We start from the raw sequence: 55419 nt of genomic DNA on the forward strand, positions 1-55419 counted from the left end.
TGACCTTCGGCCTCGGCATGATGTTCGCGCTCGGCGCGGTCGCCGCCGTCTTCTGCTGGCCGTACCGCTGGCGCCGCAAACGCTGGGCGAAGGCGGCGGTCGCCGCCCCGCTGGCCGGTCTGGCGACGGCGTGCAGCCCGGTCGCGGGCCTGTTCCTCGGCGTGGCGGCGGCGGCGCTGTTCCTGAACAAACGGCGTCCGGGCGCGTACGCCCTCGGCCTCGCCCCGGTGGCCGTGGTGGCCCTCTCCTCCTGGCTCTTCCCCTTCTCCGGCACGCAGCCGATGGCCTTCGGCTCGGCGGCGCTCCCGCTCCTCTTCGGCGCCCTCACCTTCCTCCTCGTCCCGAAGACCTGGCGGACGGTCCGCACGGCGGCGGCGGTCTACACGATCGGCACCCTCCTGACCTGGCTGATCGACTCCCAGATCGGCTCGAACATCTCCCGGCTGCCGATGCTCTTCGCGGGCGTCGTGCTGCTCGCGGCCCTGCCGTACACGGCGCCGCGCTCACGCCGCTGGTACGCGCTGCTGCTCGCCGTCGCGGGGCTGAACTTCTGGATCGGCTTCAAGGGCGTCGACGACGTCATCCGCACCGCCCCGGACGCGTCCTGGGCGCGCGAGCTCGCGCCGCTCGTCAACCAGCTCCAGGTCCGGGACGCGGGCAAGGCGCGGGTCGAGGTCGTGCCGGCGTCCAGCCACCGCGAGTCCTCCGCGCTCAGCCCGTACATCAACCTGGCGCGCGGCTGGAACCGCCAGGCGGACATGGAGCGCAACCCCCTCTTCTACGACGACACGCTGAACGCCGCGAACTACCGGGACTGGCTCCACCGCTGGGCCGTCCACTACGTCGTCCTGCCCACCGGAGCCCCGGACTCGGGCGCCGAGCAGGAGGCGGAGCTGGTCGCCGAGGGCCTGCCGTACCTGAGGCAGGTCTGGTCGGACGAGAACTGGCGGCTGTACGAGGTGCAGAACCCGACCCCTCTCGCCGACCCGCCGGCCGAGGTGCGGAGCGCGGAGGAGAACGAGGTCGTGATCCGGGTCGACAGTCCCGGCCGGGTCCTGATCCGCGTCCCGTACTCGCCCTGGCTCGCCCTCATCGACGAGGACGGCGGCAAGATCGAACCGCCGAAGGAGACGGAGGCCTCGAAGCTGGCCCGCGAGGCCTCGGACACCGAACTCCCCAAGGTCTTCGCCAACGAGGAGGGCTGCCTCTTCAAGACCGAGGCGGACTCCGAGGGCGACGAATGGACGGAACTCGTCGCCCCGAAGGCGGGCGTCTACCGCCTGGGAGCCCCCTACAAACTCTCGCGCGGCACGGCCTGCCCGGAAGAACTCCGCTGACACCGGAAGGGGCCGCCCCAGGAAACCATCCCCCGAGCCGGCCCTCCTTCCCGTGCCCTCCCGGCAGGCGGAGCCGTCGCACATGAGGCCGGTAGCCGAAGGAATGACACCCCGGGTCTCTGACCTGAGAGCCAACCGCTCCTGACTCCCTCGAACTGCGGGGTCCAGTCGGCTGTCGTCGTCGTTGCGCACCCTTGGCCGCCTCTGCACGGCTCGGGGACGGCCCCACGGGTCACCCGGCGCTCGACACTGACAAGATCTACGGGAGAGGGGTGGGCGTGGACATCGTGGAGCTCATGGAATGGCTGATCGAGCAGGGGTGTTGCGCAGTCTTCAAAGCTGACGGCGGGCGGACCCCGGGCACACGATGGATGGTGATCGTCTCCGGCGGAGTCCTGGGTGAGGATGCGTTCTTTCGTACCGACCGGCCTTCGCCGGACGCATGTCTTCAAGACCTGCTCGATCACCTCGAGACTGCCGGGCTCTCTCCCTTCGCCTGAGGGCCGAGGACTTCCTCGTCACGCACCGATCAACCTGGGGCGGCCCTCGCGACGTCCGTATCGCAGGATGCGCGGCAGGACTTCACGCATCCGCGCCAAGTCCTCTGCTGGGGCACGGAGCAGCGCCTCGACGACGGGGTCGGTCAGCCCTAGGTCGTCCAGCGACTCGGGATCCAAGGTCACGCGCAGCACGTCGTTGTCCAGTTGCACTTCGCGTACGCAGCCGTAGGCAGTGCCCTGGTCGGGCGTGACCAGGCAGTGCGTGTCCATGCCCAGGGCCACCTCTTGCGCGTCTGGCTCGTCGAAGTCGCACATGAACATGAGCGAGAAGCCGTCCTCATCGTCGGACTCGGCCACACCTGCCATCAGGCAGTCGTCCATTTCCGGATCATCGAGTCCGCACGCAAGCAACGCCGTGAACCTGTATGTCATGCAGGTGTTTTAACACTGAGGACTGACGGTCGACGGGACGGCCGGTGAGACGGCGACGCTCCTTTCTCACCACTCTCCCCGGCCCCGTCCTGTCTGCCGTCGACCCACGCGCCGTGTCTGCTCGGGACTCCGCCCGGACCGGCGGCAGACGGGACGGGAGTCCCACCGCCACCCCCCATCGGTCGGCGCCCGCGGACGAGCACCCCTCCATCCCGGAGCCCGAGCGCCCCGCCGGAGGCATCGTCCTGAGCCGCACTCGCGTACCGCCTCGTCCACCTCGTGGGTTCGTCGCCCATCAACCCGAGCTGTCAGGCGTGCGGACGGCGGCCGGGCTGGAGCGGGGCGCAGACGGGAGCGCAGGTCCGGGCGAGCGGGGATACCAAAAGGCACCTACGGAGATCCGTAGGTGCCTTTTGATTTTGTGCCCCCGGTAGGATTCGAACCTGCGACATCCGCTTTAGGAATTCGATCCCTGGGCCGTGCGAGCCGCCCGGACGCCTGCTTGCCGACCGGTTCGGCATCCAGTCCAGGGCGCCGAGATGCGGGGCCGTCTGGCGACGTTGATGTCAGCCGGTGATATCAGACCGCTGGGTATTCGTGCGGCAGAGGCTCGCGTACGAATGCGGTGCACCGCTCGTCGCAGGCTCCCATGGTCTGGAAGTTCTGCCGTGCCTCCGTGAGGCTCAGTCGGCCGTTCGGACCACCTCGAACCTGGTCGGCATCGTGGTCGTCCTGTCCGTCGTCCTCCCAGAAGCACACAGGGCAGATGTCGAAGCTGCCACGCTCATCGAGCGTCAGGAAGCCGCAGCAGGGACAACGGTACGGGCCGTCCTCGGCCCTCCCATCACTCTCGGGGCTCAACCGAACAGCTCCAGTCCGTTCCAGCTGCGTTCGCCGCCCGACGCCCATGCATCCAGTAGTTGCCGGGCCTCGGTCTCAGGGGCGGCCAGCCAGACAGTCTGCGAGCCGCCGTGTGTCGGCACGCTGGCCTCATCCCAGTCGACCGGCCCCTCGCTGCAGCATGCACACAGCATGTGGAAGCTGCTCGCCGGCTCTGCACCGAAGTCCTGCGCGAAGAATGAAGCCACCAGGGCGTCGACGTCGGATGCATCCGCTGTGTTTACGGTCGCATGCAGCGTCGGCAGCGAAGAGGCCTCGAAGAGCAGCAATTCATCGAAGACAGCGACTTTCTGGCCGTTGTACGTCCGCTCGCCGGTCGGCTCCCCATCGTGCACGACGATCTCCCCGAAGCGTCGGCCTTTCGTGGCAGGAACGTTCATCACGCGCCCTCGCGTCGGGCAGAGCCGCTGGATCCAGACCACCTCGCGCTCGCCACCCGTGTCCAGCCGTACGCACGCCGGGCCGAAGGCGCCGTTGATCTCCCCCTCGCCTTCTGGCATCGGGATCCCGAAGCCCTCCCAAGCGTCACGGGCGGTCGACCAGTCACGCTGGATCGTGGCAGCGACCCCCAGGTTCCAAAACACCGGGTCCTGCTCGCCGCGCGGCGAGCGGGCAGCAGCCTCACGGCCGAGTTCGTAGGCCTTTGCCCAGTTACGCAGAAACTTGTACGCCAGTGCTGCGTCGTACCACCACATCGCGCTGGGGCCCTCGTCCGGATAGTGAGCGAGGACCTGCTCGTACAGCTCGGCGGAACGCAGCCACTCCTCCGCATCCCACATCTCGCGAGCTCGTTCCAGCAACCGCTTCGCCTCGGACTTCTCCACGCCCCTGCCCCTCCCTCTGACCAGGGAGGGAGTTTCGCACGACGACTGAAGGGGTGCTGGAAAGGGGTGTCGAAACGGTTGCGTCCAGGGGAGTGGTGTATGGGTCCGACCTGATCCGGGGCCAGCAAGGTCAGAGGCTGGTAGCAAATTTGCTACCAGCCTCTGACCTTGGACTTCAGCGTCGGGGTGGAGGGATTTGAACCCGCGACCTTTTCGTCCCGAAGCAACTCGGGACGAAGCTGCGCCTTGGGATGCTGCGCCTCTCACCTGCGCTGATGGTCCGCAGACGTTCGTGCTCGTTCGCCGCTGTTCGTCGGCGTTGTCACGCAGTTAGACACTCACCGCTGAGACGGTGGCGCCAGCGATCTCAACCTTCGGAAGTTCGATCAACGGGTCTTGTTGCTCACGCCTACAACTCTGTTGTCCGGCGACGTTGGTGTCATCTGCTGATGTCACTTCGCATAGCGCCGGCGCGTTACCAGTCGCCGCAGCCTACGGTGGCGCTGTCCCGCTGCTCGCTGCTGAGCTTTCACGATGGCGACTGTCTGCGGATCACTGATGAGGTCGTAGTCGTGCATCAGGAGCGCGTCGTCGTCCTCGGCCAGCAGGTATCGCAGCGTGCTGATATGGCGCGCAGGGCTGGTGAGTAGTCGCTTCGGTTCCAGCCAAGCGGCCAGACCACCATCGTCTTCCAGCATGGGATCACCGTAGTCAGCCAACCCGGTGTTGTCGTGCCAGTTCTCCGGGCGTAGACACAGCCCTACCTCCAGCTCCCATCCCACCGGCCGGCACCCGCGTACGGTCCCCTCCCCATCCCGGAGTCGGAGCGCCCCCGCCGGAGGCATTGCCTTGAGCGCCACTTGCGTACTGCCTCGGCCACCTCGTGGGTTCGTCACCCATCAACCCGAGCTGTCAGGCGTGCGGACGGCGGCCGGGCTGGAGCGGGGCGCAGACGGGAGCGCAGGTCCGGGCGACGGGCCGCGCGCGCCGTGCGCGGCGGGTGCCTTGATGAGGTAGGGAAATCTGTAACAACAGGCTGGACCCTCACCGTCTGATCAAAAGCTGTTGCCCTGATCTGGGTCGACCCGGTAGTCAGTCTCTCGATGACGATCTTTCACTGTGCTTCGTGTGGTGCTCGGCTGACGGCAGAGCTGCAGCAGATGGCCGAGGTGCCCGGGCGTCCCTTCTTTGACGGTTTGCCGGTCGATGGGGTTCGGCGTGCGTCCGCGACCATGCCGCGCGGCTTCTATGCGGTTGACCCCGACCCGACCGGTGCACCGTTCGTGGCAAGCGACGACCAGGACAGCTTTGCCCCGGCGTATCCGGGTGGACCGTCGATCAGCTACGAGGGCGTCGAGATGGTTTCTGGAGGGCCTCGCAACACCCTGCTGCTCCACCCTGAGGACATGCCGAGCCTGGTTCCGTTGAGCACAGAAGAAGTGGGCTGCTGCGGCAATCCTGGCGACAAGGGACCGAATCGGGGGTGCAGATGCGGTGCCACAATCGGCACTGAGATGTCCGAGTGCTACACCCCGTACGAACTCCACCTCGTTCCAGGCGCGGTAGTCGAGGGACGGGTCGTTACACGGTGATAAACGCGTCGGCAATGGCGTGCATGTCCTCAGTGACGACGTCGGCCTGCGCTTCGGCGAACAGGTCTGCCTTGTGCGGCTTGTTGGCGTAGCCGATGACCGTTGCCCCGGCTGCGTGGGCCGCCTGGATGTCCGCGAGGGAGTCGCCGATCAGGGTGCAGCCTGTGACGTCGATGTCCATCTGCTCGGCTGCCGTGATGAGCGGGAATGGGTTCGGCTTCATCAGATGCAGGTGCTCGGAGGGGCGACCCACGATCTTCGTGACGTGCTCCTCCAGGCCGTGGAGCTCCAGGAAGGCCCTTACGCATTCGGCGGAGTTGTTGCTCACCACCGCCACGCCTCGGCCGCTCGAACGCGCTGCCTGGAGTGCTTCCACGGCTCCTCGCGTCGGCTGGCCGGCCACCGCGACAGCTCGGACCTCGGCGGCAGTGAGGGCCCGCTCGACCTTCTGTCCCAGTTCGGTGCCGACCTCGTGCGCGATGCGCAGAACCTCGATCGGGTCGTCGGTCTGGGAGGCCTTCGTGCCCGCGGCTTCATCCTGAGAGGCAAGGAGGGTGGTCAGTTCCCGCGCGACCTCGGACGCCGGCAGTCCCGCGAACACGTCGCACACGGGTCCGTCAAAGTCGAAGAGGATGACGCGGGCGTTTGCCAGGGTCTCGGTGAGTGGGTCAGCGTGCGTCAAGGTCGAAGTCCCTTCCGATGGTCTCCCAGACGCTGTCGAACCACATCCGGGCTTGCTGGACCTGCTGGGCTCCGCCCGAAGACTCGCCGTCGTTGATGGAGTGATGGAAGAGGACGGTGTCCTTGCCCACCAGGTCGTAGATCTCGATTGTCCCGCCCTGGGCGACGACCTTGTTGGGGCGGATCGGGTAGTACCAGAAGAACGCGTCCTCGTTGTTGACCACGTAGAGCTTGAAGAACTGTGTTCCGCTGTGGACGCGGACGCTGATCTTGGTATCGGCGACCAGGCCGAGGTGCCCCAGCTCGGTGATGGCGTCCCGGATGCTGCGTGTGTAGCCGACCCATGATGTCATGCATGCGGTCGCGGAGCCGCTGGTCGTCTGCACCGTCCTCCTTCACCCGCGTCGCCGCCTCCGCCGGGCTCCGTGTCATCCGGCTCCACGACGCCCGTCACGGCTGCGCGACCCTGCTCACCGCGGCCGGCGTCGCGCCCCGCGTCGTGATGGAGATCCTCGGACACAGTCAGATCAGCATCACGATGGACGTGTACACGCACGTCGTCCAGGACACGCAGCGCGAGGCCATCAGTCACATGGACCGGCTGCTCAAGAGGCGGCCCGGTCGTCCCTGACCGTCGCCGTTGATGTCAGCCGTGGATGTCAAAGGGCACCTAGCAACGTTGCTAGGTGCCCTTTGACCTTGTGCCCCCGGCAGGATTCGAACCTGCGACACCCGCTTTAGGAGAGCGGTGCTCTATCCCCTGAGCTACGAAGGCGTTGACCGCTGACAGCGTAGCGGATGGGGGTGTCGCGGGTCGCCCCGGTTGTCGTTGTGTGGTGTCGGGGTGTGGGGGACATGACGGACTACGCGAAATGATCTAGTAAATGTGTCAGGTACCTGACCTAGGATGCGGCCCTTCCGGTCTGAAGGAGGAGACCGCGTGCGCCCCGCAGAGACGTGTTCTCGGACGGTTCGTCGTGGCGGGCGTCGCGGTTCTCCTCGTCTCCCGTTGCGACGTCTTCACGCCGACCCGGTCGGACCGGGGCGACGGCCGGTGTGTCGGATCGAACTGATTCCCGTTGTTGGAGGAGAGAACATGCGCAAGACCGCGACAGCCACCCTCATCGGCTCCGCCGCCCTCGCCGCCACCCTGCTCGGCACCACGTCCGCCTCGGCCGTGGCGGCCGCTCCCACGTGTGCCCACATCTGCGTCCTCGGGATGCGGACGGCCACGCACGACACCTACGACCGGGTCGTCGTCGACCTCGGCGAGGGCACCGTTCCCGGGTGGACCACCAGCGAGCAGACCACCCCGCTCTACTGGGGCGAGGAGGGCTCGCAGACCCAGGTGCCGATCCAGGGCGACTCGTACCTGAAGGTCACCCTCATGCCGGCCGAGACGTTCGACGGGAACCACCAGGCCACGTACACGAGCCCGCGCTCGCAGTCCTTCGCCTACCCCAGCCTCAAGGGGCAGGCGCTCGTCTACAGCTTCGAGGACAGCAACACCTTCGGGCTCGCCCTCGGGGCGCACTCCTCGTACAAGGTCTTCAAGCTGACCGCTCCCAACCGGATCGTCATAGACATCAACCACTGATCCGGGAAGGATGACGACCGGCCGCCGGCTCAGCCGGCGGCCGGTCGTGTTCCCCGGTTCCGGACAGGAGGTCCTCGTGGTGACGGACGGTGGGATCGAGCGGCTCTGCGGGCCCGGGGCGCCCTTCGCCGTCGAGGACGGGGCGTACGTCGGGGGGCCGCGGACGCTGCGGGAGTTCGTCGAGGTGACCTGGGGCTACGGGGACCGGACGTTCCTCGTGGCCGAGGGCGTGCGGATGAGCTACCGGGAGTTCTTCGACGCCGCCTGCGGGCTCGCGCGCCGGCTCGTCGGGGAGTACGGGCTGCGGCCGGGGGACCGGGCCGTCGTGGCCATGCGGAACCTGCCCGAGTGGCAGATCGCCTTCTGGGCCGCGCAGCTCGCCGGGCTCGTCGCCGTACCGCTCAACGCCTGGTGGACCGAGGACGAGTTCGCGTACGCGCTCGACGACTGCTCGCCCGGCGTGCTGCTCGTCGACGGGGAGCGGGTCGGACGGGTGCGGGAGTGGGCCGTCCGGCGCGGCGTGCCCGGGATCGTCTTCCGGGGGGAGCCCGAGGAGGGGGAGGGGTTCACCGCGTACGTCGCCGACGACGATCCCCTGCTCGGTCCGCCGTCCGTCGACGTCCTGCCCGAGCACGACGCCACCATCGTCTACACCTCCGGCACCACCGGGCGGCCCAAGGGGGCCGTCGCCACGCACCGCGCGCAGACCGGGGCCGCCATGAACCCGCGGTACTTCGCCGCCGCCGCGGCCCTCGCGCGCGGCGAGGTGCCGGGGACGGGGCCGGCGATGGTGTCCCTGACCACGTTCCCGTTCTTCCACGTCGCCGCGTTCACGTCGTTCTACGCCGTCATGGCGGCCGGCGGGACCCTGGTGATGATGCGGAAGTGGGACGCGGGCCGAGCCCTCGGGCTGATCCGGGACGAGGGCGTCACCCATTTCGCCGGGGTGCCCACCACCGCGCTCCAGCTGCTCGAACTCGCCCGGAGCACCGGGGACCCGCTGACGAGCCTCGTGCTCCTCAGCACCGGGGGCGCCGCCGCCCCGCCCGGGATCGTCGCGGGGCTCACCGAGGGGTACGGGGAGCGGATCGAGCCCCGGAACGGGTACGGGCTGACCGAGACCTGCGGCGGGGTCCTGGCGAACGTGGGCGCCGAGTACCGGGCCCACCCCGGGAGCGTCGGCCGGCCCTCGCCCGTCACCGAGGTGCGCGTCGAGCGGCCCGACGCCGAGGGCGTGGGGGAGCTGTGGCTGCGCGGGCAGTGCCTGGTCCGCGGCTACTGGGGGGACGGGGCCGCCACCCGCGCCGCCTTCACCGAGGACGGCTGGTTCCGGACCGGCGACCTCGCCCGCGTCGACGCGGACGGACGGGTCGACGTCGTCGACCGGCTCACCGACATGGTGGTCCGCGGCGGCGAGAACGTGTACTGCGTCGAGGTCGAGGGCGTGCTGCACGAGCACCCGGACGTCGTCGACGCCGCCGTGCTCGGGGTGCCGCACCCGCTGCTCGGGGAGGAGGTCGTGGCCGTCGTGCGGCTGCGGGCCGGCGCGGACGCGGGCGCCGGGGCGACCGAGGCGCTGCGGGCGCACGTGGGGAGGCGCCTCGCCGCCTTCAAGGTGCCCGCCCGGGTTTTCGTACGGGCGGGGGAGCTGCCGCGGAACCCGACCGGGAAGATCCTCAAGCGGGAGCTCAGGGACCTGGTCACCGCCGGGTGATGCGGACCCGGTACGTGCCCGTCCCGTCCTCGTCGAGGACGGTGATCCGGATGCCGTTGGCGTGGTCCGTGAAGCTCTCGCCGGGGGTGTACGGGGCGTCCGACAGCTCCGCGTGGACGTTGGCCCGGCGGGTGCAGCCGCCGCTGGCCCGGTCGCTGTCGGCCACGGTCACCGGGCCGCGGCCGGTGTCCACGTCGGACTCCACCCGGTAGACGAGGACCCCCTGCTCGCAGACGGCCTCGTCGTTGCCGTCCTTGTCGCGGACCTCGACGGCGTACCCGGAGGTGCCGGAGAGCGGGACGAAGGCGAGCTTGGGGCCCCCGGGGACCGCGAGCGGGGTGAGGCTGTAGTCCGCGGTTCCGGGCTTCGAGGCGCAGCTGACCTGGTCGTTGTCGAGCCAGCCCAGCTTCCACTTGTGCCAGCCGAGGAGGTCGTTGTTGGCGCCCCAGTCCTCGGACATGATGTCCCAGTGCCCGACGCTGCCGCCGCCGTCCGCGGTGTAGAGGTCGGGCAGGCCGAAGACGTGGCCGTTCTCGTGGGGCAGGACGCGGTAGCCGGTGTCGGCGAAGCTGCCGGAGCCGTCGTCCTGGCGGCTGTAGACGAAGGACGTGTTGGCGAGCGGCACGCCGTCGGCGTAGGGGGCGTCGTCGTTGCCGGAGAAGGTCACGGACAGGACGGTGTCGAGGGCGGAGGGCCCGGCGTTCGGCGTGACGAGGACGTTGACCAGGTCGTAGGCGCTGAAGTCCACCCGCATGTCGGCGGCCTTCACGATGTCCTCGACGAGGGAGCGGTAGCCCGGTTCGTACGGCGAGCCGCGCTCGATGCCGTACGAGGAGAACGCCCGGGGCATGCGCAGCCAGTCGGGTATCGGCGCCTCGGCCTGGTAGTGCAGGCGCCCGTACGAGCTGGTGCGGAACCAGTCGGCGGTCTGCGGGAAGAACTCCCGGAAGCGGCCCATCGCCGTTCCGTCCCCGGGGGCGTCCGGGAAGTCGACCATCAGGTTGAGGGCCCTGACGCGGCCCGTGGAGCGCACGTATCCGGGGGCGGTGGGCAGCCCCTCCGACATCTGCACGCCCATCGTGGTGACGATGCGGCACGGTCCCAGCTGGGCGCCGGTCGGCGCGGCCGCCACGGGGCCCGCCGAGGCGGGGGCGGGCCCGGGGAGGGTGGTGCTCGCCGAGGCGAGCAGGGCGAGGGAGAGCACCGTGGTCGCCGCCAGGGCGACGGGTCTGCGTATCCGTCGGCGGGGGTGCTGCATGCGTCGCCTCTCCGGTGGGGGCAGGTCGGCGCCGCGACCCCTTCCGCGGGTGCGCGCCGTGCGATTCAGCCTGGGGCGCGGGGTCCGGGCGCGCGCGCCGGGTGGCCCGATCGTGGGTATTCCACGGAGCGGGACGCTTGTGAGGCAGGTCACACGGGGGTCGGGAAATAACCGGGGACCTGGTCCCCGTTTACACCCGTGTCGAGGCAAGTGGGGACTCCTTCCCCGGATCGGTTCCGGAGGTGCTCCGGGCGAGCCCCGATGAATCCCCGAATCCCTGAATTCTTCGATCCCTGAACCCCTGGACGACTGTGAGGAGGTCGTGGCGTGACCAGCACCCCCGGCACCGCGCCCGCCCGCCGCGTACCCCGCCCGCGGGCCGACGCCCTGCGCAACCGCGAGCGGATCGTGACGGCGGCCCGCGAGATGTTCGTCGAGTTCGGCCGCCAGGTGCCGTACGACGAGGTCGCGCGCCGGGCCGGCGTCGGGAACGCCACGCTCTACCGGAACTTCCCCGAGCGCGCCGACCTCGTCCACGAGGTCGTCCTCTCGCTCATGGGCCGCGTCATCGAGGTCGCCGAGCGGGCCGCCGAGGAGGAGGACGACACCTTCGCCGCCCTCCGCCGCTTCGTCCACGGCGCCGCCGACGAGCGCGTCGGGGCCCTGTGCCCGATGCTCGAGGACGACTTCGACAAGGACCACCCCGACCTGATCGCCGGGCGCGACCGCCTGGGAGGGGTCGTCCAGGGCCTCATCGAGCGGGCGCAGCGGGCCGGCCGGATGCGCGCCGACGTGGGTCTCGGAGACCTGATGGTGGCGCTCTCCCAGCTGACCCGCCCGCTGCCCGGTACGGGCTGCGGCTCCTTCGACCAGTTCGTCCACCGCCACCTGCAGATCTTCCTCGACGGCCTGGAGCTGCCCGCCCGCTCCGAGCTGCCCGGAAAGGCCGCGACCCTGGAGGACCTGAGACGCGACTCCTGTTCGTCGTGACCTGACCCGACCCCCCGGTCTCGAGCAACCCGCACTTCCTTACGTCCTTTTCTCACCAGTACGCGCCAAGAGGTGGCTACCCCCATGCCGAAAATCCCCGAGACGACCGCGGTCCAGGCCGACCCCGGCCGCTGGAAAGCCCTGATCTTCATCGCCCTCGCCCAGCTGATGGTCGTGCTCGACGCGACGATCGTGAACATCGCCCTGCCCTCCGCCCAGCAGGACCTGGGGATCTCGGACGGCAACCGGCAGTGGGTCATCACCGCCTACGCCCTCGCCTTCGGCGGTCTGCTCCTCTTCGGCGGCCGCATCGCCGACCTGTGGGGCCGCAAGCGGACCTTCGTCACCGGCCTGATCGGCTTCGCCGCCGCCTCCGCCCTCGGCGGTGCCGCGACCGGCGAGGCGATGATGCTCGGTGCCCGCGCGCTCCAGGGCGCCTTCGGCGCGCTCCTCGCGCCCGCCGCGCTCTCGCTGCTCGCCGTGACCTTCACCGACGCCAAGGAGCGCGCGAAGGCCTTCGGCATCTACGGCGCGATCGCCGGTGGCGGCGGCGCCGTGGGCCTGATCCTCGGCGGCTTCCTCACCGAGTACCTGAACTGGCGCTGGACCTTCTTCGTCAACATCCCGTTCGCCGTGGTCGCCGCCGTCGGCGCGTACCTCGTCGTCCGTGAGCCCGCGGGCGGCCGCAACCGCTCGCCGCTCGACGTCCCCGGCGTGATCCTCTCCACCCTCGGCCTGGTCTCGCTCGTCTACGGCTTCACCCGCGCCGAGTCCGCCGGCTGGAGCGACGCCGGCACGATCGGCCTCTTCGTCGGCTCCGCCGTGCTGCTCCTCGCCTTCGCGCTCACCGAGTCGCGGGTGAAGTCCCCGCTGCTGCCGCTGCGCGTCGTGACCAACCGCAACCGCGGCGGCGTCTACCTGTCGCTGGGCCTCGCCGTCATCGCGATGTTCGGCCTGTTCCTCTTCCTGACGTACTACCTCCAGGTCGTGAAGGGGTACTCGCCGGTCAAGACGGGCTTCGCGTTCCTGCCGATGATCGCGGGCATGATCACGGGCTCGACCCAGATAGGCACGCGCCTGATGACCCGCGTCCCGCCGCGGTTCCTGATGGCACCGGGCTTCCTGACCGCCGGCGTCGGCATGCTGCTCCTCACCCAGCTGGAGATCGGCACCTCGTACGCCGGGCTGATCCTGCCCGCGCAGCTGCTCCTCGGCCTGGGCATGGGCACGGCGTTCATGCCGGCCATGTCGCTCGCGACGATCGGCGTGGACCCGCGGGACGCCGGTGTGGCCTCCGCGATGGTCAACACCTCGCAGCAGGTCGGCGGCGCCATCGGTACGGCCCTGCTGAACACGATCGCCGCCTCGGCGACCACCGCCTACCTGACCGACCACGCCGCCGGCGCGACCTCCCCGGCCGCGCGGAAGCTGCTCCAGCTCCAGAGCATGGTCGAGGGGTACGCCGCGGCCATCTGGTGGGCGGTCGGCATCCTGGTCCTCTCGGCCACGATCGCCTTCGTGCTCATCAACACCGGGAAGCCGGGGACCGGCCCGGTCGCCGGGTCCGGCGAGGGCGCGGGCGCGGACGTGGACGACGAGGTGAAGGTGCCGGTCATCGCGCACTGATGGTCTGCGCGCACTGACGGTCATCGCGCACTGACGGTCTGCGCGCACTGACGGTCGGACGGCATCCGGCCTTCGCGTACGGGTCCGCCCCGGCTCCGCTGCTCAGCGGAGCCGGGGCGGACCCGTCTTCCTGCCCGTTCCGCCCGGCCCGTTCCGCCCGGTCAGCGGAGCCAGGGCAGGTCCGCGTCCGCGTCCGTCGGTTCGAGGCCCTCGGCCATGACGCGCATGATCACGCCGAGCTGCTCCACCTGCTCGGGGGAGAGCCGGTCGAACATGGCCTGTCGGACGGCCGTCACATGGCCGGGCGCGTTCCGCCGGAGGACCTCCGTGCCCTCGTCCGTCAACTGGGCGAACTGCCCGCGCTTGTCGGAGGGGCAGTCCTCGCGCCGCACCCAGCCGTTCTTCTCCAGGCGGGCGATCGCGTGGGAGAGGCGGGAGCGGGTGATCTTGACGCTCCGGGCCAGTTCGGTCATCCGGAGTCGGTGGCGCGGGGCCTGGGAGAGCTGGACGAGGAGTCCGTAGTAGAGGTGCGGCATTCCGGCGTCGCGCTGCAACTGGCGGTCGAGGTGGTCCTCAAGGAGCGTGGTGGCGTGCAGGTACGCGCGCCAGACGCGCTGCTCCTCGTCGGTCAGCCAGCGGGGTTCGGTCATGTCTCCCATGGTTCCCATCGTACGACTCATTCTTGAAAGTTGAACTATGTAGGTTTACGCTGCATCCGAAGAGCTTGAAGTTTCAAGAACGGAGGCCGTCATGGACACCACGTCGGAACGGATGCCCGCCCTCTACCTGTCCCACGGCGCCCCGCCGCTCGCCGACGACCCCGTCTGGCCCGGCGAGCTCGCCGCCTGGTCCGCCGAACTGCCGCGCCCCAAGGCGATCCTCATGGTCTCCGCCCACTGGGAGGAGGCCCCGCTCGCGCTCGGCGCCACCGAGACCGTCCCCCTCGTCCACGACTTCTGGGGCTTCCCCGAGCACTACTACCGGGTCCGGTACGACGCCCCCGGCGCCCCGCGGCTCGCCGAGGCCGTCCGCAAGCTGCTCCGCGCGCCCGGCACGCCCGTGCAGGACATCCCCGACCGGGGCCTCGACCACGGCGCGTACGTGCCGCTCGTCGAGATGTTCCCCGGCGCCGACGTCCCCGTCCTCCAGATCTCCATGCCCACCCTCGACCCGCGCCGGCTCATGGACATCGGGCGCAGGCTCGCCCCGCTGCGCGACGAGGGCGTCCTGATCGTCGGCAGCGGCTTCTTCACCCACAACCTCGCCGCCCTCCGGCACACCGGCCTCGGCATCCCCGGCTGGTCCGCCGAGTTCGACGCCTGGGGCAGCGAGGCGCTCGCCGCGCACGACGTCGACTCCCTCCTGGACTTCGCGCACAAGTCGCCCGCCGGCCGCCTGGCCCACCCCCGCACCGAACATTTCGCGCCGCTCTTCGTCACCATGGGCGCGGCGGACGCGGCCGGCGACCTCGACGCGGAGCGCTCGGTGATCGACGGCTTCTGGATGGGGCTCGCCAAGCGGTCCGTCCAGTTCGGCTGATCCGCTACAGGACGGGCGGGTTCAGGTCGATCGAGCGGACGGCGGCGGCCAGCGCGAGCGGGTCGCCGACGTCGAGCGCCGTGTCCGTGAACTTGATCGTGTGGTCGTCCCCGTGGGCCGCCGCCCGCTCGAAGACCTCCTCGGCGGTGAGGCCCGTCCTCGCACACGGGGCGGCCTCGCGCGGCGTGTAGGCCGCCGTCACCGCGGCCGATGCCGCCCAGGCCGCCGCCACGCTCGGCGCCCACAGCTCGCGGGGCAGCGCGGGCAGGGCCCGCAGGACCGCGTTCGGCGCGGTCGCCGCGTGCACCAGCATGATCGGCTCGCCGTGGCCGTGGGACGCGTACCGGTGCGTGGCCGCCGTCACCAGCTCGACGAGCAGCTCCTCCGCCGTGTCGGGATCCTGCGCCCCGCCCCACACCGGGAACGCCGTCAGCTGCGCGAGCCGGGCCCGGATGCCGCCGTCCTGCTCCGGAACCGGCGGTACGGCGTCGAGCGCGGCCGCCGCGGAAGGCGCCCGGTCCAGCGGGGCGAGCGGCGGGAGCGGCTGGTGGCGGGCCGCCCAGTAGCCGAGGGCGTGCGCCAGCTCGGCGCGGCGCGGCGCCGTCTCCTCCGCGTCCAGGAGGGTCCGTACGGCGTGACCGGTGCGGATCACCGGATGCGTCGCCCCGCCCGTGATGCCGGGCAGCAGCCGGGGCCACCACTCGGCGAGGACCGACCGCCACGGCCGGTCCGCCAGCTCGCGGGCGAAGAACCGGGTCCAGTCGGTGATCCGGGCCGGGTCGCCGAGGGCCTCCCGCCAGTTGCCCGCCGTGACCGGGAGGTGCGCCGGCGGCAGCTCCTCCAGCTTGGGCGCGTAGTGGTCGAGCCAGCGGTGGACGACCGGGGCCTGGCCGTGGCGGACCAGGGCTTCGACGGCCATGGGGGCGTGGTTGGTGAGCCAGCCGTCGCGCTCGGGTCCCGTGGTGTGGAGCCGTCCGAGGGCCTCGTCGAGGATGCCGGTGGTGTCGGTCATGGGGCGACGCTAGGCCGGGGGAGCGGATCGGGGGAACGGGCTGGGGACCTAGGACCCGTCCTAGGTCCGGACGTCACGTTTTCGTCGTCGGACGACAGGCCCCAGGTCCGGACGTCACGTTTTCGCCGTCGCGGGGCAGACGGGGACGTGACGACAGGTTCCGGGTCCGGAGGGAGGCAACCGTGGATCACGCCACCGCGTCTGAAGGGACGGCGCCGCATGTGATCGCGGTCTCACCGACGGCGTGGTCGTGGACCCGCGAGGGGCGCCGTCTCACCCTCCGTGCCCGGTCTGACCTGCACCTCCGCGGGTGTCTGCGGCATGCCCGAGCGGGGGGCGACGGCGCAGGATACTGCATGATCGCGAAAATCCATGCGCCGGGTGGGAATTCTGTCCTGATTCCAGTCGTTGTTTCCGTCGGATGCAGGGCACCCGGAAGGGTGTCGCGACCTACTCAGCAAGGGAGCACGCATGGCAACCCGTGCCGTCGCCCGTCGTCAGACCTCCGCCCAGAGCGGGGCCGCACGGGCAAGCAGCGTTCGCGCCGTGGGCGGGGAGATCGCCGACCGCGACCTGGTCGGCATGTACCTCGACGAGATCGCGCGCACGCCCCTGCTCGACGCCGCCAAGGAGGTCGAGCTCTCCCAGACGATCGAGGCGGGCGTCTACGCCCAGGAGATCCTCGACGGAGAGGTGGAGAGCGAGGCCGGCGGGGCGACCCGCGAGGAGCTCGAAGCGCTGGTCGCCGAGGGCGAGCGGGCCAAGGACCTCTTCATCAAGTCCAACCTGCGGCTCGTGGTGGCCGTCGCCCGGCGCTACCCGCGCAGCGGGCTGCCGCTGCTCGACCTGATCCAGGAGGGGAACGCGGGCCTGGTGCGCGCGGTCGAGAAGTTCGACTACGCGAAGGGCTTCAAGTTCTCCACGTACGCCACGTGGTGGATCCGCCAGGCCATCACCCGGTCCATCGCCGACCAGTCCCGGACCATCCGGCTCCCCGTCCACCTGGTGGAGGAGCTCGGCCGGATCCGGCGGGTGCAGCGCGAGTTCAACCGGGAGAACGGCCGGGAGCCCGAGCCCGCCGAGATCGCCACCGAGCTCGGCTCGACTCCCGAGCGCGTCACCGACGTCCTGGACTGGGCGCGGGACCCGGTCTCGCTGAACATGTCGGTGGACGACGAGGGCGAGACCCAGTTCGGCGACCTGCTCGAGGACACCTCGGCGGTCTCCCCGGAGCAGTCGGTGCTCACGCTGCTGCGCAGCGAGGAGCTCGACGACCTCATCGACAAGCTCGACCACCGGACGGCGTCGATCATCCGCATGCGGTACGGCATCGAGGACGGCCGTGAGCGGACGCTGACGGAGGTCGGCAAGGAGCACGGGCTGACCCGCGAGCGGATCCGCCAGATCGAGAAGCACGCGCTGCTGGAGCTGAAGAAGATGGCGCGGGACACGGGCTTCGACGCGGTGGCCTAGAGCGGCCGGCCCCCGGGCCCACGGTGCGGCCCGCGCCTGCCGGTGCGGGTTCGGGCGCGGGAGCCTCGGGTGCCGGCAAGGGCGCCGTTCCGTTGTGCCCACCCTCCCCCAAGCTCTCGGCTTCGCTCGAGCAGGGGGGACCCCCTTCGCCCCGGCGGAACAGTTGCCCACAACGGGGGGTGGGTGGGCGCAGCCCGCAGCGGGGCGGGCGCCGCCCCGGCGGAACGATTGCCCACGACGGGGCCCCGGTGCGGCGCGGCTGCGACGGCAGGGCTACGCGCCCGACGCCGTAGCGAGTCTGTTCGACAGGTCCCGCATGTACGTGAGCAGGGGCTCCGGTCCGTGGACCGTGAAGTCGACGTCCATCAGCGCGAGCCGCAGCGCCAGCCATTCCACCGAGTCGGCGACGCGGGCCCGCAGCCGACAGCGGTCCGGCCCCATCGCCACCGGCACGAGGTGGGACGGGAGGCGCGCCACGACGAACTCGGCCGGCGCCGCGAACGAGACGTCGAGGTCGACCTCGCCCTGGGCCCGCGCCATCGAGCGGGCCATGTACGTGGCGGCGTCGCCCGAGGGCAGCTCGCGCGGGGTGAAGCGCGCGCCCGTCGCGAGCGGTTCGCTCACCCGGTCGACCCGGAAGGTCCGCCAGTCCTCGCGCCCCAGGTCGTACGCGACGAGGTACCAGCGCCACCCCGTCGACACCAGCCGGTACGGCTCCACGAGCCGTTTCGTCTCCGCGCCGTCCCCCGCCCGGTAGCCGAACCGCAGCCGCTCGTGCCCCGTGACCGCGCCCGCGAGCGTGGTCAGGGTGGCGGTGGTGACGGTGGCGCCGTCCCCGCGGGTCAGCGGGATCGTCGCGTTTTGGAGGACGGAGACCCGGTGCCGGAGCCGCGAGGGCAGCACCTGCTCCAGCTTCGCCAGGGCCCGTACGGACGCCTCGTCGACGCCCTCGATGGCGTGCCCGGCCCCGGCGCGCAGGCCGACGGCGATGGCGACGGCCTCCTCGTCGTCGAGGAGCAGCGGCGGCATGGCCGTACCGGCGACCAGGCGGTAGCCGCCGACGGCGCCCATCGTCGCCTCGACCGGATAGCCGAGGTCGCGGAGCCGGTCGATGTCCCGGCGGATGGTGCGCGGGGAGACCGAGAGCCGGTCGGCGAGCTCGCTTCCGGGCCACTCGCGCGGGGTCTGGAGGAGCGAGAGCAGATTCAGGAGTCGTGCCGGGGTGTCCGTCATGTCCTCCAGGATGCGGCCCATCTAGGACGCCATCTGACCTACATGACTTCTATCTTCTTCACATGAGTTCACACGACGCCGCCACCGAGGCGGCCGCGGCAGGCGACAAGCGGCGCTGGATCGCCCTCGCCATCGTCATGACCGCCGCCTTCATGGACCTGGTCGACGCCACGATCGTCAACATCGCGATCCCCAGCATCGAGAAGGACCTCGGGGCCTCGTTCGGGGCCATCCAGTGGATCACCGCCGGGTACGCGCTCGCGTTCGCCGCCGGTCTGATCACCGGCGGGCGGCTCGGGGACATCTACGGCCGCAGGCGCCTCTTCCTCCTCGGCACCGCCGGCTTCACCCTCGCCTCGGCGCTCTGCGGCTTCGCGGCCAACCAGGAGATGCTGGTCGGCTCGCGCCTGCTCCAGGGTGCGGCGGCGGCGATGATGGTGCCGCAGGTCCTGTCGATCATCCACGTCACCTTCCCGGCGCACGAGCGCGGCAAGGTCTTCGGGATGTTCGGCGCGATCATCGGCCTCGGCGCGGTCTCGGGCCCGCTGCTGGGCGCGCTGCTCACCCAGTGGAACATCGCGGGCCTGGAGTGGCGCCCGATCTTCCTGATCAACCTGCCGGTCGGCGTCGCGGCCCTGTTCCTGGGCCGGAAGTTCATCACCGAGTCGAAGGCGCCGAAGGCGCTCAGGCTCGACATGGTCGGCGTGCTGCTGGTGACGGCCGCGCTGCTGATGCTGGTCTACCCGCTGACGCGCGGCCGTGAGCTGGACTGGCCGCTGTGGGGCCACCTCATGATGGCCGGCAGCCTGCTCGTCTTCGGCGCGCTCGTGGCGTACGAGAAGTACAAGACGAAGAAGGACGGTTCGCCGCTCGTCGAGCTGTCGCTGTTCAAGGTGAAGAGCTTCGCGGCCGGCATCGCGGTGCAGCTGACCTTCGGCGTCGTGCTCGGCATCTTCTTCCTGGTCTGGACGCTCTACATGCAGATCGGACTCGGCTGGAGCCCGCTGAAGGCGGGCCTGACCGGGGTGCCGTTCTCGATCTCGGTCTCGGTGGCCGCCGGCATGTCCGTGCAGAAGCTGGTGCCGCGCTTCGGCCGGAAGGTGCTCCAGGCGGGCGCGCTCACGATGATCGCCGGTGTCCTGCTCTACTTCTTCGTGGCCGGGCGGTACGGGACCGGGATCGACCCCTGGCAGATGGTTCCGCCGCTGGTGGTCATGGGGCTCGGCATGGGCCTGATCGTGGCGCCGCTGACGGACGCGGTGCTGTCCGAGGTGCCGAAGGAGCACGCCGGTTCGGCCTCGGGCCTGATCAACACGACCGGACAGATGGGCAACGCGCTGGGCCTCGGCCTGGTCTCGGTGGTCTTCTTCGGGGTGATCGACGACGAGCGGCTCGCCGAGGCCCCGGCCGAGGTGGGAGCGGTCTTCACGAACGCCTTCCAGAACTCGCTGGGCTGGGCGGCCGGCGTGCTCGCCGTGATCTTCCTGGTGATGTTCGCGCTGCCCGCGAAGCCGAAGCAGCACCTGGAGGGCGGCGGCGACGAGGCCGAGGAGGTCGTCCCGGAGATCGGGAAGGAGCCGGTGCTCACGCACTGAGGCGCGGGTCGAGGACTTCGAGGGGCGGTGCGCGGCGAGCGCACCGCCCCTCGGGCGTCGTCAGCGGTTCTTCGGCTCCGCCGGGACGCGGGGCGCGGCGTCCTTCTACGACGCCTCGAAGCCTGTTGCGAGCCGGTGGCGCGGCTGCGGAGGATGCGGCGCCACCACGCCGCCCACGCCGACGTGTCCGCCGTCCTGGACCGCGAGCCGCCCGACGACGTGCTGTTCACCCAGCCGTGGGTGTACCGGTGGGGGCTCCTCTTCGAGTGCTCGATCACCGCGTACGGGGTCGGCGACCACGCCGCCTCGCCGGCCGCCTGCGACCGGCTCCTCGCGCTCCCGGACCTGCCGGAGGCCTACCGCGAACAGACCCGCGCCAACCGGACGTTCACCGTCCGGCAGCTGGCCGGGGCGGCCCCCGCCGTCCCCGCCCCCGTCCCCTGAACGGGGGGGCGCGGGGCCCCGGCCCCGCGCCCGTGCGGCCCCGTCAGCGCACGCGGGACCGGGACTCCATCGCCCCGCGGGCCGCGTGCTCGTCCTCGTACACCTCGCACATGTGCCGGCCGTCCGGCGTCGCCGTGTGCTCGACCTCCCAGAGGCTGACCTCGCTGCCGTCGAGCAGCAGGAACTGGTGCTCGTAGAGGGTGAAGCCGGCGTCCCGGCCGCCCTCCACCGCGCAGTGGCGGCCGAAGGCCTGCGTGATGTGGTGCGCGAAGGCCAGCCGGAGACGGCGGGCCGTCCGCTCGCCCGGCCGGTCCGCGTTCTCCGCGCGGCGCAGGACGCGGCGCGCGTGGTCGGCGGAGTTGTCCGGCACGTACGTCCGGGGCTGGGCGGGTATCGGGCGGGTCAGCAGGGCGCTCAGCAGCTCCAGGTCGTCGTCCTCGCCGAGGACGCGGCCGTCGGAGCGCTCCGCCGTCCAGCCCTGCAGCGGTCCGGACGGGAGACGGGAGGCGGCGAGCCGCGCCTCCGACTCCTCCGTGTACAGCTCGTGCTGCTCGGTGCCGTCCCGGCCGGCGTTGTGCACGAGCTCCCAGAGGCTGAGCGCGCTGCCGTCGGCGAGCAGATAGGTGTGGCGGTGGGTCGTGCGGTGCAGCGACGCGCTGTGGTGCGAGGAGTGCAGCGCGCTGGAGTGGGCGAGCGCCGTGCCGAGGCGCTCGACGGTCGAGTCGGGCAGGTCGAAGGAGTTGAGCGCCCGGCCGAGGAGCCGCTCAAGGTGCGTCTCGGTCGTCTCGTACGGATCGTGAGGATCCTGCGGATCGTTCAAGAGGGTCTCCAGGCCGTCGCCGCATGTCACTTGGTGCTTGCTTAACGTAGTCCCTGGGTCTGACATCTGGTCCGGGGTTCGGGAAAACGAAGGGTCCGCTCGGGAAGTTCCCGCCCCTTTTTTCAACTCCCTTGAACTTACCGGGAGTACGCTCCCGCCTCCGGTCCGTACAGCTCGCCGTACGAGGGGAAGTCGCCGCCCGGACCGCGCAGACCGCCCGGAGCCGCGAGGACCGCGCGGACGATCGCCCGGGTCACCAGGTCCGCCCCCGCCGCCAGGATCTCGTTCAGGGCGAGCGGGCCCGGCTCCTCCGGCAGCTCCCGCGCCCCGGTGGCGAGCGCGAAGACCGTGTCCCCGTCGTTCATCAGGTGCACCGGCCGCACCGCGCGCGCGATGCCGTCGTGCGCCGTTCCCGCGACCTTCCGCGCCTGGGCCCGGGTCAGCGCCGCGTCCGTCGCGACCACGGCGAGCGTGGTGTTCAGCGGGGGAGGGGCGGACGCCTTCCGCGCCTCCGCCAGCCGCCGCAGGGCCGCCTCGTGGACCGCCGGGTCCGGGAAGGCGGGACGGCCGGCCTCGAAGTAGCCGCCGTACGGGACGCCCGTGGAGGGGTCGACGGCCGAACCCACCGCGTTCACCACGACCAGGGCGCCGACCGTGATCCCCGACTCCAGGACGGTGCTCGCCGTCCCCACCCCGCCCCGCAGACCGCCGACCACGGCCCCGGTGCCCGCGCCGACCGCGCCCGTCTCCACGCGCGCGTGGTCCCCGCTCGCGCCGGCCGCCTCCGCCGCCGCCCGGCCCGTCGCCGCGCCCGGACGGGCCGTGAAGTCGCCGCCCCGGCCCAGGTCGAAGACGCACGCGGCGGGCACCACCGGCACCACGTGGGACGGGTCGGGGCCCACCCGCACGCCCCGGTTCCGCTCCGCCAGCCAGGCCATCACCCCGGCGGCCGCGTCCAGGCCGTACGCGCTGCCGCCCGTCAGGACGACCGCGTCGATCCGCTGGACCACGTTCCGCGGGTCCAGGGCGTCCGTCTCCCGCGTGCCGGGCCCGCCGCCCCGGACGTCCACGGCGGCCACGGCCCCGCCCTCCGGGGCCAGGACCACCGTGGTGCCGCTCAGCGCCCCCGGGCCGGCCACGCGCGCGTGCCCCACGCGCAGCCCGCCCACAGCGGTGATCCCGTCCTGCCCGTCCGTCTCCTCGGGGAGTGTCATGTCCCCTGCCTACCACGGGGCTTGCCTCAGCGCTTCGGGCCGAGGTAGGTGCCGCCCGAGGCGTCGATCACGGTGCCGGTGACCCAGCGGCCGTCCTCCGAGGCCAGGAAGGCCACCGGGTCGGCGATGTCCTCCGGCTGCCCGACCCACGGCAGCGCCTGACCGCCGATCAGCATGCCCTCCAGCTGGGGCATGGCCGCCATGGCGGCGGTGAGCCCCGCGGTCTGCGTCGGGCCGGGGGCGACCGTGTTGACGGTGATCCGGCGCTCCCCGACCACGTTGGCGAGCGTGCGGGTGAAGGTCTCCATCGCCCCCTTCGTCATCGCGTACGCCAGCTCGTCGGCGAGGGCGATCCGGGTGACGGCCGAACCGATGTTGATGATCCGTCCGCCGTCGCGCAGCATCGGCAGCAGGCCCTGCACGAGGAAGTACGGCGCCCGGACGTTGACCGCGAAGACGCGGTCGAACTGCTCGGGCGTCTCGTCCGCGAGGTGGCCGCCCGAGGCGGTCGCGGCGGCGTTGTTGACCAGGACGTCGAGCGCGGCCTCCCCGGTGTGGGCGGTGAGCCCGGCCCGGACGCCCTCGACCAGGGCCGGCACCCCGTCGTGCGTGGCCAGGTCGGCGCCGACGGAGAAGGCCCGCCCGCCGTCCCGGACGATCAGGTCCACGGTCTCCTGCGCGGCGACGGCGTCCCGCCCGTAGTGCACGGCGACGAGCATCCCGTCCGCGGCGAGCCGCCGGGCGATCGCCCGCCCGATCCCCCGGGAGGAACCGGTGACGAGGGCGGTGCGGGTGGTGGCGGTCGTGGTGACGTGCTGCTTCACGGCGTTCTCCTCGGGTCTCCCCTGCGCCCCGGGGCGTCTCCCCGGGGCACGGGAAGAAGACTCGCGGGGAGCGCTGACGAACCGCTGACGACCACCTGACACCCGCTGACGACCGCCTGGCACCCGCCTGGCACCCGCTGACACCCGCCTGGCATCCGCTGACGGCCCCGTCGCCGCGGGCGGTCACGAAGGTGTCGGCGCTCGCTGCGGCAGGCCCGCCCGCCCGGCCGTGTCCGCCGCGCGGGCACGGTCGGCCGCCGCCGACGCGGTGTCCCCGGCGGCCTCGTGGACGGCGGCGCGGCGGTGGAGCAGGTCCACGACGTCCTCGGCCACCCCCAGCGACTCGAAGAGTTCCAGGGCCTCCGCGAGCAGGGGCAGCGGCTCGGCGGAGTGCGCGGCCAGTCCCTCCAGGGCGGTCGCCGTCCCCCACCGCTCCCCGAGCGCCCGGAAGCCGGCGAGGGCCTGTGCGAAGAGGGCCTCCGAGGACGCCAGGTGGCCGTGGCCGACCTGGCCGAGGGCGCGGGACCAGGGGTCGTCACCGAGGCGGAGGCCCTCCAGGGGGCCTATGGACGTCGACCAGAGGAAGGCCGTGTACGGCTGCCGGAGCTGAGCCGTGCGCGCGAGGAGGAAATCCCGGGCCCGGTCCACGTGTTCGCCCTCCCGGAGACCCGCCGCGAGGACGCACAGCGCGTACTCCTCGCCGAGCTCCGCCGTCGGCTCCACCCGGCCGAGGAGCTCCGCGACCGGCGCCGCCACCCGGCCCCGGAGCCCGCGCAGCCACCAGTACGGACTGAGCGCGGCCACCAGCCGCAGTCCGTCCTCGGGCGTGCCGCGCCGCAGCGCCGCCCGCAGGTTCGCGTCCTCCGCGTCCAGCCGGGCCAGCCACTCCAGCTGGGCGGGTCCGCGCAGTTCGGGGTCGGCCGCCTCGGCGAGTTCCCGGTAGTACGCGTGGTGGGCGGCGACCGCAGGGTCCCCCTCCGGGAGCCGCTCGGCGGCGTACGCGCGGATCGTCTCCAACATCCGGTACCGGCCGTCGTCCCGTACCTCCACCAGCGACTTGTCCACGAGCGAGGCCAGCGGGTCCGCGCCCGCCCCGCACACCCGGGCCACCGCCTCCGCCGTCGCGCCGCCCCGGAACACGGAGAGGCGCGCGGCCAGTGCCCGCTCGTCCGGTTCGAGCAGCGACCAGCTCCAGTCCACCACCGCCCGCAGCGTCCGGTGCCGCTCCGGCGCGGTGCGGTCGCCGCGCGACAGCAGTTCGAACCGCTCGTCGAGCCCGTCGGCCAGCTCCTCCACGGACAGGGTCCGCAGACGGGCGGCCGCGAGCTCGACGGCGAGCGGCAGCCCGTCGAGCCCCGCGCAGAGCTCCGTCACGCGCGCGTGGCCCGTGAATCCGGGCCGGACCGCCGCCGCCCGCCGCACGAACAGCTCCTCCGCCGCGTCCGGCGCGAGCGCACCGAGCGGCAGCAGGGCCTCCCCGGTGATGCCGAGCGCCTCCCGGCTCGTCGTCAGCACCCGCAGCCCCGGGCAGGCGGCGAGCAGCCGCCGTACGAGGAGCGCCGTCTCCGCGACGACGTGCTCGCAGTTGTCCACGATCAGCAGCACCGGCCGCCCGGCCAGGGCCGTTTCGAGCCGCGCCGCGCCCCGTACGCCGAGCGCCGCCGCGAACGCCTCCGCGACCTCGGCGGAAGCAGGGCCCGTGCGTCCCCCGCCCTCCGCGGAGCCCGGACGCCGGGCAGCCGTCCCGGCCCCGCCCTCCGCGGAGCCCGCGCGCCCGGCCCCGTCGGCCGTCGGCCCCGCGCCCCCGACCGCCCCCAGGTCCACGAACCCCACCTCCCCCGGCAGCCCCGCGCCCACCTCCAGTGCCAGCCGGGTCTTGCCCGCGCCGCCCGGGCCCACCAGGGTCACCAGGCGCGCGGCCGTCACCAGGGAGGTCAGTCGCCCCCGCTCCCGCTCTCGGCCCACGAAGTCCGTCAGCGGCGCGGGCAGGGGCGGGAAGGAACGCTCCTGCACCGCCGTCCCGCCCCGCAGCACCTCCAGGTGCACGGCGGACAGTTCCGGCGACGGATCGGCCCCCAGCTCCTCGGCGAGGGCCGCCCGCACCTCCTCGTACACGGCGAGCGCCTCCGCCTGCCGTCCCGCCGCACCGAGCGCCCGCATCTGCAACCCGCGCAGCCGCTCCCGCAGCGGCTGCTCCCGCACCGAGCGCTCCAACTCCCGTACGAGTACGGCCGGGTCCCCGCCGAGGGCCAGCTCGGCGGCCGCCCACTCCTCCACCGCGTCGAGCCGCAGTGCGTCGAGCCGGGCCACCTGGCCCGCCGCGAACGGCGCGTCCCGCACGTCGGCGAGCGCCGGTCCCCGCCAGAGCCCGAGCGCCTCCCGCAGCAGGCCGGCCGCACGGCCGGGGTCGCCCGCCGCGCCGGCCCGCGCCCCGTCCCGGGCGAGCGCCTCGAAGCGCAGGACGTCCACGTCCGTGGCGGGGGCGCCGACGGTCAGCCGATATCCGGCGGGCGAGAACTCGACCGTGACGCCCGGCGGGAGGATCCGGCGCAGCCGCGAGACCTGGGCCTGGAGCGCGCCCTGGGCGCCGGCCGGCGGCTCGTCCCCGTACAGCCCGTCCACGAGCCGCTCCACCGGTACGGTCCTGCCCGCGTCGAGGAGGAGCCGGGCGAGCAGGGCGCGGACCTTGGGACCGCCGGGGGCGGGCACCGGGGTGCCGGTGGCGTCGGCCGTCGCGAGCGGTCCGAGGAGGCGGAAGATCACGTGCGGATTGTGTCCCGGTGGGCGGCCGCTCTTCCAGCCTCCGGGGCCCGGCGGCAGCGGCTCCTCCGGCCCGCCGGCCCTCGGTCCTCGGTCCTCCGGTTTCGGGGTCCGTCAGGCCGTCCTCGCGCGCGTGCGGGGGTCGCGGGCGGTCAGGGTGACCCCGACGGCGACCGTGGCCGCCGCGACGATCCCGGCCGCGAGGACCGCCCAGCGGCCCGCGAACGAGCACATCAGGATCGCGAACGACGACACCGGCAGGACCAGTTGCTGCGCGATGCCGACCTTGAAGTAGCGGGCGTGCAGCAGCCACACCGAGAGCAGGAACACGGCCGACGGGATCGTCACGGCGGCGGAGGCGGCGAGGGTGGAGACGTGGGCCTTGCCCACGGCCTCCTCGACGGCGATCTCCAGCCCCGCCCCGACGGCGGCGGCCGACGCGAAGATCACGTAGTGGCCGTAGCCCCACAGGAAGCCCCGGCGGTTGGAGGCCAGCCGGTCGTGGGCGGGGACGACGAAGTAGATCCACCAGGCGGCGAAGACCAGCAGCAGGCCGCCGGCGGCGATGGGAAGCACCTCGCCGAGGGCGTCGTTCTCGATGATGCCGGTCTTCACGGCGATGGTCGCGGCGGCGACGGTCTCGCCGAGCACGATGATGGTGAACAGGCCGTACCGCTCGGCGATGTGGTGCGGATGCCAGGCGCTGGAGGCGTCCTTCTCCGCGTACACGGGCACGGCCATCTCGGCCACCACCATGACGAGGAAGACCCACGGGCGGGCCGGCTCGGGCGCGAGGACCAGCGCGAGCCAGCCGACCTGGACGGCGACGACCCCGCCCGCGTACCGGCGGCACATCGTCCGCTCGGCCGGGTCGGTGGCGTGGTGGGCGGCGCGCAGCCACTGCGAGGCGAGGGCGAGCCGCATCACGACGTAACCGATGTAGACGACGAGGAAGTCGTGCTCCGCGAAGGCGCGCGAGATGCCGGCGGCGAGGACGAGCACACCGGCGATCTGGACGAGGGTGACGATCCGGTAGAGGACGTCGTCGTTGTCGTAGGCCGAGGCGAACCAGGAGAAGTTCATCCAGGCCCACCAGATCGCGAAGAAGATCATCGCGTAGTCGAGGATGCCCTCGCCGGCGTGGCCCTCGGCGACCGCGTGCACGAGCTCGGCGCCGGCCTGGGCGACGGCCACGACGAAGCACAGGTCGAAGAAGAGCTCCAGGGGCGTGGCGGCCCGGTGCGACTCCTCGCGGGAACGGGCGGTGAGGGGCAGGAACGGTTGTGTCATGCGCCCCAGCACAGCACAGCAGGATCCGGCGGAGCGGACGGCGGGCCCCCGCGCGCGAAGGGTCCCGCCCCGCGAGCGAAGGGTCCCGCCCCATGAGCCGAGGGTCTCGCCCGCGCGCCGAGGGCCCCGCCTCGCGAGCCAAGCGTCTCCCGCCTCGCGAACCAGGGGTCCCGTCCCGGGTGAAGGCCAGGGGCCTTCCGCAGGTCGTGCGAGTCGGCTCGTCACTCCCGAGGCGCTCAAAACAGGACCAACCGGGTCATGCGCATTTACCGTGGCCGCGTGACCGAGCCACCGCAGACAGCCGGGTCGACCTCCGCGTCCGGCCCCGCCCCCGCCACCATCCCGGGCCCCGCACCCGGTGCCACGGCGGCCGGCGGCCCCGCGCTCCGGACCCCCGCCGCCGTGCACCGCCGTGCCGCGCTCTCCGGTGCCGCCGTCTCCGCCCTGCTGATCCTCGCGATCGTCCTCGGCAGCCGTCTGCTCCGCGACTTCGACTCGGCCCTCCTGCCCTACGCCGTGGCCACCGTCTTCCTCGCCTTCGGCGTCGCCTACCGCTACACGGTCTGGATCTCCGCACCCGGCGCCCGCCGCCTCTTCCGGCAGGGCCGGCGCTCCTTCTTCTCCGTAGCGAACTTCCGCAGGGCACCCACCGCCCTGCCGAAGATGATCGCCACCTACCTCGGCCTCCAGAAGTTCCTCGGCGCCCGCTCACACGCCCGCTGGGCCGCCCACCAGCTGGTCTTCTGGGGCTGCCTGCTGGCGGCGGCGATCACCTTCCCGCTCACCTGGGGCTGGTTCACCTTCACCTCCGCCACCGGCTCGGGCCCCGGCTACGAGATGCGGATCTGGGGCTTCGAGATCATCGGATTCGACGCCCTCGGCGTGCTCGGCCGGCTCATGTTCCACGGCCTCGACATCGCCGCCGTCCTCGTCATCGCCGGCGCCTCCTTTTTCCTCTGGCGCCGCATGAAGGACCGGGGCGCCACCACCGGCCAGCGCTTCGCCCACGACCTGGTGCCGCTGATCGCCCTCGTCGTCGTCTCGGTGACCGGACTGCTGCTGACCTTCTCGTCGATCTTCCTGCACGGCGGAGGCTACGAGTTCCTCGCCGTCCTCCACATGGTGTCCGTCGTCTTCACCCTGATCTACATCCCCTTCGGGAAGTTCTTCCACATCGTCCAGCGGCCCGCCGCCGTCGGCATGCAGCTCTTCAAGTACACCTCCCGCCGCGAGGGCGGGGCCGACGGCGAGGTCCTCGCCTGCCGCCGCTGCCACGAGCCCATCGACACCGCCCCGTACGTGGCGAACCTGCGGGGCACCATGCGCGACCTCGACCTCGGCTTCGACGAGTGGGCCGAGTACTGCCCCCGCTGCAAGCGGGTCCTGCGCGGCACCGCCTACCTCGACCACATGAAGAAGGGCTTCAAGTGACCGCGACCGACCCCGCGGCGACCCCCGGCCGGCCGGTGCCGCTCGACCCCTCCCTCGCCCCGCCCGGCGCCCGGCAGTTCCGCGACGCCGGAGGCATCCCCGCCGACCGCTGGCACGCCGACCAGAACGGCGAGACCCTCGTCCCCACCCACTGCTGCTTCTGCGGCGTCCAGTGCGGCATGTACCTCCGCGTCGACCACCACGGCAAGGTCTTCGGCGTCGAACCCCGCAACCACGACATCAACCGGATGCGACTCTGTCCCAAGGGCATCAACGCCTACCAGCAGGTCAACCACCCCGACCGGCTCACCGCGCCCCTCATGCGCCGGAGCCGCGACGAGGAGTTCCGCGAGGTCGGCTGGGAGGAGGCCCTCGACCACACCGTCGCCGAGATCCGCCGCATCCAGGGCGAGCACGGCAACGACTCCTTCGGGCTCCTCGGCGGCGCCAGCCTCTTCTCCGAGAAGACCTACCTCGTCGGGAAGTTCGCCCGCGTCGCCCTCAAGACCCGGCACGTCGACTACAACGGCCGCCTCTGCATGGTCTCCGCCGCCGGAGCCAACAAGCTCGCCTTCGGCATCGACCGCGCCGGCAACCCCTTCTCCGACATCCTCCTCACCGACTGCCTCCTCATCGCCGGCTCCAACGTCGGCGAATGCTTCCCCGTCATGACCCAGTACCTGTGGGGAGCCCGCGACCGGGGCGCCACCCTCATCGTCGTCGACCCCCGCGAGACGGCGATCGCGCGCACCGCCGACGTCCACGTCGCCCTCAGGCCCGGCACCGACTCGGCCTTCTTCAACGCCGTCCTGCACGTCGTCGTCGCCGAGGGCCTCACCGACGAGGCCCACCTCGCGGCCCGCACCACCGGCTGGGACGCGGTCAAGCAGACCGCCGCCGACCACCCGCCCGCCCGCGCGGCCGAGATCTGCGGCGTCCCCGAGGAACAGATCGTGCAGGTCGCCCGCATGTTCGCCGGCGCCGACAAGGCCATGGCCTGGCACGCCCGCGGCGTCGAGCACCACTCCCAGGGCGTCGAGAACTGCCTCAGCATCATCAACCTGTGCGTCGCCACCGGGAACATCGGCAGGCCCGGCGCCGGCTACGGCACCATCACCGGCCAGGGCAACGGCCAGGGCGGCCGCGAACACGGCCAGAAGTCCGACCTCCTCCCCGGCGGCCGCTCCATCACCGACCCCGAGCACCGCCGCCAGATCTGCGAGATCTGGGGCATCGACGAGGCCGAACTCCCGGCCGCCGGCACCTCCATGATGGAGATGGTCTGGCAGATGCAGCGGAAGGAGATCCGCGGCCTCGTCGGCATCTGCAACAACCCCTTCGTCTCCCTCCCGAACCACGCCACCGTCAAGGACGGCTACGACGCCCTCGAGTTCCACGCCCAGTTCGACTTCTTCCTCTCCGAGACCGCCGCCAACGCCCACGTGGTCTTCCCCGTCACCGTGTGGGCCGAGGACGAGGGCGTCATGGCCAACGCCGAGGCGAGGGTCGTCAAGCACAACAAGGCCCAGGAACCACCGGTCGGCGTCCGCACCGACACCTGGGTCATCTGCGAGCTGGCCAGACGGCTCGGCGCCGGCGACAAGTTCGCCTTCCCCGACTCCCGCTCCGTCTTCGAGGAGCTCCGCACCGCCTCCGCCGGAACCGTCAACGACTACTACGGCATCACGTACGAGCGCCTGGAGGAGACCGGGGGCATCGCCTGGCCCTGCCCGACCACCGAGCACCCCGCGCCTCTTCGAGGACGGTCGCACCTACCACCCCGACGGCAAGGTCCACCTGCAGGCCGTGGCATGGCACCCGCCCATGGACCCGTACAGCGAGGAGTACCCCCTCTCGCTCACCACCGGCCGCACCGTCGCCCACTTCCTCTCCGGCAACCAGACCCGCCGACTCGGCGCCCTCGTCGAACAGACCCCCCGCCCCTGGGTCGAGGTCCACCCCTCGCACGGCTTCCGCAACGGCGACCCCGTCCGCGTCGTCACCCGCCGCGGCAGCGAGGTCTTCCCCGCGCTCGTCACCGAGGCCATCCGCCCCGACACCGTCTTCGTGCCGTACCACTGGCCCGTCCCCACGGCGGCGAACGCCCTCACCATCGACGCCCTCGACCCGCGCTCCAAGATCCCGGAGTACAAGGTGTGCGCCGCCCGCATCGAGGCCGCCGACCGCGTCGACGAGGTCCCCGCCCCGCCCACCGCCCCCGGCCGGCAGGCCTACCCGGAGACCCAGGTCTCCCGCACCGACCCGCTGCCCCCCACCTCCCCCCAGGGCCGCGGCACCGCGGAGAGGAGCTGACCCGCACATGATGGGCCGCACGATCTTCATCGACCCGGGCCGCTGCATCGGCTGCCAGGCCTGCGTCTCCGCCTGCCGCGAATGCGACTCGCACCGCGGCAAGTCGATGATCCACCTCGACTACCCCGACGAGGGCCGCTCCGTCGCCTCCCTCCCCACCGTCTGCATGCACTGCGAGGACCCGGTCGCCCCCTGCGCCGAGGTGTGCCCCGCCGACGCGATCCTCGTCACCGCCGACGGAGTCGTGCAGCAGGCCGACACCACCCGCTGCATCGGCTGCGCCAACTGCGTCAACGCCTGCCCGTTCGGCGTCCCCAAGATCGACCTCCAGGCGAAGCTCCAGATGAAGTGCAACCTCTGCTACGACCGCACCGCCTACGGCCTCGCCCCCATGTGCGCCACCGTCTGCCCCACCGGCGCCCTCTTCTACGGAACGCTCGACGAACTCCGCGCCGAACGCCCCGGCGTCCAGGTCGCCGACTCCTTCGCCTTCGGCACCACCACCGTCTCCACCGGGGTGGCGATGGTCGTCCCCGCCGACAAGGTCCAGTGGCCGGTGCCCGGCGGCCTCCCCGTCGTCGAGATCAACGGGAGGGACGTCCGTTGAGCGTCACCGACCCCGAGCCGTCCGCGCCGGGCGTCCGCGCCGACGCGGCCCGGGACGCGCTCCACGACCGGATCGCCGCCGACTCCCTCACCACCCGCCGCGACTACCTGCGCATCGTCGCCACCGTCTCCGGCGGCCTCGCCGTCGGCGGCATCGGCGTCGCCTCCGGCATCCTGCACCGGCACGGCGACAGCGAGGGCCTCCCCCCGCTCAAGAAGGTCGCCGACCGGATCGAACCGGGTGAGTCCCTCGCCTTCCGCTACCCCGGCGACGAGGACCGGGCGATCGCCGTCCGCATGGAGGACGGCACCCTCACCGGCTACTCCGCCGTCTGCACCCACCTCGCCTGCGCCGTGCTCTGGCGCAAGGAACGGGGGAGCGAGGGCGAGCTGTACTGCCCCTGCCACGAAGGGGCCTTCGACGCCCGTACGGGAGAGGTCACCGCGGGACCGCCCCCTCGGGGCCTGCCGAAGGTGATCCTCGTCGAGCAGCCCGACGGCTCCGTCTGGGCCGTCGGCACCGCCCGCTCCGGCGAGTCCCTCCAGGAGGGCTACTGCCGCGAGCGCGGCGCGGGCGGTCCCCTCTGCGCCCGGCTGGAGGACGGGGCCCTGCAGGCGCCCGGCCGGCCCGAGGGGAGTGAGCGGACGTGAGCGAGAGCGCGTTCCCCCGGGACCCCGAGGCCCCGGACTCCGAAGCCCCGACTCCCGAGGCCCCGGACCCCGAAGCCCCGACTCCCGAACACCGAAGCCCCGAAGCCCCGGACCCCAAGTCCCCGGCTCCGGCGGCGTCCCCGCGCCCGCCCGCGTACGCCCCCGGCAGCGCGCGGCCGGGCCTGAACCGGCCCGTGCACGAGCGCTATCCCCAGATCCGGCCCACCAGCGGTTACGGCGATCCCCGGATCCGGCACACCGGCCCGGGCCCCGGGGCGGGGGCGGAACAGGAGCCGGAACGCTCCTCGAAGCTCTCGGCCCGCCTCGCGCTGGCGCTCACGGTCGTCATCGGCCAGTTGTGGGGCCTGACGATCGTGGTGGACGAGTGGATGGCGGGCGACACCGGCACCGCCTGGTGGGGAGCGGGCTTCCTCGTCCTGTCGTTCCTGGTGGTGCTCGGCCTGTGGCTGGTCGACCCGAAGGACCGCTGATCGGAGGGGAACGGAGCGGACGAGCGGGCGTACCCTGAAGAGATGAGCACCGCCCCCGCCCACGGACCGCGAGACGCGAAGCGGACCGGCACCGATCCCGAGAACACTCCGAAGCCGGTACTCGTCTTCGACGATCCGCTGGACCGGCAATCCGCGGACGACACGGACCGTGGGTGGGGCGAGCGGCCTCCGGCCGGCGGCGGCGCCGCCGACCTCGCGCGCTTCCTCGACGAGAAGCCGCCGCACCACCTCTGAACCCGGCGCGCCGCGCCGGTCAGGAGGTGGAGTGCGTCCCCGTGCCGCCACCGCCGGCGACCGCGGAGCCCGGGGTCGTGTTGTTCACGTGCGGGCCGCGCTGGGCGACCAGGTGGTCGCGGATCTCCTTGAGCACCTCCAGCTCGCTGACCTCCAGGGTCTCCTTGACGCCTTCCTTCGCCTTCTCGTGCGCGGCCCGCTTGGCGAGGATCTTTGCCATCGGCAGGACCATGAGGAAGTAGACGACGGCCGCGGTGATCAGGAAGCTCAGCACGGCGCTGAGGACCAGGCCCCACTGGATCTGGATGCCCTGCATCTCGCCGTCGACCACCCTGCAGGGGTTCTTGAGGCAGGACGAGTAGCCTTCCAGGTCCTTCGTGCCGAAGGCGCCCACGAGCGGGTTGATGATGCCCTTGACCACCGAGTTCACGATGTTCGTGAAGGCGGCACCGATGACGACCGCCACCGCCAGGTCGATCACGTTGCCACGCATCAGGAAGGCCTTGAAGCCTCCCAGCAGACTTTCCTTCTTCTCGGCCACCGGGGTGCCTTTCGTCACGAGTGATGTCGTATGCGATGTCGCATGTGGTGCCGCGTGTACCGCTGCGTGCGGAGCCATTAGGCCGTGAGCGGCGCGAGGGCGTCCAATCCGTACACACGGGACGGTGACTTGACAGGGAGTCCGTGCGAATCAGCACATCGTCACCGCCAGTTGGGACGTGACACCGGCACCCGCAAGATCCGCCGCCGTCGACCGCGGCACGGACAGGACGACGAGCGCCCCTCCGTCCGGTCGAGTCTCGTCCGGTCGTGGGACTTCGGCCACCCGGGCGCCCGTGGCGACCACCCGGGCCTCCCCGTCCGCGCCCGGCGTCGGGTGGGGCGCGGCGATCACGTCGACCCGGTCGCCGGGGCGCAGCAGCCGTACGGTCGCGGCGTCGGCGATCCGTACCGGCGCGGACACCAGGGGCACGGCGGCGGGCGGCCGCGCGCGGGCGGTGGACGCCGCCCGCGGAGGCTCCTCGCGCGAAGGCCCCGGCCCCGTGCTCGCGACGGCCAGCGCGCCCGCCGTCAGGGCCAGCAGCAACGCCGGTGCGCGCCGTCCGCGCCGGAGCGACCGCCGCAGCCGGTGCCGGGCGCCCCGGACCCGCAGCGGCTCGAAGGCCGGGACGGCGCAGGGCGCGGGGACGGAGGAGGAGAGGGTCGTCGTCATGCGGGACACCGCCTGTCCGGTGGGGAGATGGGGACGAGGAACGCCCTCACTCTCCCGACTCCGGCCTCGCCCCGCTCCGGCCTGGGGATCACCCCGGGCCTGTGGACAACCTTCCCACCCCCAGGGGTGGTTCGGGCGGCCCGCCGGTGGTCTACGGCAGCTCGATCCCCAAGTCCCAGCCCTCGTGCGCCCGCAGGCACAGGCAGTCCCGGTCCACCGTCGCCGGCAGTGCCCCGATCGCGTCGAAGAGCACCTCCCGCAGCCGCCCCACGTTCTCGCCGAAGACCCGCAGCACCTCGGTGTGGGAGACGCCGTCGCCGGTCTCGGCACCCGCGTCCAGGTCGGTGACGAGCGCGAGCGAGGTGTAGCAGAGGCCCAGCTCCCGGGCGAGGACGGCCTCGGGGTGCCCGGTCATGCCGACGACGGACCAGCCGGCGGCGGCGTGCCACCGCGATTCGGCGCGGGTGGAGAAGCGGGGCCCCTCGACGACGACCATCGTGCCGCCGTCGACGGGTTCCCAGCCCCGCCCCCGGGCGGCCTTGACCGCGACCCGCCGCCCGTCCGGGCAGTAGGGGTCGGCGAAGGTCACATGGACGACGTTCGGCACGGCCCCGTCGGCCCGCCGCTCCCCGTCGAAGTAGGTCTGCGCCCGGCTCTTCGTACGGTCGACGAGCTGGTCGGGCACGACGAGCGTGCCGGGCCCGTACTCCTCGCGCAGTCCGCCGACGGCGCAGGGCCCGAGGACCTGGCGCACGCCCACGGAGCGCAGCGCCCAGAGGTTGGCGCGGTAGTCGATCCGGTGCGGCGGGACGGTGTGGCCGCGGCCGTGCCGGGGGAGGAAGGCGACCTGCCGGCCGGCGAGCTCGCCGATGAACAGGGAGTCGCTGGGGCGTCCGTACGGGGTGTCGACGGGCACCTCCGTGACCTCCTCCAGGAAGGAGTAGAAGCCGGAACCGCCGATCACGCCGATGTCCGCGTACACGTCATGGTTGGCCATGGCGGTCACCCTACGCAGGGCGTGCGGAAACGCCGAGGGCCCCGTCGCACACGGCGACGGGGCCCTCGGGAAAGAGCGGGTCAGGCGGCCGAGCTCCCGGTGCTCGACGAGGACGCCGAGGAGGAGGAAGCGGTCGACGCGGCCGGCTTTGAAGGCGAGGACGACGAAGACGACGCCGGCGCGGACGAGGGGGTCGAGGACTTCGACGAGGCCGGCGAGCTGCTGGACGACGAGCCGCGGCTGTCGTTCCGGTAGAAGCCGGAGCCCTTGAAGACGATGCCGACGGCCGAGAACACCTTCTTCAGGCGTCCCTGGCAGCTCGGGCACACGGTCAGGGCGTCATCGGTGAACTTCTGCACCGCCTCGAGGCCTTCGCCGCACTCGGTGCACTGGTACTGGTAGGTCGGCACGTGACTTCCTCCTGGCACTCACACTCATCGAGTGCTAACGACGATCCATACTGACGCATTCCGTGGGATCAGTCCACCGTCACCGGCACGCGGTGACCGATACCACGTGCCGCGACCCGGCTCGCCTCGCGGGGCCGCAGCCGCGAGCGCAGGGCGAGCAGCGTGACCAGGGCGAGGGCCGTGCCCGCCATCGGCACCAGGAACCCGGTGCTCGCGCCGTGTGCGTCGGCGAGGCGGCCGGCGACCGTGACGGCCGCGGCCTGGCCGAGCGCGACGGCGCCGGTGAGCCAGGTGAAGGCCTCGGTGCGGGCCGAGGCCGGGATCAGGGTCTCGACGATGGTGTAGCCGGTGATCAGGGCGGGGGCGATGCACAGGCCGACGACCAGGCCCAGCGCGCCGAGGAGCAGCACCGAGTGCGCGGTCCACAGCAGCGAGGCGGCGACGGTGAGGCCCGCGTAGCCCAGGATCAGGCGGCGGCGGGGGCCGGTCTTCCAGGCGACGGCGCCCATGGCGATGCCCGCGAGCATGTTGCCGGCGGCGAAGACGCCGTACAGCAGGCCGTTGGCGCCGGGGTTGCCGATCTCCTCGGTGAAGGCGGTGAGGGAGACCTGCATGCCGCCGAAGACGGAGCCGATGCCGAGGAAGGCGACGACGAGGACGCGGACGCCGGGGACGGACAGGGCGGAGCGGTGGGGCTCGCCGCCGGGCCGGCCGGCCGCGGCGGACAGGCCGTGGGCGGGCTGGGTGGCGCGCTGCGCGGCGAAGAACAGTCCGCCGACGAGGGTGAGGGCGGCCTCGGCGATCAGACCGGCGGCCGGGTGGACGCCGGTGCACAGGGCGGTGGCGAGGACGGGGCCGACGACGAAGGTGAACTCGTCCGTGACGGACTCGAAGGCGGCGGCCGTCGGCATCAGCGGGGTGCCGTCCAGCTTGGCGGCCCAGCGGGCCCGGACCATCGGCCCGACCTGGGGCACGGAGGCGCCGGCGGGGACGGCGGCCAGGAACAGCGCCCACAGCGGGGCGCCGGCCAGGGCGAGGGCGACGAGCAGGGAGACGGCGGCGGCGTGGACGAGGACGCCGGGGACCAGGACGGCGCGCTGGCCGAAGCGGTCGGCGAGCTTGCCGCTCTGGGGGGCGAAGAGCGCCATGGAGACGCCGGTGGCGGCGGCGACCGCGCCGGCGCTGCCGAAGGAGCCGGTGGTGTGCTGGACGAGCAGGACGATGCCGATGGTCAGCATCGCGAAGGGCTGCCGCGCGGCGAAGCCGGGGAGCAGGAAGGACAGTGCGCCGGGGGTGCGCAGGAGCTGCCCGTAGCCGGGCCGCTTGTCCGAGATGACCGTGGACGCCACGGTCCTTGCCTTTCCGCCGCCTGGTAGCGCGCCCCGGCACGGTGGTGCGGGTGTCGCCGAGAGCTGTCCTCATGCGCGTTACTGCGGTAGATACCGGGCCGGCCCCACGGTGGAGGGGCGCCACGGCCGCCATACGGTCGCGCCAGCTCTGCGTCAGGCAGAGTTGGTTCGATCAGGTGTGCCTTCATGGTACAGGGAAGAGCGTCTTCCCGCCTGGGAAAACGCCCCCGCACCCGAAATAATGCCTGGGATTAACCCTAGGTTTCCTTGCGGCGGTCGCTGCCCGGCAGGTGGAAGCGCGCCGTGGCCGCGGGCGCCGAGGCGGCCGTCGCGCCGCCGGTGCCGAGCCAGCCGGCGAGCTTGCCGCCCTGGCCGACGGCCCGCAGCCGCCGCTCGGTGGCGTCCCGCACCGGGTCGGTGGCGACGACGAGCAGTTCGTCGCCGTGCCGCAGGACGGTCGCGGGCCCCGGTACGAAGCTGGCGTCCTCCCGTACGACGAGGGTGACCGCGGCTCCGGGCGGGAGGCGCAGCTCGGCGACCTCGACGCCGTGCATCCGGGAACCCTCCGGGATGGCGACGGAGAGCAGGTGCCCGCGCAGCCGTTCCAGCGGGGCGGACTCGACGCCGAGGTCGGCGGCCTCGGAGGGGTCGCCCAGCTTGAGGGCCTTCGCCAGCCAGGGCAGCGTCGGGCCCTGGACGAGGGTGTAGACGACGACGAGGACGAAGACGATGTTGAAGATCCGCTCGCTGCCCTCGATCTTCGACACCATCGGGATGGTGGCGAGGATGATGGGGACGGCGCCGCGCAGGCCGGCCCAGGACATCAGGGCCTGCTCCTGCCAGGGGATCCGGAAGGGCAGCAGGCTGACCAGGACCTCCATGGGCCGCGCGACCACCGTCAGGACGAGGCCGATGACGACGGCGGGCCAGAAGTCGCGGACGAGTTCGTGCGGGGTGACGAGCAGGCCGAGCAGGACGAACATGCCGATCTGCGCGATCCAGCCGAGCCCCTCGGCGAAGCCGCGGTTCGCGGGCGCGTGGGGCAGCTTGGCGTTGCCGAGGATCATCGAGGCCAGGTAGACGGCGAGGAAGCCGGAGCCGTGGGCCATGGCGCCGGCGGCGTAGGCGACGACGGCGATGGCCATGACGGCGATCGGGTACAGGCCGGAGGCGGGCAGGGCCACGTGCCGCAGCCCGTAGGAGCCGACGAAGCCGACGGCGAGGCCGACGGCGACGCCGATGGCGAGTTCGAGGGCTATCTCGCCGACGAGGAGGTACCAGTGCTCGACGGGTCCGGCGGTGGAGAAGGCGACGACGAGGATGACGACGGGGGCGTCGTTGAAGCCGGACTCGGCCTCCAGGACACCGGTGACCCGTGAGGGGAGGGGCACCTTGCGCAGGACGGAGAAGACCGCGGCGGCGTCGGTGGAGGAGACGACGGCGCCGATGATCAGGGCCTGCCGCCAGTCGAGGCCGACGAGGTAGTGGGCGCCGGCGGCGGTGACGCCGACGCTGACGGCGACGCCGACGGTGGAGAGGACGACCGCGGCGGGCAGCGCCGGCTTGATCTCCTTCCACTTCGTGCCGAGACCGCCCTCGGCGAGGATCACGACGAGGGCGGCGTAGCCGATGACCTGCGTCAGTTCCGCGTTGTCGAAGGCGACGTTGCCGATGCCGTCCTGGCCGATGGCGACGCCGATGCCCAGGTAGAGCAGCAGGCTGGGGAGCCCGCTCCGGGAGGAGATCCGCACGGCCGCGACGGCCACGAGCAGGACGAGGGAGCAGACGAGCAGGAGTTCGTTGAGCTGGTGGACAGTCAGTGGCCGTTCCTTCCCCTCACGTGCGGCTGGATCGTTCCTCCAGCGGCCGGTACTTCGTTACCTTACCTAATCTTTAACGCTTTCTTGACGCCTCCTTTGCCTCTCCTCGCTCACCAGTACGGTCCTCTTCCTGACACCGCGTCCGGGCCGCTCGGACGCTGCGCCTAAGGTTGCTCCCGTACTCCAGGACCACCCTGCCCCTCGAAGGACAGCGATGCCCTCCAACACGACCGCGCCCCCCGACAAGAAGACCGCCAAGAAGAAAGGGCGGCGCGCCCGCCTGCTCCTCCTCGCCCTGGTCCTCGCACTGGTCGTGGGCATCGGCTTCGGCGGGTACTGGGGGGTCAGCACCGTCCGGGCCTCGTTCCCGCAGACGACCGGCGAGATCCGCCTCGACAACCTCTCCGCCGACGTCGAGGTGAAGCGGGACGCGAACGGCGTCCCGCAGGTCTACGCCGACAACGAGACGGACCTCTTCCGCGCCCAGGGCTACGTCCAGGCGCAGGACCGGTTCTACGAGATGGACGTCCGCCGGCACGTGACCGCGGGCCGGCTCTCCGAGATGTTCGGCGAGAGCCAGGTCGACACCGACGCCTTCCTGCGCACCCTCGGCTGGCGCCGCGTCGCGCAGGAGGAGTACGACAAGGTCCTGTCCCCGGAGACGAAGAAGTACCTCCAGGCGTACGCGGACGGCGTCAACGCCTACCTGAAGGACCGCGCCCCGAAGGACGTCTCCGTCGAGTACGCGGCGCTCGCCCTCACCGGCGACTACGCGATCGAGCCGTGGACCCCGGTCGACTCGGTGGCCTGGCTCAAGGCCATGGCCTGGGACCTGCGCGGCAACATGCAGGACGAGATCGACCGCTCGCTGATGACGAGCCGGCTGAGCGCGAAGCAGATCAAGCAGCTGTACCCGGAGTACCCGTACGCGCTCCACCAGCCGATCGTCGACAAGGGCGCGGTCGGCGACGACGGAAAGTTCGACCCGAAGGCCGACGCGACCGAGGGCGACGGGACCGAGGGCGACGGGACGACCACCGGCGACACCCCGGGCGCGGGCACCGGCGGTACCGGTTCCTCCGGTTCCTCCGGTTCCTCCGGTGGTGTCTCCTCCCAGCTCGGCGCGCTCTCCGAGGTGCTCGACACCGTCCCCGCCCTGCTCGGCCCCAACGGCAACGGCATCGGCTCGAACTCCTGGGTCGTCTCCGGGCGGCTCACCACCTCCGGCAAGCCGCTGCTCGCCAACGACCCGCACCTCGCGCCCCAGCTGCCGTCCCTCTGGTACCAGATGGGCCTGCACTGCCGCTCTGTCTCGGCGACCTGCCGCTACGACGTCGCCGGCTACACCTTCTCCGGCATGCCCGGCGTGATCATCGGCCACAACGACAAGATCGCCTGGGGCCTCACCAACCTCGGCGCCGACGTGACCGACCTCTACCTGGAGAAGATCGGCCCCGACGGCTACCTCGTCGACGGCAAGGTCAAGCCGTTCACCAGCCGCGAGGAGACCATCAAGGTCGCCGGCGGCGCCGACCGCACGATCACCGTCCGGTCCACCGGCCACGGCCCGCTCGTCTCCGACCGCTCCTCCGAGCTGGAGACGGTCGGCCAGAAGGCCCCCGTCGGCAACGCCGCCCCCGACCGCGGCACCGGCTACGGCGTCTCCCTCCAGTGGACCGCCCTCCAGCCGGGCCGGTCGATGGACGCGATCTTCGCGATCGACCGCGCCAAGGACTTCACCGCCTTCCGGGCCGCCGCGAAGAACTTCGAGGTCCCGTCCCAGAACCTGATCTACGCCGACACCGACGGCCACATCGGCTACCAGTCGCCCGGCAGGATCCCGCAGCGCTCCAAGGGCGACGGCACCCTGCCCGCGCCCGGCTGGGACTCCTCGTACAAGTGGAAGGGCTACATCCCCTTCGAGAAGCTGCCCTACGAGTACGACCCGGCGCGCGGCTACATCGTCACCGCCAACCAGGCCGTGATCGACGAGAAGGCCTACCCCGACCTGCTCACCGAGGACTGGGGCTACGGCTCGCGCAGCCAGCGGATCAACGACCTCATCGAGTCGAAGACCAAGGACGGCGGCAAGATCTCGTCGGACGACATGCGGACCATGCAGACGGACAATCGCAGCGAGATCGCCACCCTGCTCAACCCGCTGCTGCTGAAGATCGACATCTCCGACCCGTACGTCCGCGAGGCGCAGAAGCTCCTGGAGGGCTGGGACTACACGCAGGAGCCCGACTCGGCCGCCGCCGCCTACTTCAACGCGGTCTGGCGCAACGTCCTCAAGCTCGCCTTCGGCAACAAGCTGCCCAAGGAGCTGCGCGCCGAGGGCGACTGCATCAGCGTCCGCCCGGCCGAGGCCACCGGCCCGGTCGACGAGCAGAACAAGCTGGTCCGCGAGTGCGGCGAGCGCGACCCCGACTCCGCGCAGCCGGACGGCGGCGACCGCTGGTACGAGGTGGTCCGCCCGCTCCTCAAGCAGGAGAAGAACGAGTGGTGGACCACCCCCGGCAACCGGCTCGACCCCGCCACCGAGACGCGTGACCAGCTGCTCGCCCGCGCCATGAAGGACGCCCGCTGGGAGCTGACCGCCAAGCTCGGCAAGGACGTCTCCACCTGGAGCTGGGGCCGGCTGCACCAGCTGACCCTGAAGAACCAGACCCTCGGCACCGCCGGACCCGGCGCCGTGCAGCAGCTCCTCAACCGCGGCCCGTGGAACCTGGGCGGCGGCGAGGCGGCCGTCGACGCCACCGGCTGGAACGCGGCCGGCGGCTACGAGGTCATCTGGGTGCCGTCGATGCGGATGGTCGTGAACGTCGGCGACTGGGACAAGTCCCGGTGGGTCAACCTGACCGGCGCCTCCGGCCACGCCTTCCACTCGAACTACACGGACCAGACGGACGCCTGGGCGAGGGGCGAGCTGTACGACTGGGCCTACGGCAAGGCGGCGGTCGACGCGACGGCGAAGGACACGCTCACGCTGAAGCCCTGATCAGGGGCCGAAGCGGGTGACCCCCTCCGGGGTCACCACCGCGTGCACGGGGTGGTCGTGCGGTTCCTCCGGGACCCGGGCGACCACCTCGTCCGCGTAGAGGAGCACCACCAGGGCCGGATCCACGCCCGCGCGTGCGAGCCGGGCGAGGACCCGGTCGTACGAGCCGCCGCCCCGCCCGAGCCGCATCCCGCGCCCGTCGGCGGCGAGACCGGGCAGCAGTACGGCGTCGGCGGCGCACACCGCCTCGGGGCCGAGCCGGGGCCCGGTCGGTTCGAGCAGGCCGCGGCCGGCCTTCGCCAGCGCCTCCCGTCCCTCGTACGCCGCCCAGTCCAGGTCGTTGTCGGGCAGCAGGACGGGGAGCAGGACCCGCACCCCGCGCGCGTGGAGGGCGTCGAGCAGCGCGCGCGTGCCCGGTTCGCGGCCGACCGACACGTAGGCGGCGACGGTGTCCGCCCCGGCGAGTTCGGCCAGTTCCATTCCGTTCCGGGCGAGGGCCTCGGCCGTCTCCACGAGGAATTCGGGGGCCAGTGCGGCACGGGCGGCCAGAAGTCGGCTGCGCATCACGGTCTTTTCCGACATCTCCGGTGTCATGGCGACTCTCTGTGCGTACGTGAAATTCTCGTAACTGCCTTTATGCCAAGAAAGTTAACCGAAGTCACATCTTCTTCTCATTACGAACGACTAAGGTTCTCCGCATGAATCAGTCGCTCCCCAGGCTCGGCCGGATCAGCAAGGCTGTCATCCCCGCCGCCGGTCTCGGCACCCGCTTCCTCCCGGCGACCAAGGCGACGCCGAAGGAGATGCTGCCGGTCGTCGACAAGCCGGCCATCCAGTACGTCGTCGAGGAGGCCGTCGCGGCCGGACTCTCGGACGTCCTGATGATCACCGGCCGGAACAAGCGTCCCCTGGAGGACCACTTCGACCGGAACTACGAGCTGGAGGAGGCCCTGATCCGGAAGGGCGACGACGAACGCCTCTCCAAGGTCCAGGAGTCCAGCGACCTGGCCACCATGCACTACGTCCGCCAGGGCGCCCCGCGCGGCCTCGGCCACGCCGTGCTCTGCGCCGCCCCGCACGTCGGCGACCAGCCCTTCGCGGTGCTCCTCGGCGACGACCTGATCGACCCGCGCGACCCGCTGCTCGCGCGGATGGTGGAGGTCCAGGAGCGGGAGGGCGGCAGCGTCATCGCCCTGATGGAGGTCGAGCCCTCGCAGATCCACCTCTACGGCTGCGCGGCGGTCGAGGCGACCGCCGACCCGGACGTCGTGAAGGTGACGGACCTGGTCGAGAAGCCGGGCCCGGGCGAGGCGCCCAGCAATTACGCGATCATCGGCCGTTACGTACTGGATCCGGCCGTCTTCGACACGCTGCGGGAGACCGAGCCGGGCCGCGGCGGCGAGATCCAGCTGACCGACGCGCTGCAGAAGCTCTCCTCCGACGAGAAGATCGGCGGCCCGGTGCACGGCGTCGTGTTCAAGGGGCGCCGCTATGACACCGGCGACCGCGGGGACTACCTGCGTGCCATTGTCAGACTCGCGTGCGAACGTGAAGATCTGGGACCGGACTTCCGGGCCTGGCTCCGGAGATACGTCAGCGAGGAGATGTAGCACCTTGAGCAGCAGCGCGGCACCGTCGCCGTCCCACGACGGGCACGACGGGCATGGGCACGGGCACGACCACGGGCACGACCACGGGCACGACCACGGGCACGACGCCGCGGACCCCTGCGCGGGCCCGGCCCGCGGCCTGTGGTCGGTGGACGAGCACCTCGCCGACATCCTCGCGACGGTCGCCCCGCTCGAACCGATCGAGCTGCAACTCCTCGACGCCCAGGGCTGCGTCCTCGTCGAGGACGTCACGGTGCCGGTCGCGCTGCCCCCCTTCGACAACAGCTCCATGGACGGGTACGCGGTCCGGGTCGCCGATGTCACCGGCGCCACCGAGGAGTTCCCCGCCGTCCTCACCGTCATCGGCGACGTCGCCGCGGGGGCCGGCGGCCTGCCGGAGGTCGGCCCCGGCGAAGCCGCCCGGATCATGACCGGCGCCCCGCTGCCGCCCGGCGCCGAGGCCGTCGTCCCCGTCGAGTGGACCGACGGCGGCACGGGCGGGGGCGCGGCCACCGGCATGACCGCCGCGAGCGCCTCCCCCGAGGGAGCCGGCGGGGAGGTCAGGGTCCACCGGGCCGCCGGGGCCGGCGCCCACGTCCGCAGGGCGGGCAGCGACGTGCGGGCCGGGGAGCTCGCCCTGGAGGCGGGCACGGTCCTCGGGCCGCCGCAGATCGGCCTGCTGGCCGCGATCGGCCGGGGCACCGTGAAGGTCCGCCCCCGCCCCCGGGTCGTCGTCCTCTCCACCGGCAGCGAGCTCGTCCAGCCCGGCGAGCCGCTGGGCGAGGGCCAGATCCACGACTCCAACAGCTTCGCGCTCGCCGCCGCCGCCCGGGACGCCGGCGCCCTGGCCTACCGGGTGGGGGCCGTCGCCGACGACGCGGAGTCGCTGCGCGCCGCCATCGAGGACCAGCTCATCCGGGCCGACCTGATCGTGACCACCGGCGGGGTGAGCGTCGGCGCGTACGACGTGGTGAAGGAGGCGCTGACCGCCGACGGACAGGTCGACTTCCGCAAGCTGGCCATGCAGCCGGGCAAGCCGCAGGGCTTCGGCGCGATCGGCGCCGAGCAGATCCCGCTGCTCGCCCTGCCGGGGAACCCGGTCTCTTCGTACGTCTCCTTCGAGCTGTTCGTGCGGCCCGCGATCCGCGCGCTGATGGGCGTCGAGGACCTGCACCGGCCCCGGGTGCGGGCGGTGCTCGACGCGGAGGAGGCCCTGTCGTCCCCGGCCGGCCGCCGTCAGTTCCTGCGCGGCACGTACGACCGGGAGACGGGCGCCGTCGCACCCGTGGGCGGTGCCGGTTCCCACCTGATCGCGGCCCTCGCGCACGCGGACTGCCTGATCGTGGTCCCGGAGGAGACGGAGAGCGTGGAGCCGGGCGCCGAGCTGGAAGTGGTCCTCCTCGGCTGAGGGGGCGACGCTGGGGGTACGGTGTCGTCCTTCACACAGCGACCGGGAGTGTCACGGCCATGAGCACGCAGCAAGGTCTCACCCACATCGACGAGGCGGGCGCGGCCCGCATGGTCGACGTATCGGCGAAGGACGTCACGTCCCGCACCGCCCGCGCCAGCGGACGGGTCCTCGTCTCGCCGCGCGTGATCGAGCTGCTGCGCGGCGAGGGCGTCCCGAAGGGCGACGCGCTCGCCACCGCCCGCATCGCCGGGATCATGGGCGCCAAGAAGACCCCGGACCTCATCCCGCTCTGCCACCCGCTGGCCGTCTCGGGCGTCACGCTGGACCTGGCGGTCACGGACGAGGCGGTCGAGATCCTGGCGACGGTGAGGACCACGGACCGCACGGGCGTCGAGATGGAGGCCCTCACGGCGGTCTCGGTGGCGGCCCTGACCGTCGTCGACATGATCAAGGCGGTCGACAAGGGCGCGGTCATCTCCGACGTACGGGTGGAGGAGAAGACGGGCGGCAAGTCGGGCCACTGGACGAGGGCCGAGGCGTGACGGGCGCGGGCCGGGTGGCCGGAGCGCACGGGCACGGGCACGGGACGGCGCCGGTCCCGGCCGAGGCCTACCGCGCGCTGGTCGTCACCGCCTCCAACCGGGCGTCGGCCGGGGTGTACGAGGACAAGGGCGGTCCGCTGATCGCCGAGGGCCTGACGCGGATGCGCTTCGCCGTGGACGGCCCGCAGGTCGTCCCGGACGGGGCGCCCGTGGAGGCGGCCCTGCGCGCCGGGGTCGCCGCCGGGTACGACGTGATCGTCACCACCGGCGGCACGGGCATCTCGCCCACCGACGAGACCCCGGAGGCGACCCGCCGGGTCCTGGAGCGGGAGGTCCCGGGCATCCCGGAGGCGATCCGCGCGTACGGCCGCGAGAAGGTGCCGACGGCGGCGCTCTCGCGCGGTCTGGCCGGGGTCGCGGGCGGCACGCTGATCGTGAACCTGCCGGGGTCCCCGGGCGGGGTGCGCGACGGGCTCGCCGTCCTGGAGCCGCTCCTGCGCCATGCCGTCGACCAGATCCGCGGCGGCGACCACCCGAGAGCGTCGTGATCCCGTCCTGGCCGGTGGTCCTCGTCGACGGCGAGGTGCTGCTCCGACCGATAAGGATGCGCGACCAAGCGGCCTGGCGGGAGGTGAACCGGCGCAACCGCGAGTGGCTGCGGCCCTGGGAGGCGACGGTCCCGCCGGCGCCGCCGGGCGCTCCCGTCGCGCAGCGGCCCACGTTCCGTCAGATGGTGCGCCACCTGCGGTCGGAGGCGAACGCCGGCCGGATGCTGCCGTTCGTGATCGAGTACCGGGGGCGGCTCGTGGGCCAGTTGACGGTGGCCGGGATCACCTGGGGCTCGATGTGCTCGGGACACGTGGGGTACTGGGTGGACAACGAGGTGGCCGGGCGCGGGGTGATGCCGACGGCGGTCGCGCTCGCCGTCGACCACTGCTTCCGCGTGGTCGGGCTGCACCGCATGGAGGTGTGCATCCGTCCGGAGAACGGGCCGTCGCGCCGGGTGGTGGAGAAGCTCGGTTTCCGCGAGGAGGGGCTGCGGCCCCGCTATCTCCACATCGACGGCGCGTGGCGGGACCACCTGGTGTTCGCGCTGACGGCGGAGGAGGTGCCGGAGGGGCTCCTGAGGCGCTGGCACCACGAAAGAATGCAATAAGTGTTCGAATTTATTCGCCAGTTGGCGCCAATCGATCTGAACAATCACAAAAAAGTTCAGTGATATCAGCCAGATCGTGCGACACACCGGGCCAATTGGCCGATGCGTGTTACAGAACCCCTCTACCGTGTGAGGCGTGAGCAGCAGCGGCCTCATCTACGCAGTCATCGTCGGGGCCTGGGCCGCCTACTTGGTGCCGATGTGGCTCCGCAGGCAGGACGAGCTGAACGAAGCCCGTCCGACGGAACGCTTCAGCACCGCCATCCGGCTGCTTTCCGGACGGGCGGGCATGGAGCGCCGGTACGCCAAGGAGCTCAAGGAGCGGGACCGTACGGCCCAGGGACCGACGCCCGACGTGGACCCGGACGCGGAGACCGAGCATCTGAGCTCGGTCGACGTCCGGGCCTTCTCCGCGCCCGCGGCCAGGACGGAAGCGCGCCTGGAACTCCCGGAACCCGAGCCGGAACCGGCACCCGACCCCGCGCCGGCCCGCCCCGCCCCGGGCGCCGCCGAGCGCGCCCGCCGGGGCAAGGTCCTCGCCCGGCGCCGCCGGACCACGACGCTCCTCTTCGCCGCCTTCACCCTCGGCGCGGTCGTCGCGGCCGTCGGCGGCGTCGCCTTCCTGTGGGCCCCGGCGGTCCCGGCCCTGCTCCTCAGCGCGTACATCGTGCACCTGCGGATCCAGGAGCGACGGCGCTTCGTGTACGTGATGGACCGGCGCCGCGCCGAAGCGGCCGCCGCCCGTCTGCGCGAGAGTCGCCGTCCGGCTCCGACCCCGGAGCCGGAGGCCGACCCGGCCCCGGCGGTCCCGGCGGTCTCCCCGCAGGAGGCGGACCGGCGCGCCCTGGTCGAACAGACCGACCACGCGGAGTGGGTGGACCAGCAGCGCGAGCGCGGCCCGGCCCGCGGCGACAGCTGGGAGCCGGTCCCGGTGCCGCTCCCCACGTACGTCACCGCCCCGGTCGCCCCGCGCGCCACGAGCGGCATCGACATCACGGACCCGGAGACCTGGAGCGCGGCCCGCTCCTCCACGGCGGCCGACCCGACCCCCGCCACGCCCCCGGCCCCCCGCCAGCGCACCGCCCAGCCCCGCCGCGGCCGCGACCACGGCCGCACCCCGCTCTTCGACCAGTACGCGGACGACGACCGCCCCCGAGCGGCCAACGAATGACCCCGCCCGGGGGCCCGCGACGGCCCCCGGCTGACCTGGGGCGGAAGCGATTTTTGTTCTTCCCGATCGGGATGCTAATGTTTCACACGTCGCAAGGGCCTGTGGCGCAGTCTGGTAGCGCACCTCGTTCGCATCGAGGGGGTCTGGGGTTCAAATCCCCACAGGTCCACAGACACGGAGATCCCGTCCGATCGCAAGATCGGGCGGGATCTCTGCTTTCCCGGGGTACGGCGTGCCGGCCCGCGCCTGTTGAGCGCGGGTCAGCGGCGGCCTCAGGCCAGGGGCTTCGCGAAGCAGCGGCTGTTGGGGTAGTCGCGGTAGTGGCCGAACTTGGTGCAGGGTTCGTAGCCGCTGGAGGCGTAGAGGGCGATGGCCTCCGGCTGGGCGGTGCCCGTTTCGAGGACCATGCGGGTGCGGCCGGCCGTGCGGGCGTCGGATTCCAGGGCCGCGAGGATGCGGCGGGCCAGGCCCAGGCCGCGGGCCTCGGGTATCACGTACATGCGCTTGAGCTCGGCGTCGCCGTCCGCGTAGCCCTCGTCGTTCGCGTCCTGCGTGCGCCAGCCGCCCGTGGCGACCGGGCGGCCCTCGGGGTCGTACGCGAGGAGGTAGAGGCCCCGGGGCGGGACGAACATGCCGGCGTCCAGCGGTGTGACGTCGCCCTCGTCGTCGTAGCGGGCGGCGTACTCGGCCTGCACCGCGCCGTCGAGTTCGACGGCGTCGGGGTGGTCATAGGGCGTGGGCTGGATGTTCATGCAGTGGATCGTACATGTATGCGGAAGTCGGGTGTCGGTATTCTCCCGGGATGCTCACCGTGACCTCCGTGAATGTCAATGGCCTCCGTGCCGCCGCCAAGAAGGGCTTCGTCGAGTGGCTGGCCGGCACCTCCGCCGACGCCGTCTGCCTCCAGGAGGTGCGCGCCGAGGAGGCGCAGCTGCCCGCCGAGGTGCGGACTCCCGAGGGCTGGTTCACCGTCCACGCCCCCGCCGCCGCCAAGGGCCGCGCCGGCGTCTCCCTCTACACCCGCCGCGAGCCCGACGCCGTGCGCGTCGGCTTCGGGTCCGCCGAGTTCGACGCGAGCGGCCGGTACGTCGAGGCCGACCTGCCCGGCGTGACCGTCGCCAGCCTCTACCTGCCCTCCGGCGAGGTCGGCACCGAGCGCCAGGACGAGAAGTACCGGTTCATGGGCGAGTTCCTGCCGTACCTGAAGGACCTCAGGAACCGTGCCGCCGCCGACGGGCGCGAGGTCGTCGTCTGCGGCGACTGGAACATCGCCCACCGCGAGGCCGACCTCAAGAACTGGAAGGCCAACCGGAAGAACGCCGGCTTCCTGCCCGAGGAGCGCGAGTGGCTCTCCCGGGTGCTCGACCCGGGCGACGGCGGCTACGTCGACGTCGTGCGGGAGCTCCACCCCGAGCAGGAGGGGCCCTACTCCTGGTGGTCCTACCGCGGGCGCGCCTTCGACAACGACAGCGGCTGGCGGATCGACTACCAGATGACCACTCCCGGGCTCGCCGCCAAGGCCGTCAAGGCGCACGTCGAGCGGGCCGCGACCCACGGCGAGCGGTGGAGCGACCACGCCCCCGTGACCGCCGTCTACCAGTTGTAGTCCCGTTCCGCCCCGGTCCCGTCTCGTCGTGCTCGACGCGTGCCGCATCCTGCGCTCGGAGGGACACGACGTCCCGATCCCGCTGCTCACCGCCCGCAGCGCCGAGGAGGACGTGCTCCTCGGTCTCGGCCTCGGTGCCGACGACTGCCTCACCGAGCCCCACGGTCGCCCGGCAGGTCGTGGCGGGCCGTCACGGGGCCTGCGGAGTGCGGGGTCAGCAGGGGAGGCGGGACCCGTAACCGTTCAGCAGGCTGTCCTTGATCCAACCCGAGACGCCGGTGGTGTCGTCCCGGACGTGCGACCACGTGCCGTCCTGGCCGGCCACCCAGCAGTGCAGGGTGAGGGCGTGGCTCGCCTGCGCCTGGCCGAGCGAGCCGCACTCGGTCGTCGGGCCGGTGCGGATGTTCACGCCGTCCGTGTTCGTGCCGCCGGCGCGGTCGTCCTGGTTCGACCAGCCGGGGTTGTGGCAGGCGGTCGCGCCCTCCGGCGCGGCCACCGCCGTCGTGGCCGGCAGGACGAGGCCGCCGGTGGCCACTACGGCGCCGACGGCCACCGCGGCGAGCTTCGTCCGAAGACGCATCGACAGACGCATCGATCTCTCCTGAACTCCTGGGCGTTCCCGTCCGGCGCTGCGCCGGACGGGCCGGTCCGTTCGAGTGCGGAGAAAGAATTGCCCGACGGAGAGAATCCGTTCAATGGAAGGGCGCGGTGACGGCTGTTTTCCGGCGACGCTTTTCCGACGGGGCCGGGGAGGCGTTTCAGGACGGTGGCACGGGATTCCGGAAACCTTCCGCCTCCTCCGGTCGCCGGCGTTCCGGAGCCGTGACGGGGAGAGGAGAACGGGGCGATGGAACTCCGGTCTGCCGGATCTCCCGATTCCGGCCCGGGGGAAACGGCGGGAAGCGGCCATCGGGGCGTGGGGCGGGCCCCCGGCCAGGTTGGCCGTTTCCCGAGGCTGCGTCGGTCAGGTGCCGGACGGGGTCACCGTCGGCTCCAGCCGGCTCTCCCGTACCGCCGGCCAGAGCCCCGCGAGCATCCCGATCACCGGCGTCGCCCACACCGGGACGACCGTCGGCCGGCCCCGCCCAGCGCGTACGCGGCGGTGATCGGCGCCCCGAGGACGGTCCCGCCGAGCCCGCCGATCCCGGTCCCGTCGCCCCCGCCGCAGCCGGTCGGCGCGAGGCGATGACCGCCGCCGCGGCCGGCAGTGCCCGGTTCGTCCTCGTCGGTCTCATCGGTCCTCCCGTTCCCCGGTGGGTGCGGCGACCGTGGGACGGAGGTGATGAAGGGCTCTTGAAGAACCCGTCAGGCGATCATGAGCCCGGTTCGCCGGGGTTCAGCCGCCGGTCGAGCGCCATCGACAGCTCGGCCTCCACCACGCTCTTGGCGAGCGGGCGCAGCCTGTCCAGGTCGTCCTCGGCCGTGTGGGCGCGCAGGAGTTCGGCGAAGAGCGCGGCGAGGGCGTCGGCGTGCTCGCGGACGCGGGCGCCCGCCTTGAGGACCTCGGCGAGCGGGACGCCCTCCCGGACCAGGGCGGCGGAGACGTCGAGCAGCCGGCGGCTGATGTGGATGATCTCCTCGCCGTCGGTGACGAGGTAGCCGAGGTCGAGCGCGGCGGCGAGGTTCTCGGCGGTGACCTCGCCGGCGAAGTGGTCGGCGAGCTCCTCGGGGGTGAGGCGGACCGGCTCCTCCTCGGAGGGGGCGGGGAGGGCGAGGACCTCGCGGACGCCCCGGCCGCTCTCGAAGGCGGTGGTGAGGTCGGCGATGCCGTTGAGGGTGTGGCCGCGCTCCAGGAGGGCGGCGATGGTGCGCAGCCGGGCCAGGTGGTTGTCGTCGTACCAGGCGATCCGGCCCTCGCGGCGGGGCGGCGGGATCAGTCCGCGCTCGCGGTAGAAGCGCAGGGTCCGCACGGTGATGCCGGCGGCGGCGGCCAGCTCCTCCATGCGGTACTCGCGGTGCGCGGGTGCGCCGTCGCCCGCGCCGCCGTTCGGCGCCTCGCGCGGGCCGTGCTGTGCGCCCGTATCGGGACGTGATCCTTCTGCCACAGCGGCCAGCCTATGGTGTACCGCCGGTAACTTTCCCTCGCCGTACCCCTACCGCTCGGTAAGGAGCTGCTCTACAGTCCAACCGTGCCAGTGATTGCTGGCGGAATCTTGGCCGGGCGCGCGGGAGGCGGCATGGCGAAGCACGAGCACGTACGGGTGGCGGTGATCGGGGCGGGATTCGGCGGCATCGGGGCCGCCGTCCGGTTGCGCCGCGAGGGGATCACCGACTTCGTCGTCCTGGAGCGGGCCGACTCCGTGGGCGGCGCCTGGCGCGACAACAGCTACCCCGGCTGCGCCTGCGACGTCCCCTCCCACCTCTACTCCTTCTCCTTCGCGCCCAACCCGGACTGGCCCCGGACCTTCTCCGGGCAGCGCCACATCCGCGCCTACCTGGAGCACGTCGCGGACACCTTCGGGATCCGTCCGCACCTCCGGCTCGGCCATGAGATGCTCGAGGCGCGGTGGGACGCGGAGGCGCTGCGCTGGGAGATCGAGACCAGCGGCGGCACCTTCAGCGCCGAGGTCCTCGTCTCCGCCGGCGGACCGCTCTCCGACCCGAAGATCCCCGACGTCCCGGGCCTCGCCGACTTCCCCGGCAAGGTCTTCCACTCGGCCCGCTGGGACCACGACTACGACCTCCGCGGCAAGCGCGTCGCCATGGTCGGCACCGGCGCCTCCGCCATCCAGATCGTGCCCGAGATCCAGCGCGAGGTCGGCAGGCTCACCCTCTTCCAGCGCACGCCCCCGTGGGTCATGCCCCGCATGGACCGCGCGATCAGCGGCGTCGAGCGCCGGCTGCACCGGGCGCTGCCGGTCACGGCGACCCTGCGCCGGGGCGTCCTCTGGGGCATCCGCGAGCTCCAGGTCGGCGCCTTCACCAAGCACCCGGGCGAGCTGGGCCTGGTGGAGAGGCTCGCCAAGGCCAACATCGCGCGCTCGATCAAGGACCCGGAGCTGCGGGCCAGGCTGACGCCCTCGTACCGCATCGGCTGCAAGCGGATCCTGCTGTCCAACACGTACTACCCGGCGCTCGCGCAGCCCAACGTCGACGTCGTCGCCGCCGGGCTGCGCGAGGTCCGCGGGTCGACCGTGATCGCCGCGGACGGCACCGAGACCGAGGTCGACGCGATCGTCTTCGGCACGGGCTTCCACGTCACCGACATCCCGATCGCCGAGCGCGTCGTCGGCGCCGAGGGACACACCCTCGCCGAGTCCTGGAAGGACGGGGTCCAGGTGCTGCGCGGGGCCACCGCCGGCGGCTTCCCCAACCTCATGATGATCATCGGGCCGAACACCGGCCTCGGGAACTCCTCCATGATCCTCATGATCGAGTCCCAGCTGAACTACATGGCCGACTACCTCCGCCAGCTGAACGTGCTGGGAGGTCGCACCGCCCTCGCCGTCCGGCCCTCCGCCGTCAACGCCTGGAACCGCAAGGTCCAGGCCCGGATGGAGCGGACCGTGTGGAAGGCCGGCGGCTGCGACAGCTGGTACCTCGACGCCAACGGCCGCAACACCACCCTGTGGCCGGGCACCACGGCCGAGTTCCGGCGCGAGACCCGGCGGGTCGACCTCTCCGAGTACGAGGTGATCCGCGCCCCCCGGACCGAGCCCGCCACCCGTCGTACCGCCAGGACGAAGGAGGCCGCCCAGTGAGCCGGCACCTGACCCCGCTGCCCGGGTCCCGCGCGCTCACCGCCGTCTCCGCCGACGGCTCCCCGGTCCACGTCGAGGTGTACGGCCCCGAGGGCGCGCCCGCCGTGGTCCTGTCCCACGGCTGGACCTGCTCGATCGCCTTCTGGGCCGAGCAGATACGGTCCCTCGCCGCCGACCACCGGGTCATCGCCTACGACCAGCGCGGCCACGGCCGGTCCCCGGCGCCCGCCGCGACCGGCGGCTCGGGCTACTCGACGACGGCGCTCGCCGACGACCTGGAGGCGGTGCTCGCGGCCACCCTCGGCCCCGGCGAACGGGCCGTCCTGGCCGGCCACTCCATGGGCGGCATGACGATCATGGCGGCTGCCGGGCGCCCCGGCTTCCGGCAGCACGCCGCCGCCGTCCTGCTCTGCTCCACGGGGTCCGCGCGGCTGACCGCGGAGGCCACCGTCGTACCGCTCCGGCCCGGCGGGCTGCGGAGCCGGCTGACGGCGGCCGTCCTCGGCGCGAAGGCACCGCTCGGCCCGGTCAACGCCGTGTCGAAGAGGGTCCTGAAGTACGCGACGATGGGACCGGGTTCGGCACCGGAGCGGGTCGAGGCCTGCGCGCGGATCGTGCACGCCTGCCCGCGCGGCGCCCGGTACGGCTGGTCGCAGGTCCTGGCCGGACTCGACCTCGAAGCGGGGCTGCGGGAGCTCCGGGTCCCGGCGGCCGTGCTCGTCGGCACCGCCGACCGGCTCACGCCGCCCGCCCACTCCCGTGCGATGGCGGAGGAGCTGCCGCACTGCACGGGCCTCGTCGAACTGACCGGCATCGGCCACATGACACCGGTGGAGGCCCCGGAGGCCGTCACCGCGCAGATCCGCGAACTGACCCTCACGTACCTGGGCGTGAAGGAGAACGAGGAGGCAGGGGCATGAGCAGGGTGAGCCTGGAGGGGCAGGTCGCGGTCGTCACCGGTGGGGCCCGGGGGGTCGGGGAGCTCCTCGCCCGCAAGCTCGCGGCGCGCGGCGCGCGGATCGCGCTCGTCGGCCTGGAACCGGAGCAGCTCGAGGAGGTCGCCGGGCGGCTGCCCACGGAGGCCGACTGGTGGCACGCCGACGTCACCGACCACGAGGCGATGGCCCGGGTCGCGGCGGAGGTGAAGGAGCGGTTCGGGAAGGTCGACGTCGTCGTCGCCAACGCCGGTGTGGCGGCGGGCGGTCCGTTCGTCGACTCCGACCCGGACGCCTGGCGGCGGGTCATCGAGGTCAACCTCATCGGCGGCGCCGTCACCGCCCGGGCCTTCCTGCCCGTCCTCATGGAGTCGCGCGGGTACTTCCTCCAGATCGCCTCGCTCGCCGCGATCACGCCCGCCCCGATGATGACGGCGTACTGCGCCTCGAAGTCGGGCGTCGAGGCCTTCGCGCACAGTCTGCGCGCCGAGGTCGCGTACAAGGGCGTGAAGGTCGGCGTCGGTTATCTGTCCTGGACCGACACGGACATGGTGCGGGGCGCGGACCAGGACGACGTGATGAAGGAGCTGCGGCAGCGGCTGCCGTGGCCCTCGAACCGCACGTACCCCCTGGGTCCGGCCGTCGACCGGATCGTGGCGGGCGTCGAGCGGCGCTCGGCCCATGTGTACGCCCAGGGGTGGCTGCGCGGGATGCAGTCGGTCCGCGGCTACCTGCCGGGCGTGATCGCCACGGTCGGGCAGCGCGAGATGCGGCGCTTCGAGCCGCGCCTGGGATCGGTCTCCAAGAGGCTGGTGGGCGCGGGCGGCGCGGCCGACGAGCAGGCGCGGAAGGGGAAGGTCTGAGGGTGGCCCTCACGTTCCGTGACTGATCGAAATGCGTGGGATGTCCGCTCGTGCGAGGCTGATCGAGGCCGGAGGGGCACCCCGCCCCCGGCCCTCCCTCACCCTTCTTAGGAGTGAAGTTCCATGGGTATGCAGGACCAGTTCAAGGACAAGGCGCAGCAGCTCAAGGACCAGGCCCGACAGGCCGCCGACAAGGCGAAGGGCCAGGCGTCCGAGCGTGCGACCAAGGGGC

53 protein-coding genes, 2 tRNA genes and 2 pseudogenes (2 of these 57 only partly in view) are annotated in these 55419 nt (G+C 72.3%); 31 read left to right on the forward strand and 26 right to left on the reverse strand.

Annotation, left to right across the window (positions count from 1 at the left end; genetic code table 11):
• Positions 1-1337: the 3' portion of an MFS transporter gene (locus tag ACZ66Z_RS16435; protein WP_469934654.1), read on the forward strand. The gene continues 577 nt to the left of window position 1, outside the view; 1337 of the gene's 1914 nt are visible here — the last part of the coding sequence; its start codon lies off the left edge, out of view; the stop codon is at positions 1335-1337.
• A gap of 278 nt (positions 1338-1615) precedes the next feature.
• Positions 1616-1837, forward strand: coding sequence for a hypothetical protein (locus ACZ66Z_RS16440; RefSeq protein ID WP_469934655.1), 222 nt, complete (start codon positions 1616-1618; stop codon positions 1835-1837).
• A gap of 18 nt (positions 1838-1855) precedes the next feature.
• Here ACZ66Z_RS16440 and ACZ66Z_RS16445 read toward each other — a convergent pair whose 3' ends face one another.
• The 4 genes from ACZ66Z_RS16445 to ACZ66Z_RS16460 form a co-directional block, all read right to left on the reverse strand.
• The gene (locus tag ACZ66Z_RS16445; RefSeq protein ID WP_469934656.1) at positions 1856-2269 is read right to left on the reverse strand and encodes an Imm10 family immunity protein; all 414 of its coding nucleotides are present in this window, start codon (positions 2267-2269) and stop codon (positions 1856-1858) included.
• 579 nt (positions 2270-2848) lie between these two features.
• On the reverse strand, positions 2849-3178 hold the full coding sequence (locus ACZ66Z_RS16450) for a CPCC family cysteine-rich protein (protein ID WP_469934657.1): 330 nt from the start codon (positions 3176-3178) through the stop codon (positions 2849-2851).
• Complete coding sequence (locus tag ACZ66Z_RS16455) at positions 3127-3993, reverse strand: tetratricopeptide repeat protein (protein ID WP_469934658.1); 867 nt, start codon at positions 3991-3993, stop codon at positions 3127-3129. The genes ACZ66Z_RS16450 and ACZ66Z_RS16455 overlap by 52 nt, the downstream gene beginning before the upstream one ends.
• 452 nt (positions 3994-4445) lie before the next feature.
• Positions 4446-4691, reverse strand: coding sequence for a hypothetical protein (locus ACZ66Z_RS16460; protein ID WP_469934659.1), 246 nt, complete (start codon positions 4689-4691; stop codon positions 4446-4448).
• Between the two features lie 405 nt (positions 4692-5096).
• Between ACZ66Z_RS16460 and ACZ66Z_RS16465 the strand changes: the two genes are divergently transcribed.
• Positions 5097-5585 (forward strand): hypothetical protein, encoded by a 489-nt coding sequence (locus tag ACZ66Z_RS16465; RefSeq protein ID WP_469934660.1) that lies wholly within the window; start codon positions 5097-5099, stop codon positions 5583-5585.
• Here the strand turns inward: ACZ66Z_RS16465 and ACZ66Z_RS16470 are convergent.
• A complete protein-coding gene (locus tag ACZ66Z_RS16470; protein ID WP_469934661.1) occupies positions 5575-6267 on the reverse strand; it encodes an HAD family hydrolase in 693 nt (230 codons plus the stop codon). The genes ACZ66Z_RS16465 and ACZ66Z_RS16470 overlap by 11 nt on opposite strands.
• A complete protein-coding gene (locus ACZ66Z_RS16475; protein ID WP_469934662.1) occupies positions 6254-6619 on the reverse strand; it encodes a hypothetical protein in 366 nt (121 codons plus the stop codon). The genes ACZ66Z_RS16470 and ACZ66Z_RS16475 overlap by 14 nt, the downstream gene beginning before the upstream one ends.
• Positions 6620-6657: 38 nt before the next feature.
• Here ACZ66Z_RS16475 and ACZ66Z_RS16480 point away from each other — a divergent pair.
• Positions 6658-6897, forward strand: a pseudogene (locus ACZ66Z_RS16480) (tyrosine-type recombinase/integrase); the annotation flags it as partial.
• A gap of 71 nt (positions 6898-6968) precedes the next feature.
• Here ACZ66Z_RS16480 and ACZ66Z_RS16485 read toward each other — a convergent pair.
• Positions 6969-7041 (reverse strand) — tRNA-Arg (locus ACZ66Z_RS16485).
• Between the two features lie 321 nt (positions 7042-7362).
• Between ACZ66Z_RS16485 and ACZ66Z_RS16490 the strand changes: the two genes are divergently transcribed.
• Both ACZ66Z_RS16490 and ACZ66Z_RS16495 read left to right on the forward strand, forming a co-directional pair.
• On the forward strand, positions 7363-7863 hold the full coding sequence (locus tag ACZ66Z_RS16490) for an AMIN-like domain-containing (lipo)protein (protein WP_469934663.1): 501 nt from the start codon (positions 7363-7365) through the stop codon (positions 7861-7863).
• Between the two features lie 10 nt (positions 7864-7873).
• Positions 7874-9577: a class I adenylate-forming enzyme family protein gene (locus tag ACZ66Z_RS16495; RefSeq protein WP_469934664.1), complete on the forward strand. Its 1704-nt coding sequence runs from the start codon at positions 7874-7876 to the stop codon at positions 9575-9577.
• On the opposite strand, the gene ACZ66Z_RS16500 is transcribed toward ACZ66Z_RS16495, so the two are convergent.
• Complete coding sequence (locus ACZ66Z_RS16500; RefSeq protein WP_469934665.1) at positions 9564-10835, reverse strand: M6 family metalloprotease domain-containing protein; 1272 nt, start codon at positions 10833-10835, stop codon at positions 9564-9566. The two genes, ACZ66Z_RS16495 and ACZ66Z_RS16500, sit on opposite strands and share 14 nt — an antisense overlap.
• A gap of 327 nt (positions 10836-11162) precedes the next feature.
• Here ACZ66Z_RS16500 and ACZ66Z_RS16505 point away from each other — a divergent pair, with 327 nt between their 5' ends.
• Positions 11163-11825 (forward strand): TetR/AcrR family transcriptional regulator, encoded by a 663-nt coding sequence (locus ACZ66Z_RS16505; RefSeq protein WP_469934666.1) that lies wholly within the window; start codon positions 11163-11165, stop codon positions 11823-11825.
• A gap of 84 nt (positions 11826-11909) precedes the next feature.
• Positions 11910-13451: an MFS transporter gene (locus ACZ66Z_RS16510; RefSeq protein WP_469934667.1), complete on the forward strand. Its 1542-nt coding sequence runs from the start codon at positions 11910-11912 to the stop codon at positions 13449-13451.
• A gap of 161 nt (positions 13452-13612) precedes the next feature.
• Here ACZ66Z_RS16510 and ACZ66Z_RS16515 read toward each other — a convergent pair whose 3' ends face one another.
• The gene (locus tag ACZ66Z_RS16515) at positions 13613-14119 is read right to left on the reverse strand and encodes a MarR family winged helix-turn-helix transcriptional regulator (RefSeq protein WP_469934668.1); all 507 of its coding nucleotides are present in this window, start codon (positions 14117-14119) and stop codon (positions 13613-13615) included.
• 82 nt (positions 14120-14201) lie between these two features.
• Between ACZ66Z_RS16515 and ACZ66Z_RS16520 the strand changes: the two genes are divergently transcribed.
• Positions 14202-14990 carry a dioxygenase family protein gene (locus tag ACZ66Z_RS16520; protein ID WP_469934669.1) on the forward strand — a complete coding sequence of 263 codons (789 nt, stop codon included), beginning with the start codon at positions 14202-14204 and terminating at the stop codon, positions 14988-14990.
• Positions 14991-14994: 4 nt separating this feature from the next.
• Here the strand turns inward: ACZ66Z_RS16520 and ACZ66Z_RS16525 are convergent, their stop codons facing one another.
• Positions 14995-16002 carry a questin oxidase family protein gene (locus ACZ66Z_RS16525; RefSeq protein ID WP_469934670.1) on the reverse strand — a complete coding sequence of 336 codons (1008 nt, stop codon included), beginning with the start codon at positions 16000-16002 and terminating at the stop codon, positions 14995-14997.
• Between the two features lie 471 nt (positions 16003-16473).
• Between ACZ66Z_RS16525 and ACZ66Z_RS16530 the strand changes: the two genes are divergently transcribed.
• Entirely contained in the window at positions 16474-17475 is a 1002-nt protein-coding gene (locus ACZ66Z_RS16530; protein WP_469934671.1) for a sigma-70 family RNA polymerase sigma factor, read from the forward strand.
• Positions 17476-17748: 273 nt separating this feature from the next.
• Here ACZ66Z_RS16530 and ACZ66Z_RS16535 read toward each other — a convergent pair whose 3' ends face one another.
• Complete coding sequence (locus ACZ66Z_RS16535) at positions 17749-18708, reverse strand: helix-turn-helix transcriptional regulator (protein WP_469934672.1); 960 nt, start codon at positions 18706-18708, stop codon at positions 17749-17751.
• Between the two features lie 62 nt (positions 18709-18770).
• Here ACZ66Z_RS16535 and ACZ66Z_RS16540 point away from each other — a divergent pair, with 62 nt between their 5' ends.
• Both ACZ66Z_RS16540 and ACZ66Z_RS16545 read left to right on the forward strand, forming a co-directional pair.
• Positions 18771-20303: an MFS transporter gene (locus ACZ66Z_RS16540; protein WP_469934673.1), complete on the forward strand. Its 1533-nt coding sequence runs from the start codon at positions 18771-18773 to the stop codon at positions 20301-20303.
• Between the two features lie 153 nt (positions 20304-20456).
• Entirely contained in the window at positions 20457-20747 is a 291-nt protein-coding gene (locus tag ACZ66Z_RS16545; RefSeq protein WP_469934674.1) for a hypothetical protein, read from the forward strand.
• A gap of 43 nt (positions 20748-20790) precedes the next feature.
• Here ACZ66Z_RS16545 and ACZ66Z_RS16550 read toward each other — a convergent pair whose 3' ends face one another.
• The 5 genes from ACZ66Z_RS16550 to ACZ66Z_RS16570 all read right to left on the reverse strand — a co-directional run bounded on the left by ACZ66Z_RS16550 (position 20791) and on the right by ACZ66Z_RS16570 (position 27655).
• On the reverse strand, positions 20791-21633 hold the full coding sequence (locus ACZ66Z_RS16550) for a DUF6227 family protein (RefSeq protein ID WP_469934675.1): 843 nt from the start codon (positions 21631-21633) through the stop codon (positions 20791-20793).
• 71 nt (positions 21634-21704) lie between these two features.
• Entirely contained in the window at positions 21705-22781 is a 1077-nt protein-coding gene (locus tag ACZ66Z_RS16555) for a P1 family peptidase (protein WP_469934676.1), read from the reverse strand.
• A gap of 26 nt (positions 22782-22807) precedes the next feature.
• Complete coding sequence (locus ACZ66Z_RS16560) at positions 22808-23605, reverse strand: SDR family oxidoreductase (protein ID WP_469934677.1); 798 nt, start codon at positions 23603-23605, stop codon at positions 22808-22810.
• Positions 23606-23788: 183 nt separating this feature from the next.
• Positions 23789-26368 carry an ATP-binding protein gene (locus tag ACZ66Z_RS16565; RefSeq protein ID WP_469934678.1) on the reverse strand — a complete coding sequence of 860 codons (2580 nt, stop codon included), beginning with the start codon at positions 26366-26368 and terminating at the stop codon, positions 23789-23791.
• A 111-nt stretch (positions 26369-26479) separates the two neighbouring features.
• The gene (locus tag ACZ66Z_RS16570; protein ID WP_469934679.1) at positions 26480-27655 is read right to left on the reverse strand and encodes a low temperature requirement protein A; all 1176 of its coding nucleotides are present in this window, start codon (positions 27653-27655) and stop codon (positions 26480-26482) included.
• Positions 27656-27934: 279 nt separating this feature from the next.
• Here ACZ66Z_RS16570 and ACZ66Z_RS16575 point away from each other — a divergent pair, with 279 nt between their 5' ends.
• From ACZ66Z_RS16575 to ACZ66Z_RS16600, 6 genes and pseudogenes are all read left to right on the forward strand, one after another.
• Positions 27935-29086 carry an MFS transporter gene (locus ACZ66Z_RS16575; protein ID WP_469934680.1) on the forward strand — a complete coding sequence of 384 codons (1152 nt, stop codon included), beginning with the start codon at positions 27935-27937 and terminating at the stop codon, positions 29084-29086.
• A pseudogene (locus ACZ66Z_RS16580) lies at positions 29083-31399 on the forward strand (molybdopterin oxidoreductase family protein). The gene ACZ66Z_RS16575 and the pseudogene ACZ66Z_RS16580 overlap by 4 nt, the downstream one beginning before the upstream one ends.
• Positions 31400-31406: 7 nt before the next feature.
• Positions 31407-32006: a 4Fe-4S dicluster domain-containing protein gene (locus tag ACZ66Z_RS16585; protein WP_225800443.1), complete on the forward strand. Its 600-nt coding sequence runs from the start codon at positions 31407-31409 to the stop codon at positions 32004-32006.
• A complete protein-coding gene (locus ACZ66Z_RS16590) occupies positions 32003-32656 on the forward strand; it encodes a QcrA and Rieske domain-containing protein (protein WP_469934681.1) in 654 nt (217 codons plus the stop codon). Before ACZ66Z_RS16585 ends, ACZ66Z_RS16590 begins: the two co-directional genes overlap by 4 nt.
• On the forward strand, positions 32653-33147 hold the full coding sequence (locus tag ACZ66Z_RS16595; RefSeq protein WP_469934682.1) for a hypothetical protein: 495 nt from the start codon (positions 32653-32655) through the stop codon (positions 33145-33147). The genes ACZ66Z_RS16590 and ACZ66Z_RS16595 overlap by 4 nt, the downstream gene beginning before the upstream one ends.
• A 42-nt stretch (positions 33148-33189) precedes the next feature.
• Complete coding sequence (locus ACZ66Z_RS16600) at positions 33190-33402, forward strand: hypothetical protein (protein ID WP_469934683.1); 213 nt, start codon at positions 33190-33192, stop codon at positions 33400-33402.
• A gap of 19 nt (positions 33403-33421) precedes the next feature.
• Here ACZ66Z_RS16600 and mscL read toward each other — a convergent pair whose 3' ends face one another.
• The 6 genes from mscL to ACZ66Z_RS16630 all read right to left on the reverse strand — a co-directional run bounded on the left by mscL (position 33422) and on the right by ACZ66Z_RS16630 (position 39191).
• Positions 33422-33943 carry a large conductance mechanosensitive channel protein MscL gene (gene mscL / locus ACZ66Z_RS16605; RefSeq protein ID WP_469934839.1) on the reverse strand — a complete coding sequence of 174 codons (522 nt, stop codon included), beginning with the start codon at positions 33941-33943 and terminating at the stop codon, positions 33422-33424.
• 150 nt (positions 33944-34093) lie between these two features.
• Positions 34094-34615: a hypothetical protein gene (locus tag ACZ66Z_RS16610; RefSeq protein ID WP_469934684.1), complete on the reverse strand. Its 522-nt coding sequence runs from the start codon at positions 34613-34615 to the stop codon at positions 34094-34096.
• A 151-nt stretch (positions 34616-34766) separates the two neighbouring features.
• Positions 34767-35612 carry an S-methyl-5'-thioadenosine phosphorylase gene (locus ACZ66Z_RS16615; protein ID WP_469934685.1) on the reverse strand — a complete coding sequence of 282 codons (846 nt, stop codon included), beginning with the start codon at positions 35610-35612 and terminating at the stop codon, positions 34767-34769.
• Positions 35613-35692: 80 nt separating this feature from the next.
• Positions 35693-36022, reverse strand: coding sequence for an FmdB family zinc ribbon protein (locus ACZ66Z_RS16620; RefSeq protein WP_469934686.1), 330 nt, complete (start codon positions 36020-36022; stop codon positions 35693-35695).
• A 68-nt stretch (positions 36023-36090) separates the two neighbouring features.
• On the reverse strand, positions 36091-37371 hold the full coding sequence (locus tag ACZ66Z_RS16625) for an MFS transporter (RefSeq protein WP_469934687.1): 1281 nt from the start codon (positions 37369-37371) through the stop codon (positions 36091-36093).
• Between the two features lie 257 nt (positions 37372-37628).
• A complete protein-coding gene (locus ACZ66Z_RS16630) occupies positions 37629-39191 on the reverse strand; it encodes a potassium/proton antiporter (protein WP_469934840.1) in 1563 nt (520 codons plus the stop codon).
• Between the two features lie 214 nt (positions 39192-39405).
• Here ACZ66Z_RS16630 and ACZ66Z_RS16635 point away from each other — a divergent pair, with 214 nt between their 5' ends.
• A complete protein-coding gene (locus ACZ66Z_RS16635; RefSeq protein WP_469934688.1) occupies positions 39406-42192 on the forward strand; it encodes a penicillin acylase family protein in 2787 nt (928 codons plus the stop codon).
• Here ACZ66Z_RS16635 and ACZ66Z_RS16640 read toward each other — a convergent pair whose 3' ends face one another.
• Positions 42193-42786, reverse strand: coding sequence for a 5-formyltetrahydrofolate cyclo-ligase (locus tag ACZ66Z_RS16640; RefSeq protein ID WP_469934689.1), 594 nt, complete (start codon positions 42784-42786; stop codon positions 42193-42195). It lies immediately after the preceding gene.
• Positions 42787-42890: 104 nt separating this feature from the next.
• Between ACZ66Z_RS16640 and galU the strand changes: the two genes are divergently transcribed.
• From galU to ACZ66Z_RS16675, 7 genes are all read left to right on the forward strand, one after another.
• Positions 42891-43802: a UTP--glucose-1-phosphate uridylyltransferase GalU gene (galU, locus tag ACZ66Z_RS16645; RefSeq protein WP_469934690.1), complete on the forward strand. Its 912-nt coding sequence runs from the start codon at positions 42891-42893 to the stop codon at positions 43800-43802.
• A gap of 139 nt (positions 43803-43941) precedes the next feature.
• The gene (gene glp / locus ACZ66Z_RS16650) at positions 43942-45210 is read left to right on the forward strand and encodes a molybdotransferase-like divisome protein Glp (RefSeq protein ID WP_469934841.1); all 1269 of its coding nucleotides are present in this window, start codon (positions 43942-43944) and stop codon (positions 45208-45210) included.
• 59 nt (positions 45211-45269) lie between these two features.
• Positions 45270-45755 (forward strand): cyclic pyranopterin monophosphate synthase MoaC, encoded by a 486-nt coding sequence (gene moaC / locus ACZ66Z_RS16655; protein WP_189806409.1) that lies wholly within the window; start codon positions 45270-45272, stop codon positions 45753-45755.
• Between the two features lie 14 nt (positions 45756-45769).
• The gene (locus tag ACZ66Z_RS16660) at positions 45770-46303 is read left to right on the forward strand and encodes a MogA/MoaB family molybdenum cofactor biosynthesis protein (protein ID WP_469934842.1); all 534 of its coding nucleotides are present in this window, start codon (positions 45770-45772) and stop codon (positions 46301-46303) included.
• Complete coding sequence (locus tag ACZ66Z_RS16665; protein ID WP_469934691.1) at positions 46300-46911, forward strand: GNAT family N-acetyltransferase; 612 nt, start codon at positions 46300-46302, stop codon at positions 46909-46911. The genes ACZ66Z_RS16660 and ACZ66Z_RS16665 overlap by 4 nt, the downstream gene beginning before the upstream one ends.
• A 136-nt stretch (positions 46912-47047) precedes the next feature.
• On the forward strand, positions 47048-48082 hold the full coding sequence (sepX, locus tag ACZ66Z_RS16670; RefSeq protein WP_469934692.1) for a divisome protein SepX/GlpR: 1035 nt from the start codon (positions 47048-47050) through the stop codon (positions 48080-48082).
• Between the two features lie 95 nt (positions 48083-48177).
• Positions 48178-48251, forward strand: a tRNA-Ala gene (locus ACZ66Z_RS16675).
• Positions 48252-48354: 103 nt separating this feature from the next.
• On the opposite strand, the gene ACZ66Z_RS16680 is transcribed toward ACZ66Z_RS16675, so the two are convergent.
• Positions 48355-48834: a GNAT family N-acetyltransferase gene (locus ACZ66Z_RS16680; RefSeq protein ID WP_469934693.1), complete on the reverse strand. Its 480-nt coding sequence runs from the start codon at positions 48832-48834 to the stop codon at positions 48355-48357.
• Positions 48835-48884: 50 nt separating this feature from the next.
• Here ACZ66Z_RS16680 and ACZ66Z_RS16685 point away from each other — a divergent pair, with 50 nt between their 5' ends.
• The gene (locus ACZ66Z_RS16685; protein ID WP_469934694.1) at positions 48885-49688 is read left to right on the forward strand and encodes an exodeoxyribonuclease III; all 804 of its coding nucleotides are present in this window, start codon (positions 48885-48887) and stop codon (positions 49686-49688) included.
• A 214-nt stretch (positions 49689-49902) separates the two neighbouring features.
• On the opposite strand, the gene ACZ66Z_RS16690 is transcribed toward ACZ66Z_RS16685, so the two are convergent.
• Positions 49903-50280, reverse strand: a complete 378-nt coding sequence (locus ACZ66Z_RS16690; RefSeq protein WP_469934695.1) for an SH3 domain-containing protein — start codon at positions 50278-50280, stop codon at positions 49903-49905.
• A 721-nt stretch (positions 50281-51001) separates the two neighbouring features.
• The gene (locus tag ACZ66Z_RS16695; protein WP_469934843.1) at positions 51002-51631 is read right to left on the reverse strand and encodes a MerR family transcriptional regulator; all 630 of its coding nucleotides are present in this window, start codon (positions 51629-51631) and stop codon (positions 51002-51004) included.
• A gap of 234 nt (positions 51632-51865) precedes the next feature.
• Here ACZ66Z_RS16695 and ACZ66Z_RS16700 point away from each other — a divergent pair, with 234 nt between their 5' ends.
• The 4 genes from ACZ66Z_RS16700 to ACZ66Z_RS16715 form a co-directional block, all read left to right on the forward strand.
• A complete protein-coding gene (locus tag ACZ66Z_RS16700) occupies positions 51866-53389 on the forward strand; it encodes a flavin-containing monooxygenase (protein WP_469934696.1) in 1524 nt (507 codons plus the stop codon).
• Positions 53386-54309: an alpha/beta fold hydrolase gene (locus ACZ66Z_RS16705; protein ID WP_469934697.1), complete on the forward strand. Its 924-nt coding sequence runs from the start codon at positions 53386-53388 to the stop codon at positions 54307-54309. Before ACZ66Z_RS16700 ends, ACZ66Z_RS16705 begins: the two co-directional genes overlap by 4 nt.
• Positions 54306-55187 carry an SDR family oxidoreductase gene (locus tag ACZ66Z_RS16710; protein ID WP_469934698.1) on the forward strand — a complete coding sequence of 294 codons (882 nt, stop codon included), beginning with the start codon at positions 54306-54308 and terminating at the stop codon, positions 55185-55187. The genes ACZ66Z_RS16705 and ACZ66Z_RS16710 overlap by 4 nt, the downstream gene beginning before the upstream one ends.
• 123 nt (positions 55188-55310) lie before the next feature.
• On the forward strand, positions 55311-55419 hold the 5' portion of the coding sequence (locus tag ACZ66Z_RS16715) for a hypothetical protein (protein WP_469934699.1). The gene runs 77 nt beyond the window's last position; the window shows 109 of its 186 coding nt (coding positions 1-109); the start codon lies at positions 55311-55313; its stop codon lies beyond the right edge, outside the window.

Source organism: Streptomyces sp. NPDC107498, from assembly GCF_055582805.1.

Bases quoted from the DNA above. Each gene is read 5' to 3' on its own strand.
- ACZ66Z_RS16445 (WP_469934656.1), bottom strand. From the start codon at position 2,269: ATGACATACAGGTTCACGGCGTTGCTTGCGTGCGGACTCGATGATCCG.
- ACZ66Z_RS16450 (WP_469934657.1), bottom strand. From the start codon at position 3,178: ATGGGCGTCGGGCGGCGAACGCAGCTGGAACGGACTGGAGCTGTTCGG.
- ACZ66Z_RS16460 (WP_469934659.1), bottom strand. From the start codon at position 4,691: ATGCTGGAAGACGATGGTGGTCTGGCCGCTTGGCTGGAACCGAAGCGA.
- ACZ66Z_RS16465 (WP_469934660.1), top strand. From the start codon at position 5,097: ATGACGATCTTTCACTGTGCTTCGTGTGGTGCTCGGCTGACGGCAGAG.
- ACZ66Z_RS16475 (WP_469934662.1), bottom strand. From the start codon at position 6,619: ATGACATCATGGGTCGGCTACACACGCAGCATCCGGGACGCCATCACC.
- ACZ66Z_RS16490 (WP_469934663.1), top strand. From the start codon at position 7,363: ATGCGCAAGACCGCGACAGCCACCCTCATCGGCTCCGCCGCCCTCGCC.
- ACZ66Z_RS16495 (WP_469934664.1), top strand. From the start codon at position 7,874: ATGACGACCGGCCGCCGGCTCAGCCGGCGGCCGGTCGTGTTCCCCGGT.
- ACZ66Z_RS16500 (WP_469934665.1), bottom strand. From the start codon at position 10,835: ATGCAGCACCCCCGCCGACGGATACGCAGACCCGTCGCCCTGGCGGCG.
- ACZ66Z_RS16510 (WP_469934667.1), top strand. From the start codon at position 11,910: ATGCCGAAAATCCCCGAGACGACCGCGGTCCAGGCCGACCCCGGCCGC.
- ACZ66Z_RS16515 (WP_469934668.1), bottom strand. From the start codon at position 14,119: ATGGGAACCATGGGAGACATGACCGAACCCCGCTGGCTGACCGACGAG.
- ACZ66Z_RS16520 (WP_469934669.1), top strand. From the start codon at position 14,202: ATGGACACCACGTCGGAACGGATGCCCGCCCTCTACCTGTCCCACGGC.
- ACZ66Z_RS16525 (WP_469934670.1), bottom strand. From the start codon at position 16,002: ATGACCGACACCACCGGCATCCTCGACGAGGCCCTCGGACGGCTCCAC.
- ACZ66Z_RS16530 (WP_469934671.1), top strand. From the start codon at position 16,474: ATGGCAACCCGTGCCGTCGCCCGTCGTCAGACCTCCGCCCAGAGCGGG.
- ACZ66Z_RS16535 (WP_469934672.1), bottom strand. From the start codon at position 18,708: ATGACGGACACCCCGGCACGACTCCTGAATCTGCTCTCGCTCCTCCAG.
- ACZ66Z_RS16540 (WP_469934673.1), top strand. From the start codon at position 18,771: ATGAGTTCACACGACGCCGCCACCGAGGCGGCCGCGGCAGGCGACAAG.
- ACZ66Z_RS16545 (WP_469934674.1), top strand. From the start codon at position 20,457: ATGCGGCGCCACCACGCCGCCCACGCCGACGTGTCCGCCGTCCTGGAC.
- ACZ66Z_RS16550 (WP_469934675.1), bottom strand. From the start codon at position 21,633: ATGTCAGACCCAGGGACTACGTTAAGCAAGCACCAAGTGACATGCGGC.
- ACZ66Z_RS16555 (WP_469934676.1), bottom strand. From the start codon at position 22,781: ATGACACTCCCCGAGGAGACGGACGGGCAGGACGGGATCACCGCTGTG.
- ACZ66Z_RS16570 (WP_469934679.1), bottom strand. From the start codon at position 27,655: ATGACACAACCGTTCCTGCCCCTCACCGCCCGTTCCCGCGAGGAGTCG.
- ACZ66Z_RS16585 (WP_225800443.1), top strand. From the start codon at position 31,407: ATGATGGGCCGCACGATCTTCATCGACCCGGGCCGCTGCATCGGCTGC.
- ACZ66Z_RS16600 (WP_469934683.1), top strand. From the start codon at position 33,190: ATGAGCACCGCCCCCGCCCACGGACCGCGAGACGCGAAGCGGACCGGC.
- ACZ66Z_RS16610 (WP_469934684.1), bottom strand. From the start codon at position 34,615: ATGACGACGACCCTCTCCTCCTCCGTCCCCGCGCCCTGCGCCGTCCCG.
- ACZ66Z_RS16615 (WP_469934685.1), bottom strand. From the start codon at position 35,612: ATGGCCAACCATGACGTGTACGCGGACATCGGCGTGATCGGCGGTTCC.
- ACZ66Z_RS16635 (WP_469934688.1), top strand. From the start codon at position 39,406: ATGCCCTCCAACACGACCGCGCCCCCCGACAAGAAGACCGCCAAGAAG.
- ACZ66Z_RS16640 (WP_469934689.1), bottom strand. From the start codon at position 42,786: ATGACACCGGAGATGTCGGAAAAGACCGTGATGCGCAGCCGACTTCTG.
- galU (WP_469934690.1), top strand. From the start codon at position 42,891: ATGAATCAGTCGCTCCCCAGGCTCGGCCGGATCAGCAAGGCTGTCATC.
- moaC (WP_189806409.1), top strand. From the start codon at position 45,270: ATGAGCACGCAGCAAGGTCTCACCCACATCGACGAGGCGGGCGCGGCC.
- ACZ66Z_RS16680 (WP_469934693.1), bottom strand. From the start codon at position 48,834: ATGAACATCCAGCCCACGCCCTATGACCACCCCGACGCCGTCGAACTC.
- ACZ66Z_RS16685 (WP_469934694.1), top strand. From the start codon at position 48,885: ATGCTCACCGTGACCTCCGTGAATGTCAATGGCCTCCGTGCCGCCGCC.
- ACZ66Z_RS16690 (WP_469934695.1), bottom strand. From the start codon at position 50,280: ATGCGTCTGTCGATGCGTCTTCGGACGAAGCTCGCCGCGGTGGCCGTC.
- ACZ66Z_RS16695 (WP_469934843.1), bottom strand. From the start codon at position 51,631: ATGGAGGAGCTGGCCGCCGCCGCCGGCATCACCGTGCGGACCCTGCGC.
- ACZ66Z_RS16700 (WP_469934696.1), top strand. From the start codon at position 51,866: ATGGCGAAGCACGAGCACGTACGGGTGGCGGTGATCGGGGCGGGATTC.
- ACZ66Z_RS16710 (WP_469934698.1), top strand. From the start codon at position 54,306: ATGAGCAGGGTGAGCCTGGAGGGGCAGGTCGCGGTCGTCACCGGTGGG.